The sequence below is a fragment of the Novosphingobium sp. FG90 genome, from assembly GCF_057808725.1.
The window spans coordinates 1-54378 of the sequence record NZ_JBMDIO010000016.1 but is presented as its reverse complement, the minus strand read 5'-3'; the positions used below and the strand labels follow the sequence as shown (position 1 = coordinate 54378).

Sequence of the window (54378 nt, the reverse complement as noted above, 5' to 3'; positions counted from 1 at the left end):
CCGGATCAGTCTAAGGATAAGCTTCGCAATATCCATGAGTATATTTTTCATTTCGTAAAGCAGAAGTCTTATTTTTACGATGCTGACGCCATCCGCTCGAAACCAAGGTCGTCCTCTATTGTTAATGGGTCGGTTGTCTCGGCTACTGGGGTGACGGGCGTTCGTTACAAGCGCCAGATTGAGCTTTCAACCTCGCTGTCGCCAAGCGAGAAAGTAGCAGCTCTAAATGCTCTGAACGGTGTTCTCGATGATGTCCGAGCGCAGAGAATTTCGGATTTCAGAATGGTGATCCGCAATCAGCACCGCGCCACGCACTCTGATAGCGTGAAGGTGTCTGGCCGTGCGAAGGAGCTTCAGGCAAAAGGGTTCTACTTCTTGAAGTACCATCCGAATGGCAGCAAACCGAGCGACGTGTGGGATATCGTGCCAGAGGATACGCAAAAGCGAGACGCGCACTTCGCCCCTTATCCGATGGACTTATGCCGCATTCCGATACTGGCTACCTGCCCAGAAGGAGGCATTGCCCTAGACCCATTTTGCGGAACTGGCACCACGTTGATGGCGGCGCTAGAGCTTCGCCGTAATGGCATCGGTATCGACATCTCTTCTACCTACACCGACATGACGCGGCAGCGGCTTTCCAGCCTGCTGGTAGATGTAGAATGACCAAAATCATAGACCTGTTCGGTTGCGACACGGCAAGCAGCCCAGAGCCCGATTGGGCAGCATTGGTTGCCCGTCAGCACTGCCCCTTCACAGAAAGGCGGTGCTATAAAACGCGCAAAAGCCAACCGGAAATTGCTATCGGAACGTGTACCGTTGAATACGGTAAGTCTCCAATTATGATCTGCCCCCTGCGACTGCTTGAGCATCGTCAGATTTTCATTGATTGCCTTCACCTTCTAACAGGTCATGAGCCTGGGAACCAGCTTCATATTGTCGCTGAGATTAGCGTGCCAGGCGGCAATATTGACTACATTCTCGCATCAATTCGGGGAGGGAAAGTTCGCGACTTCGTGGCAATCGAACTTCAGACGCTAGATACTACCGGGACTCTCTGGCCGGAGCGCCAACGCTTTGTTACTAGCAAGGGCATTGAGGGGGCCAGGGCAGAAGACATAAAAACCCGAAATCTTTCGGTATGAATTGGAAGATGACGGCTAAGACAATCCTCGTTCAGCTGCACCATAAGGTGCAAACTTTGGAGGCCCTTAACAAGCATCTTGTTTTGGTAGTGCAAGACCGTCTGCTCGACTATATGACCCGCGAGTTCCGGTTTGGGCATCTGGTGCCCGCTCGAACTTCCGATCCGATGCACTTCCACGCATATGGTATGGAAGTGAACAGCAGGGGCACTCACTCGCTTGCGCTCGACACGCGACTAAGCACGGACACCGAGGGCGTTGCGATGGCCTTAGGACTCCAGAACGACGCTAAGGTTGGCCTGGACGTGATCCATAAGGCGATTGAGCAGCGTATCACCGATAAGACCCGTTTCGATTTCAATCAGCCACTACCCCCATTGCACGTGCAGGCCGATGAGTGACTTGCAGGATCGGGACGTATTTTCTGGGCTTTGACCGGGTCGAAATCCGAATTTTCACCAAGCCAAATTGCTTTCGGTAGGAAGATGCCCGGATCGGACTTCTGCACAATCGGGATATCGCTTGGGCGACCTGGAAGATTGGGTAAATTCCGGCCTCATGAGCCTCGGAACCCTGGATTCTACCGTTCTATCGCTCGTGTTCGCCCCGTAAGTGGCACCACCTTCTTAAAGGCACTTCCACCCAGACATCGGCACCTCCCCCGCAAGCCAGCAGACATCGACGCCTGATCGTCGATCACTTCGGTGTCGCTCTGCCACGCCAACCCATCCATAGGCCCATTCGCGGCGCAAGGTGATCGACGGCCAGTTCCGTCACTACCGCCAGTCCCAGCGAGACGCCGAACAGTGGCATCAGCATCGCAAGCGTCATCACCAGCAGCACCAGCGCCCACGAATGGCGCAACGGCGCAAGGCTTTTTGGGGCGCCGAGGTGGCCATCGGGGCGCCGCCGCCACCACAGGACCGTGCTCGACACGCATAGCAGGACCAGCCCGAGCAGGATGGCGAGGTTGATCAGCTGGTTGGCGAGACCGGCCCAGGCGCCCTCGTGGATGGCGACGCCGTAGCCGACGACGCGGTCGATCCAGTGGCGACCGGCGAAGCGCTCCACGCCGATCAGGCGGCCGTCCGGGGCGATCTCGGCGCTGTCGCGGTGGGGGCGGTTCTCGGCCTGGCTGCGGACCTGCCATGGCGCTTCGGGGGCGGTCGGGGGGCTGACCTCCACCGGAGCGGCGAAGTCCAGTCGCCGTGCCCGGCTCACCACGGCATCGAGAGCGGCGGGTGCGGGGACCATATGCGCCATGGCCATGCCGTGATGCTCGGCGTGGGCCGACATCATGGCACGCATTCCCGCATCGTCCCGGCGGCGCGCGGCGGCATCGGCGTTCGATCCCGAGGACCAGTCCTGCCCTCCCGCAGCCGTTCCGGTGACGGCGCGGACCTCTCGAAAGTAGTTGCCCCAGGCATTGGCCCAGGGCAGGCCGGAGACGATGAGGAACGCCGCGCCCAGTGTGATCCACAGCCCGGTTACGGCGTGGATGTCGCGCCAGAACAGGGCACGGCCCCGGCGCAGGCGGGGGTAGAGCACGCCTGCGAGCTTCGCTCCGCCGCGCGGCCACCACAGGAACAGCCCGGTCAGCAGCATCACCAGCGTCCAGCACGCGGCCGTCTCGACCAGCGCCGAGCCCCAGTCTCCCGCCAGAAGCTCGCCGTGGAGACGGAAGACCACGCGCATCAGGCGGTCCTCTTCCGGCACCTTGTGGAGCACCGCGCCGGTCTGCGGGTGGACCCAGACGCGCACGTCCCCGGCGCCCTGGCCGACGAGCACCTCGACGGCGTCGCGCGGGTTTTCGGGCAGGACGTACTTGTGCAGGACCGAGCCCGGGACTGCCGCGACGGCCTTCGCGGCTATCGCTTCCGGAGCGAGGCCGGAAGAAGGGTAGGCGCCGGTCGCGACATTGCGATAGGGCGCGTAGAGCGCGGCCTCGATCTGCGGCTTGAACAGGTAGAGGCCGCCCGTCACCGACAGCCACAGCACGAAAGGCACGCAGAACAGCCCGGCGTAGAAGTGCCAGCGCCAGACCGCGCGATACCACTTCTCGTATCGGAGTTCGTGTCGGGGGGCGCTCACAGCTTCCACCCCGCTTCGAGGAGGAAGCTGCGCTGCGGGTAAGGGTGGTAGACCCAGGCCCGGTCGTTGGTGATGTTGTCGACACCGGCGCTGACTCGCAGCTGCGCGGTCACGTCCCAGCTTACCCGGGCATCGAGCGCGAACAGTTCCGAGGTGTAGCCGTAAGTGTCGCCGCGCTGGAGACCGAACAGGTCGGTGTTCGGACGGCTGGCATAGCGCACGCCGATGGAGACCAGCACCGGCTCCGCCATGCGGTAGCGCAAGTTGCCGTTGAGGCGCCAGCGCGGGATACGGGGAAACTGCAAGCCCTCGGCTGCCGGGGCGGCGTCGTTGCGGACGGTCACGGAATCGATCCACGCGGCGTTGGCGTCCACGTCGAGGCCGGGGATGAGGACGTCCCGGGCTTCGGCGATCAGTTCCAGGCCGTACTGGCGGGTCACGTCGATGTTCTTGAAGTTCGAGGTCGTCACCCCGTTCTGGTTGGTGCCGTAGAACGCGAAGACGGTGTCCTTCACCCGCTGCCAGAAGGCCGAGCCCGTCAGCCTCACCTTGCCGAAGTCATGCGCGAGAAGGAGATTGGCGTCGGTCGAGCGCTCCGGCTCGAGGTTCGGGTCGAAGCTGTCTTCGTTGAAGGTGCCGTCGCCGTTGAGACTGCCCTGGAACAGCTCCCCCACGGTGGGAAAGCGCGTGGCCTTCGCCAGACTGAGCTGGACGCGGGTGTCGGGATCGATCGCCCATTCGAGCGATGCCTTGGGCTGAAAGCCGGAGGCGTGGCGGCTATCGTAGCGCTTGGTGATCACGGCGCCTACGAGGCCGCCGTCGAAGGCGCGCCAGTCTTCGTAGCGGGCGCCGAGGGTGAGCGTCACCGGATCGAACGGCACGCGCACTTCGCCCCATGCGGCGAGATTGCGGGTCTTGCCGAAAGTGCGGGTGGAGAACGCCTTGCCCGCATCGGAACGCCAGTTCGCCAGCGTGTAGTTGGTGAGGTCGGTCCTGTAGAGATTCGCGCTGCCGCCGCCCGAGAGTTCGACGCCGCCGAGGTGCGCGGTGGCCGAAAGCTCGCCGGTCCACCAATAGGTCGGCCCCTGTCGGGCGAGGCGGCCCGCGCCGTCGCTGGCGCCGTTGGTCCAGCTGGTCGAGGTGAAGCCGTCCGAGCGCAGGATCTGGTACGTCGAGATGTTGGCCTGCACGTCCACCGCATCGGACAGCGGCGCGGCCAGCTTGAGGCCCGCCAGCAGTTCGTCGCGCACGGTGCGGGACCAGTTGGCGCCGCTGGCGGTGTAGGTCTGCCCGCCGGTCGAGACGAGGCCGTCGCATACGGCCTTGCCATTTGCGTCGCGCAAGTAGCAGTCGGGTGCGGTCTGGCTGTCGAGGTTGTGCCAGTAGGCCAGCAGGAACTCGCCGGTCACGCCCGAGGCGCCGTCGTAACCAAGACGTAGCTTGGCTTGGTCCTGCGTGATTTCCGCAGGGCTCTGGGCGGCGAAGATGGGGTTGGCCGAAGTGCCGGGGGTGCCGGAGATCGCCTGCCTGGGATCGACGATCGCGCCGGTTACCGGGGTTGCGGCGGCGTTGCTCGTCGAGGGGATGAGGCCGTAGAACATCTGCGGATGGCCAGTGTTGCGGAAGTGGCGGCCCGACAGGCGCAGCGACCATGGGCCGTCCTTCTGGCGCAAGCCGAAGCCGGCTTCGGCCGAGTAGCCCCAGTATGTGTCGTGCGTGCCGTACTGGTCGTAAGGCTGGGCCATCGCCTGCACGGTCGCGAAGGCTTCGGTCTTCTCGGGCGAGCGGGTGGTAATGTTGACCGCGCCGCCCATCGAATTGCCCGCATAGCGCGCCGAATAGGGGCCGTAGACCACGTCGAACTGCTCCACCTCGCCAGGGCCGACGACGCCCCATTTGGGTGCATAGGCGAAGGAGTTGCCGAGGAAGTTGGACACCGTGAAGCCGTCCACCATCACCACCGTCCGGGCGCTCTGGGTGGAATGGGTGCCGCGAAAGCCCGGTACGCCGTTGGAGTCTCCGGCATAGCGGGTGCGCACGAAGAAGTCGGGCGCATACTTCATGAGGTCTTCGACGTTGCGGGCGTTGACCCCGGCGAACTGTTCGTCGCCGAGGCTGACCGACAACCCGCGCGCGTCGAGGCTGATGTCGCGGTCGCGCTGGCCGACGACGAGGATGGTGGAGGTGTCGTCCGCCTCTTCGGCGAAGGCATGGACGGGAAACAGGGCAAGCGGAGCCGCGCCGAGCGCGAGCAATCTACGGAGCATGGAAAATTCACCTGAACGGCCCGCACTGGAGGCGGGCGAGTAGCTGTAGGCCGCGAAACGGCCGGGCTTTTAAAGGTTCAGATGAAGAGAGGCGGCGCCTGGCTGGGCGGCCTGATCCGGGTGCCGGTCGCGGGCAGGGCGAGGTCGCGGCGCAGGATCGCGGCGACGAAAACGAAAGCCAGCGCCGCCAGCACCAGCGGCGCGAAGTCGGCGCCGGTCAGTGCCGCGCTCAGCGGGGCGAAGGCGCACGGGTGGTCGGCGGTGGTGGCGCCATTGTCCGGATGGGCGCCCTTGACGGGAATCTCCACGGTCATCGTCGTGCCCGAACAGAGCATGACGACTGTGCCGGTCTCCGACGCAGTGGGCATGTAGCCGGTGGGGACCAGCGCCTTGAGGCACAGCGCAGCGGCCAGCAGCAATGCCGCAAGCGCCTGATGGTGCCGGAAGAAGTGCCTGATGGTGCCCACGGGCAGGTTCTTAGCGGGTCGGAAGGAGGAAGGGAAGCAGTGCTGGGGCCATCGCCCCAGACCCCCATACTGTCGTCGTTGCACGTGCAGCCACCTCAGCCCCTGATGGCGCCGCAGGCTATTTGTCTCCCGGCTCGAAGTGGGCGCGAAACGCGGCCGCGCTCGTACCCTCGACGGTAAAGGGGTCTGGGGCGCCAAAGTGTTCGGGGGCCCCAGGACTTCCTCTTAGTTCCAACCGATGACCGATTTCACTTCCAGATATTCATGGAAGCCGAACTCGCCCCACTCGCGCCCGTTGCCCGAGCGCTTGTAGCCGCCGAACGGCGCGTGAAAGTCGAAGCCGCCGTTGACCCAGATCGCCCCGGTGCGCATCCGGCGCGAGACGGCGCGGCAGGCGTCCAGATCCTCGCCCGAGACGTAGCCGCCGAGGCCGAAGTTCGAATCGTTGGCGATCCGCACCGCGTCGTCGATGTCGTCGTAGGGGATCACGACCAGCACCGGGCCGAAGATTTCCTCGCGGGCGATGACCATATCGTTGGTGCCGACGAACACGGTCGGTTTCACGTACCAGCCCTTGTCCAGACCCTCGGGTCTGCCGAGACCCCCGGCGATCAGTTCGGCGCCTTCTTCGAGGCCCTTCTCGATGTACTGCTGGATGATGTTGTACTGGGACTTGGAGACGACCGGCCCCATCGCCACGTCGCTCTGCGGGTCGCCCACGGTGACGCCGCTTGCGGCCTCGGCGGCGGCGCGTTTCACATCGTCGAGGCGGGAGGCGGGGACCAGTAGGCGCGAACCGGCCGAGCAGGTCTGGCCGGAATTGCCCATCATGCCCGCCGTGGCGCCCGCGACGTTCGCCGCGAGAGCGGCATCGTCGAGCACGATCCACGCGCTCTTGCCGCCGAGTTCGAGGCCGACGCGCTTGACGGTGTCGGCGGCGTCCTTCTGGATCTGCACGCCCACGGGTTCGGAGCCGGTGAAGGAGATCATGTCGACGTCCTCATGACGGGAAAGCGCCGCGCCGATCACCGAGCCCTGGCCCTGGATCATGTTGAACACGCCAGCCGGGACGCCCGCCTTGTCGAGAATCTCGGCGAGGATCTGCGCGGAATAGGGCGCGAGTTGCGGGGGCTTGAGGATCATCGTGCAGCCTGCCGCCAGCGCCGGGAAGATCTTCACGCAGGTCTGGTTCATCGGCCAGTTCCACGGCGTGATGAGGCCGCAGACGCCGATCGGTTCCTTGCGGATCAGGGTGACGCCGCGCTGTTCCTCGAACTTGAACTCCTTCAGCACCTCGATCGCGGTGCCGAGATGGCCTTTGCCGAGCAGGGTGTGAAAGCCGTTGGCGAGGCCCTTGGGCGCGCCCATCTCGGTCATGATCGCCTCGCCGAGTTCGGCTTCGCGGCGTTCGTATTCGGCCTGGACGGCTTCGAGAAGGTCGAGGCGTTCCTTGACGCTGCTATCGCCATACGTGGCGAAGGCGCGGCGGGCGGCGGCGACGGCGAGGTCGACGTCGGCGGGGGAGCCCAGCGAAATTTCGCCGGAGACTTCCTCGGTGGCGGGGTTGATGACTTCGGCGGTTTTCGGGGTGACGGGGCTGGTCCAGCGGCCGTCGATGTAGAACTGCGTGTAGCTGCGCATGATGCTCTCTCCCATCCTCCCCGCGGGCGGGGAGGGGGACCGCCGCGCAGCGGGGGTGGAGGGGCACCATCGGATTACGAGACGTCACGTAAGCCGCGCGTGCCCCTCCACCATGCTTCGCATGGTCCCCCTCCCCCGCAGGGGGAGGATCTTGGTTGTTACTGCGTGCCTTCGGCGTACCAGGTGCGGAATTCCGAATAGTTCGGCATTTCCTCCGAGTTCGCCGCCGGGTCGATCGGGACGTGGATCACGGTGCAGCCGCCGCGTGCATAGGCCCGCTCGATGGCGGGGCCGATGTCGGCGGCCTTCTCGACATATTCGCCCGCTGCGCCGAAGCCCTCGGCGATCTTGTCGAAGCGGACCTTGTCGGACCAGTGGACCCCGGTTTCCTTGGTGCCGTGGCCGAAGGTGCGCTTGTAGACGCCCACTTCGAGACCCCACTGGAAATCGACGCCGACGACGATCACCAGCGGCAGGTTCTTGCGCACCGCCACTTCCAGTTCGCCGACGTGGAACAGGAACGAGCTGTCCGAAGTCAGCAGCATGCCGGGGCGCACTTTGCCGGTGGCGGCCTGGTCGGCGAGCATGGCGCCGGTTGCGTAAGGTAGGCCGGTGCCGATGTGGCCGTAGTTCTGGTTCCAGATCACGTCGTGCGGCTTGGCCTGCGAGTAGGTCCACTGGAAGATCACCGTGGCGCCGCCGTCGCGGATCAGGATGCCGTCCTTGGGGAAGGCCTTGGTCGCTTCGGTGACGAACTGGCTGGTGTGCATCTTGGCGGTGGAGCCATCGGACTTGGAGCCTGCGTCCTCGGCCAGTTCCTCCAGCTGCTGCGCATCGCGCTGGATATATTCGGAGAGCGAGGGCGAAGCGCTGCGGCCGCCGAGCGCCTTCAGGGCGCGCGACAGCTGCGGCACCACGGCGCGCACGTCGCCGACCAGCGGCACGTCGATCGGACGGTTCACGCCGATCGCGGTGGGGTCCTGCTGGACGTAGATCCACTTGCGGTTGGCCTCGTTGTCGACCCAGTGGCGCCAGCGGCCGTAGTGGCTCGGCTCGCCCAGTTCGGTGGCGAGCGCCACGCAGCAGTCGCTTTCGACCACCGCGTCGATCGAGGCTTCGGAGAAACCGTAAGGGAAAGTGCGGTCCTCAAGCCCTTCGATGAACGAGGTGCCGCCCGAGGTCTGGATCACCGGGCACTGCATCAGTTCGGCCAGTTCGCGCACCGCCGCGCCCGACTTCGAGGTATGGACGCCGTGGCCGACGAGCAGCACCGGGTTCTTGGCGTTCTTGATGATCTCGGCCGCTTCGGCGATCCGGTCGCCGTCGGCGCCCTGGTCGGTCAGGCGATAGCGGTGCGGCGGCAGCACCGGCGGTAGGTCGAGTTCTTCCAGGATAATGTGCGCAGGGAACTCGATGTAGGCCGGGCCGGGGGTGCCCGACAAGGCGACGCGGATCGCCTCGCGGACGATCTCGTCGGTCTGGTCGGCATATTCGATCGAGCTGGAGAACTTCACCGAATCCTCGATCATCGGCTCCTGCCGCACGAACTGGATGCGGCCCCGGCGCACGCGGCGCTCGGTGATGCGGGCGCGCTGGCCGCCCATGATGATGATCGGGTCGTTCTCGACCTTGGCGCACTGGATCGCCGGCATCAGGTTGGCCATGCCCGGCCCGAGCGTGCCGATGCACAGCGCCGGCTTGCCGGTGATGCGCGCGGCGGCTGCCGCCATGTGGCCGGCCGAAGCCTCGTGGTGCGGCGACACGACGGTCCAGCCGCGCGTTTCCGCTTCGAGGAAGAGGTGCACGAAGTTGGGATCGGGAATGCCGAAGAGGGTGCGGATGCCCTCGGCCTCGAACAGGTCGAGGATTCGCTTGAAGACGGGCGTGCCCTTCTTCTTCGCACCGGCCGGAGCCTCGGGGGTGAGCGTGTCAGCCGCAGGCTGGTCGTCGTACATCGTGAGTGCCTTTCTTCTCGATCCGCTTAAGTCACGCTCTGAGGCGCTTTGAACAGGTGGTTAGCGCAAGGTTCCTAATGCTGTCAGGTGAAATCAACAGGGGTGTTCACTCAGGATCAAATGCTATCGCCGGGGCGACGCTGGAGAGCAGATCCGCGTTGTCCTGGCCGAGCGAGGGGGCCGGGCCGCGCACCTTGCCGGGGGTCTTCGAGAACCACGTCGGCACGCCGGGGAAGCGGACCGGGCCTTGCGGGGTCTCGATCTCCTCGAAGAAGCCGACGGCATTGAGGTGCTCGTTGTCGAACAGTGCATCGGTCGAGCGCAGCGGCGCGCAGGGGATGTGCAGCGCCTGCAGCGTGTCGAGCCATTCCTGCGTGGTGCGGGTCAGGAACGTTTCGCCGAGCAGGCCGTAGACGCGGCCGATCTGGGCGGCGCGCTTGGCCAGCGTAGAGAACTCCTCGCTTGCCCAAGGCGGGTTCACGGCGGCGACGAAGGCGTTCCAGTGCTTGTCGTTGTAGACCAGCGCGGCGACGTGGCCGTCCTTCGTTCTGTAGGGCCGCCGGTTCGGTTCGACCGCGCGGTGGTAGTGCGCGGGCGTGGTGGGCGGCGTGAACATCGCGCCGTTGGCATGCTCGACCAGCATGAACGAGGACATCGCCTCGAACATCGTCACTTCGACTTCCTGGCCTTCTCCGGTCCTTTCGCGGTGGAACAGCGCCATCATCGTCGCATAGAGCGCGTGAAGCCCGGCCACCTTGTCGGCCATGATCGTGGCCACGTAGCCGGGCTCGCCGTTCATCAGGCCCTGGACGTGCGGGATGCCGCACTCGGCCTGGATCGTGTCGTCGTAGGCGGGCTTGTCGGCCTCCGGCCCCCGGCGCGAGTAGCCGTAGCAGTTGGTGTAGACGATGTCCGGCCGGATCGCGCGCACGGCCTCGTAGTCGAAGCCCAGCTTGCGGATCGCGCTGCCCCGCATCGAGTGGATGAACACGTCGGCGGTGGCGATCAGGCGGCGCAGCGATTCGCGATCGGCATCCTGCCTGAGGTCGAGGACGATGCCCCGCTTGCCGCGATTCACATTGACGTAGATGCCGCCCATGCCGGGCACGGGGCCGGTGGTGATCCAGCGGGTGTTGTCGCCTTCGGGCGGCTCCACCTTGATCACCTCGGCGCCCATGTCGGCCATGATCTGCGTGGCGTAGGGACCGAACACCACGCTGGTCAGGTCGATTACCCGGAGCCCCGCCAGAGGGCCGTAAGGTGCCGTTGTGGTATCGTTGAGTGCCATTGTGTCGATCTCCCGGCACGTTTGTATATCCATGCTCATTTCGGTTCAATGTGCGTATATCGGAACATCTATGTTGTTTCCCTCGCACTGCGCTGCTAGCTTCGGAGCAACGGAAGAATGGGCAAGAGGGCTGGAAAACCGTGGATTTTTCCCTGAATCAGGACCAGCAGGACATTCGCGAGGCAGTCCTGAAGCACTGCTCGCAGTTCCCTGACGAGTATTGGCTCGAAAAGGATCGCAGTGGCGAATTCCCCTTCGAGTTCCACAAGTCGATGGCCGAGGCTGGCTGGCTCGGGGTCGCCATGCCGGAGGCTGTCGGCGGCGCCGGGCTCGGCATCACCGAGGCGGCGGTGATGATGCAGGCCGTGGCGGAGAGCGGCGGCGGCATGACGGCGGCCTCGGCGATCCACGGCCCGGTCTTCGGCCTTGAGCCGGTTCACCTGTTCGGCACGGAAGACCAGCAAAAGCGCATGATTCCGCCGATCCTGTCAGGCGAGGAGAAGATGTGCTTTGCCGTTACCGAGCCCAACACCGGGCTCGACACCACCAGCCTCAAGACCCGTGCGGAGCGGGTGCCCGGTGGCTACAGGGTCAACGGTGAGAAGATCTGGATCACCAACGCCCACGTCGCCGACCGCATGCTCCTGATCGCCCGCACCACGCCGCTGGAGGAGGTGAGAAAGAAGACCGATGGCCTGACGCTATTCTATTGTAAACTCGATAGAAAATCTGTTGAGCACCGCCTGATCCCGAAGATGGGGCGGCACGCGGTGGGCTCGAACATGCTGTTCATCACCGACCTCTTCATTCCGGAGGAGGACCGCATCGGCGAGGAAGGGCAGGGGTTCAGGATTCTCCTGCAGGGCCTCAATCCCGAGCGCGTCCTGCTGGGCGCCGAGGCCACCGGGCTGGGCCGCGTGGCGCTGCAGAAGGCCAGCCGCTACGCCCGCGAGCGCGTGGTCTTCGGGCGGCCGATCGGGCAGAATCAGGGCATCCAGCACCCGCTCGCGAAGGCCTGGATGCAGGTGGAGGCGGCCAGCCTGATGGTGTTCAAGGCGGCGACCTTGTTCGACAAGGGCCTCGAATGCGGGACCGAGGCCAACGCCGCCAAGTACCTCGCCGCCGAGGCCGGTTACGAGGCGTGCCAGACGGCGGTGATGTCGATGGGCGGCATGGGCTATGCGCAGGAATACCACGTCGAGCGCTACCTGCGCGAAGTGATGATCCCCCGCATCGCGCCGGTCAGTCCGCACCAGATCATGAACTACATCGCCGAGAGGGTATTGGAACTGCCGCGCAGTTATTGAGAAGACTTCCGGATTTAGGTGGGCTTTCTCGGCGGGGGCTTCGACAAGCTCAGCCTGAGCGGGATTTAGAGTAAAACCATCAAGGCCGCTCAGGCTGAGCTTGTCGAAGCCCCCTGCAGCATAAAGATAGCCTGGTCAGTCACGGCACCTGGCCTGGCTGACGAATTTGGAGAGACAATGCCCGTAACCCACACTCCGGCCACCGCCCGCTCCTGGCTTTTCGCGCCGGGCGACAGCGAAAAGAAGATGACCAAGGCGATGGAAGGCGAGGCCGACATCGTCCTCATCGACCTCGAGGACGCCGTCGCCCCCGACGCCAAGGCCGCCGCGCGCCCGATGGTGCATGATTTCATCAAGGCCAACCCCGAGCAGCGGCCACGCCTGTGGGTGCGCATCAACCCCTTTGACGGCCCGCACACGCTGGCCGACCTCGCTGCGGTGATGCCCGCGTGGCCCGGCGGCATCATGCTGCCCAAGGTCTACGGCCGGGCGGACGTGGAGAAACTCGACCACTGCCTCTCCGCGCTGGAAGTTGCGAACGGGATCGCGGAGGGCTCCACTCCGGTCATCGTTCTCATCACCGAGACGGCCGAGGCGATGTTCCACACTGGCAGCTACAAGGGCGCCCCGCGCGTGGTGGCGCTGACCTGGGGGGCGGAGGATCTGGCCGATTCGATCGGTGCTTCGTCCAACCGCAACGAGGATGGCTCCTATTCCTTCACTTATGAACTGGCGCGCAGCCTGACTGTATTGGGCGCGGCGACGGCGGGGGTCACCGCGATCGAGACGATCAGCGCCGACTTCCGCGACCTTGAAGCCCTGAAGGCCCGGGCCGAGAAGGTCCGCCGTGACGGCTTCCGGGGGATGATGGCCATCCATCCCGCGCAAGTGCCCGTCATCAACGCCGCCTTCACCCCCACCGAAGCCGAGATCGCCGAGGCGCAGGAGATCGTCGATGTCTTTGCCGCCAACCCCGGCGTCGGAGCGATCGGCTGGAAGGGCGGCATGCTCGACCGCCCCTACCTCGCCCGCGCCGAGCGACTGTTGCGGCAGGCGGGCAGGCTGTGACGAAGACATGATAGACCTCGCACATTACTTGCGCTCCGGCGACCACATCGTCTTCGGCCAGGCCTGTGGTGAGCCGACCACGCTGGTCGAGGCGCTTGCCGCACAAGGCGAGGCCATCCGCGGTCTTCACGCCTTCATCGCCACCAGCTTTTCGGGGCTTTTCACGCCCGATACCGCAGGCGCCTTCCGCCTGTCCTCGATGGGGGCGATCGGGGCGCTGCGGGCGATGACCAAGGCCAACGCGCTCGACGTCATTCCCGTCCATGTAAGCCAGGTTGCGCCGCTCATAACGGCGGGCGTGATGCGGTGCGACGTGGCGATGATCCAGGTCAGCCCGGCCGATGCGGCGGGAAATCACTCGTGCGGCCTCATCTCGGACTACGTGCGGGCTGCGGTGGACAAGGCGCGCGTCGTCATCGCGGAAGTCAACGACCAGGTTCCCTACGTACCGGGGGAGACGATCCCGGCGAGCGCGATCGACGTCGCCGTGCCCGTCTCACGCCCGCCGGTTGAGGTTGTGCCGGCGAAGATCGGCCCCACGGACGAAGCGATCGCGCGGCTATGCGCCGAATTCATCGGCGACGGCTGCGTGATCCAGACCGGCGTAGGCGCGGTGCCCGACGCGATCCTGCGGCTGCTTCATGACCGGCGCGATCTTGGCGTCCATTCGGGAATGCTGGGCGACGGGCTGGTCGATCTCGCCGAAGCGGGGGTGCTGACCAACGCGCGCAAGGAGATCGACCGCGGCGTCTCGATCAACGGCGCGCTGATCGGCACGCGGCGGCTCTACGACTGGGCGCACCGGAATCCGGCGATCCGCATGACGCCCACCAGCTATACCCACGATGCCGGCGTGCTGGGCCAACTCTCGCGCCTCGTCACGATCAACTCGGCGCTTGAGGTGGACCTGACCGGGCAGGTCAATGCCGAACAGTCGGGCGCGGCTTACATGGGCGGCACCGGCGGACAAGTGGATTTCGTGCGTGCCGGGGCGCGGTCGCCGGGCGGAGCCTCGCTCATGGTACTGGCCGCGACGGCGAAGGGCGGGACGATCAGCAAGATCGTGCCCACCCTTTCCGGTCCCGTCACCAGCGCACGCAGTGAGGTGGATGTGGTGGTGACGGAATTCGGCGCTGCGCAGCTCAAGGGCCAGACGCTGGCCGAACGCGCCAGGCGACTGGTCGCGGTAGCCCATCCGGATTTTCGCGAGGGACTGGAACGCGAGGCTTTCGCAATCGCGAGAAGGGGGTTCTGACATGCAAGACGCCGTGCTTTTCGATGTGCATGAGGATGGCATCGCGGTCATCACCATCAACCGTCCCGAACAGCGCAACGCACTCACGCGGGAAGTTCGCGACGGGCTGCGCGGCGCCTGGGAGCGTTTCGAGCGGGACGACGCCCTGCGCATCGCGATCCTGACCGGTAGCGGTGAAAAGGCGTTCTGTGCCGGGGGCGACCTCAAGGAAATGGTCGAAACCGGGATGACCGTGCCTCCGCGCGCGATGTACGCCCTGCCTTACGATACGATCGAACTCAGCAAGCCGACGATCGCCGCAGTCAACGGCGTGGCATTCGCGGGCGGCTGGATGATCGCGCAGGCCTGCGATCTTTGTGTCGCATCAACCGCCGCGAAATTCGCCATCACCGAGGTCAAGGTCGGTCGGGGCAGTCCCTGGGCCGCGCCTCTCATCCACATGATCGGGCAGCGGGTGTTCATGGAGATCGTGCTGACCGGCAAGCCGATTTCGGCGCAGCGCGCTTACGAGATCGGCCTCGTCAACCGCCTCGTCGAGCCGGGGGCGGTGCTGGATGCGGCACTGGAGCTTGCCCGCGAAGTGCTGGAAGGCGCGCCGCTGTCCGTGAAGGCCGCGCGCGAGACGGTGATGCTATCGACCGAGATGGGGCGCAGCGCCGCACTGGCGGCGGCACGGGCTGCCCACGAACATGCCTACAACTCGCACGACGCGCAGGAAGGCCCACGCGCCTTTGCGGAAAAGCGAAAGCCGGTCTGGCAAGGGCGTTAGCTGAGGCCGTCTATCGCGGCCCAGCGGGTAATGCGTGCGACCCGGGCACGATGCCGGGTCATCCCTCCCAACGCTATGACTGGAACCCGGGCGCGGGCGGCAAGCAGCCTCAGCCTTACCGCGCCCATCGTTCGAGCGCCCGGGTGCGAGGCGGTCGGGAAAACCGGGGAGATCAGCACGGCGTCCACTCCGGCCCGGTGCGCGCGCGTCAGTTCGCGAAGCGAGTGCACGGTCGCGAGGCGAAGGACACTCCGGCCGCCTGCAAGTCTTTGCGGTGCGGCATAGGCTCCGTCTGCCCGCCAGCGACGGGCCTGCATGGCGTTGCCCGCCAGTACCGCGAGATGGCCATGGCATCGTGCTTTCCTGCGCAGCGCATCGAACCTCGCCCGTCGTATCTCGGGTGAAAGATCATGGTGACGGAATATCAGCCCCGAGCCACGCGGGAGCCGCGCCAGTGCGCGCTCCAGGACGGCGTCGTTGCGGGCGTCGCTGATGAGCCAAAGCATGGGAAGGGATGGCTGGCGGTTCTTCACCGGGACGCTATAGCAGCGCGCCATGGATCAGCTAGAAGACATCCGCGCCCGCATCGCCAAGTCCGCCGACATCGCCGGACGCAAGCCCGGGGCGATCGAACTCATCGCCATCTCCAAGACCCACGACGCCGAGGCGATCGAGCCGCTGCTCGCTGCCGGCCAGCGCGTCTTCGGGGAAAATCGCGTGCAGGAAGCCGAGGCGAAGTGGCCCGCCCTGCGCACGGCCTACCCCGACGTTAAGCTGCACCTTGTCGGCCAGCTTCAGTCGAACAAGGCGGAGGATGCCGTCGCGCTGTTCGACTGCATCCATTCCGTCGATCGTCCCTCGTTGGTGGCGGCGCTGGGCAAGGCGATGGAAAAGGCGGACCGCAAGGTCCCGTGCTTCATCCAGGTCAACATCGGCGCAGAGGACCAGAAGGGCGGCTGCGCCATCGCCGACGTCCCCGCGCTTCTCGCTTCGGCGCGGGAAGCGGGCATTCCCGTCATCGGCCTGATGTGCGTGCCTCCGGCCGGGATCGAGGCGGCGCCGTTCTTCGCGCTGCTGGCAAAGATCGCGGCCGACAATGACGTCGACCAGCTTTCGATGGGCATGAGCGATGATTTCGAGACCGCCGTGCTCCTCGGCGCGACGCACGTGCGCGTCGGCAGCGCGCTGTTCGGCAAGCGCGCATGACGGTGGATCGCACCGAAAAGCAGAAGATGCTGGCAGGCGAGCCCTATCGTGCCTCCTGCCCGGAAATCGTTGCCGACCAGCGCGCGGCAGCCGAATGGATGGCCGCCTACAACCGAACCATCGATCTTGCCGACCGCGATGCACTGCTGCGCGAACGCTTCGCTGCAGTGGGCGAGGGGGCGACCATCCGGCCACCGTTCCATTGCGACTACGGCTACAACATCAGCCTCGGGCGCGGGGTGTTCCTGAACTTCAACTGCGTCATCCTCGACGTGGTGGAAGTGACTATCGGCGATGGAACGCAGATCGGCTCGGGCGTGCAGATCCTGACGGCGGACCACCCACGCGATCCGGTCGAGCGGGCGAGCGGCCTCGAATGGGGCGTGCCCATCCGCATCGGGCGCAATGTCTGGATCGGCGCCGGAGCACTCATCATGCCGGGCGTCACGATCGGAGATGACGCGATCGTCGGTGCGGGGAGCGTGGTGACGCGCGACGTGCCGGTCGGGGCTACGGTTTTTGGAAGTCCGGCCAAAGCCAGAAGGTGAGAGAGACGCAGGGGTTTACCACCCCTGCACCCCGTATATCGTCGAGGTCGCGTGCGTAGCTTTGTTACGCACTGACGCTTCGTCGGAAGACTTATAGCCTGCGGCGCAATATGTGCCTGACGCCGCTGCAGGCACGGCGACGACAGTAACGGGGTCTGGGGCGATGGCCCCAGATTCTCCCCTTTTTCCTTCTTACTTCGGCGTATCCAGCTCGTTGCCGGTCAGCGTCACGATATGCAGTAGGTTGGTCGATCCCGGCACGCCGAACGGCACGCCTGCCAGAGCCACCAGTCGCGATCCGGCCGCGCCGAAGCCGTGACGCAGGGCCATGCGCTTGCCCTTGGCGATCATCTCCTCGAAGCTGCCGATGTCGCGGGTGACGACGGCGTGCGCGCCCCACAGCAGCGCGATGCGGCGTGCGGTGGGCTGCGAGGGGGTGAGCACCAGCATCGGCGCGGCGGGGCGTTCGCGGGCCACGCGGCGGGCGGAGCCGCCCGAGCCGGTGAACACCACGATGCCTTCGATCGTCAGCGTATCGGCGATCTGCGCGCAGGCTTCCGACAGGGCGTCGGCGCTGGTCGCGTCGGGCGGGGTGCGGGTGAGATGGATGCGTTCGCGGTAGGTCGTGTCGCTTTCGACCTTGGCGGCGATCCGGTCCATGATCGTCACCGCCTCGACCGGCCACTGGCCCGCTGCCGTCTCGGCCGAGAGCATGACCGCGTCGGCGCCGTCGTAGACTGCGTTGGCCACGTCCGACACTTCGGCGCGGGTGGGCGAGGGGCTGGTGATCATCGATTCCAGCATCTGCGTGGCGACGACGACCGGCTTGCCGAGCGCGCGGGTCTTTTCGATGATGTGCTTCTGGATCGGCGGCACTTCCTCGGGCAGCAGTTCCACGCCGAGGTCGCCGCGCGCGACCATGATGCCGTCCGACAGTTCGATGATCTCGTCGAGGCTTTCGACGGCTGCGGGCTTCTCGATCTTGGCCATGATCGCGCCCTGACCGCCCGAGAGGCGGCGCGCTTCCGCGACGTCCTCGGGGCGCTGGACGAAGGAGAGGCCGATCCAGTCGGCCTTCTGCTCGACCGCGAAGGCGAGGTCGCGGCGGTCCTTCTCGGTCAGGGCCGGGATCGGGATCAGGGCGTCGGGGATGTTGACGCCCTTGCGGTCGGAGATCGGGCCGCCGACTTCGGCGCTGCACAGGATCGCGTCGGGCTCGGCGCGGATGACGATGAGGCGCAGCTTGCCGTCGTCGATCAGCAGGCGCTGGCCCTTCTGGAGGATGCCGAAGAGTTCGGGATGCGGCAGGCAGACGCGCTCGTCGTTGCCCGGGGTCGGGTCACGGTCGAGCGTGAAGTGGGCGCCGTGGCGCAGGAACGCCTTGCCGCCCTCGAACTGGCCGACGCGCAGCTTGGGGCCTTGCAGGTCGCACAGGATGGCGACGGGACGTTCGAGGTCCTTCTCTACCGCGCGGATGTTGGCGATCGTCTCGCGGTGGGTGTCGTGGTCGCCGTGGCTCATGTTGACGCGGAAGGCGTCGGCGCCGGCCTTGAGCAGCTTGGCGATCGTCTCCTTGTCGCGGCTTGCCGGGCCAAGCGTTGCGAGGATCTTTACCTTGCGCTGGCGCTTGATGCCGCGATGGTGGGGGGAACGACGATAGGGCATTGCGCCCGAAGGAATGGTGCTGACCAAGTTTACTGCCTCTTCCGGAAACCGGGCACCATATGGCAAAGGCGTGATGACAAACCAAGGACGATCGGTGCGATTATGAACGGCGAAGATAACATTGATATGATCGACGATGCCGTGGCCGCAGCCGCGTTCCGTCGGCTCGTGCGCCATCTCCAGCATCGCCACGATGCCGAGAACATCGAACTCATGGGGCTGGCGGGCTTCTGCCGCAATTGCCTTGCCGACTGGATCCGCGATGCGGGGTGCGAGGGCGACAAGGCTGCGGCCCGCGCGGTGATCCACGGTATGCCGTTCGAAGAGTGGAAGGCGAAGCACCAGAGCGAAGCCACGCCCGAGCAGATCGCGCGGATGGAAGAGAGCCTGAAGAAGAACGCGCCCGGCCACTGAAGTTGAGCGGGGGCTTCGACAGGCTCAGCCTGAGCGGGTTTGAGAGCAAGCCTTTGGAAACCCGCTCAGGCTGAGCCTGTCGAAGCCCCATCGCGGACATCCTATTTCAGGGCGTCGCGACCTTCATCAGCACGATCCCGGCCAGGATCAGCCCGGCGGCGAGCAGGCGCATGGCGTTCGCCGATTCGCCCATGAACGCGATCCCTGCCGCGAAGGCGCCAACCGCGCCGATGCCGGTCCACACCGCATAGGCGGTGCCGAGCGGCAGGGAGCGCATCGCGGCGGCGAGCAGGCCGAAGCTCGCCAGCATGGCGGCCAGCGTCACGACGCTCGGCCACAGGCGGGTGAAGCCTTCCGACTGCTTCATCGAAAAGGCCCAGACCACTTCGAGCAGGCCGGCGATGGTGAGAAGAATCCAGGGCATTCGGCAATCTCCTTGAGAGGCGATTCCCGGGCCGTCCCGGACTTGAGGCTCCGTCGAAGGAGACGCGCGAACGTGGTCGGCGCACTGGCCAGATAGGAAAGCGCGGGGCTGGGGGCAACCCTTTGCGCGTCCTCCACATGATTTCCACAGGGAGGCGCTTTGCCCGAATCCCGATGCCCCGCTATCAGCGCCGCCAACCGATTCACCCGCATTTACCGGAGCACATACCCCCATGGCCGAAACCACCGACGATCGCCTGCGCTTGCTGATCGAGCGCGTCGAGCGCCTCGAAGAGGAAAAGAAGGGCATCTCGGACGACATCCGCGACGTCTACAACGAGGCGAAGGCCGTGGGTTACGACGTCAAGATCATGCGTGCCATCGTGCGCCTGCGCAAGATGAAGCCCGACGACCGTCGCGAGATGGACATGCTTCTCGACACCTACAAGTCGGCCCTCGGCATCGACTGATCCTGTTTCCTCCCCGAGCCTGCTCGGGGAGGGGGACCGCCCGAACAGCGCGCGGTGGAGGGGGACGTCAGCTCCCCAATTGCACCAGCACCATGGCCGCCGCATTGGCGCACCCGTGCTGGAGCATCGAGGCCGAAAGGCCGATCCGCTGGCGCGTGAAGCCCAGCAGCACGCCAGCCCACAACTGCGGCAACACCATCGGCAGCGCGAGTGCGGAGATGGTGGGGTAATTCATCAGGTGAACGCCTGCGAACAGCAGCGCCGCCAGCCAGAATACCGCCGGATAAGCCGCCGTATAGGCTGCGGGCGTCGGGCGCTTGCGCAACCATAGCCACCCACCCACACTCACGACCAGAAGCGCCAGCAGCGATCCCGCCAGCACCAGCGGCTGCAGCGACTTCGCCGTGACGACCAGCCCAACGAACAGGCCGAAGCACGCCAGCAGCCACAGAGCGCGGGGGCGTCCGGTCTGCCAGCCACGGAAGATCATTTCCTCCAGAACGGGCGCGATCACGATGGTGATCGGCAGCAGCCAGCCTGCGGGTAGCTTGTCGAAAGCGTCGGGCAGCGGCTGGCCCATGGTCTTCTGATAGAGGCCGAGCAGCGGCAGGATCACCAGCAGCAGCCCGGCGATGTGCAACACCGTCAGCAGCGCCAGCCGGGGCCATGCCTCGCGCGATCGCAGGCCGATGGGCGCGAGCACGCGAGGCCGGACGATGAAGCCCGCCAGTTCGCGCAGCAGGGTGGAGGGCACTGAGGGGCTGGTTTCGATCCGGGTCGCCATGCCTCGTCCTATCCCGATTCCCTTGCCAATTCGTTGTCTTGCCAGCATCGCAGGACGGTGCAACCTTGGCCCTCCAGCGAAGGAGAGCGCGCCGATGATCGTCACCACCACTCCCACCGTCGAAGGCCGTCCGGTTCGGGACTATCTGGGCATCGTCACCGGCGAAGTCATCGTCGGCGCCAACCTCGTGCGCGATCTGTTCGCCGCCGTCACCGACATCGTCGGCGGCCGCTCCGGCAAATACGAGGAAGTCCTCCAGCGCGCCCGCCGCGAGGCATTGAAGGAGATGGAAGCGGAGGCCGAGAAGCTGGGCGGCAACGCCGTGGTCGGCGTGGACATCGACTACGAGGTGATCGGATCGCATGGCTCGATGCTGATGGTGAGCTGTTCGGGAACCGCCGTCGTCGTGTAGCAGACCGACTCCGGTTGCCCTTTGGGGTGCCCCTGTTGTAAGGCCCGCGCCACTTCATTCATCGCAAAGACCCGTGGACTTCATGGGCAGGTAACGAGCGGACCGATGGCAGGCCATTCCAAATTCAAGAACATCATGCATCGCAAGGGTGCGCAGGACAAGAAGCGCTCGGCGCAGTTCTCCAAGCTCAGCCGCGAAATCACCGTGGCCGCCAAGATGGGCATGCCCGACCCGGACATGAACCCGCGCCTGCGCGCCGCCGTCAACGCGGCCAAGGCGCAGTCGATGCCCAAGGACAACATCCAGCGCGCGATCGACAAGGCGAGCAAGGGCGACGCCGAGAATTACGAGGAAGTGCGCTACGAGGGCTACGGCCCCAGCGGCATCGCCATCATCGTCGAGGCGCTGACCGACAACCGCAACCGCACCGCTACCAACGTGCGCACCGCCTTCGCCAAGAACGGCGGCAACCTCGGCGCTTCGGGCGCGGTCTCGCACGGTTTCGAGCGTCTCGGCCTGATCGAATACCCCGCCAGCGTGGGTGACGAGGACAAGGTTCTCGAAGCCGCGATCGAGGCCGGTGCCGAAGACGTGCAGAGCGACATGGGCGACGGCGACGAGAACCCCGGCAGCCACCAGATCTGGGTTTCGGTCGATGCGCTCCACGAAGTCGCGCGTGAGCTGGAAAAGACGCTGGGCGAAGCCGAAGGCGTCAAGCTGGCATGGAAGCCCAACCTCACCGTCGATGTCGACGCGGACACCGTCAGCACCCTGATGAAGCTGGTCGACACCCTCGAAGACGACGACGACGTGCAGACCGTCTGGGGCAACTACGAGATCTCGGACGAGGTCATGGAAACGCTCGGCTGACATGCTGGCACTGATCGCCCGCGCCCTGCTTTCGGGCGTTCTCATCGTGGCGATCGCGGAAATCGGCAAGCGCCTGCCCGCTCTGGGTGCGCTTGTCGCTTCGCTGCCGCTGGTCTCGGTACTGGGCATGATCCTGCTGTGGCAGGCCCGCCCGGATGCCGAGAACATGGCGGTCCATGCCGGGGCGACGTTCTGGTACGTGCTCCCCTCGTTGCCGATGTTCCTGCTGATGCCCGTCCTGCTGCGCAATGGCCTTGGTTTCTGGGCCTCGCTGCTGGCCGGGTGCGTGCTGACCATCGTGCTCTATTCGCTGATGATGCATTTCGGGCCGCGGCTCGGCCTGAAGGTCTGACACCATGATCATCCTCGGCATCGACCCCGGCCTGACCTGCACGGGCTGGGGCGTCGTCGCCAAGAGCGGCAGCCGTCTCAGCCACGTCGCCAACGGCCAGATCCGCACCAACGCCAAGGCCGGAATGGCCGAGCGGCTGGTCGAACTCGACGCCGCGCTGACCGATGTGATCCTCCAGCACCGGCCCGATACCGGCGCGGTGGAGGAAGTCTTCGTCAACGTGAACCCGCAGTCGACGCTCAAGCTGGGGCAGGCGCGGGGGGTCGCGATGCTGTCCGTGGCGCGCGCCGGGATTCCGGTGGCGGAATATTCGACCAAGCTGGTGAAGAAGGCGATCGTCGGCACCGGCGGGGCGGCGAAGGCGCAGATACAGGCGATGCTGATGGTGCTGCTGCCGGGCGTTAAACTGGCGGGCGAGGACGCCGCCGATGCTCTAGCGGTGGCGATTACTCATGCGAATATGCTGGGAAGTCACAGGTAGGAAGGAAGTCCTGGGGCCATCGCCCCAGACCCCCATACTGTCGTCGCCGTGCGCGCAGCACCCTTGGCCCCTCATTGCGCCGCAGGCTTTCAATGTCTCCCGGCTCACCGTCGAGCCTGACGAACCGGCGCGCGTGACCTCGACAAGTCACGGGGTGCAGGGGTGGTAAACCCCTGCCTTCCTCTCTTTTCCTCTCTTTTCCTCTGGCGCCCTGAATCCCTTCCTGCCATAGGAACAAACCATGATCGCCAAGCTGACAGGATTGCTCGACGACACCGGCGCTGACTGGGCCATCATCGACGTGGGCGGCGTGGGTTACCTCGTCCATTGTTCGGCGCGCACGCTGGACCATCTCGGCATCCGGGGTGACCGCGTGGTCGTCCATACCGAGATGCAGGTTTCGGAGACCGGCCAGCGCCTCATCGGTTTCGCGAGCGCGGCGGAACGCAACTGGTTTCGTCTGCTGACGGCGGTGCAGGGTGTCGGCTCCAAGGTGGCGCTGGCGATCCTTTCGGCGCTGACGACCGAGGAACTCCAGCGCGCCTGTGCGGGCGGCGACAGTGCCATGGTGGCGCGGGCCAACGGCGTCGGCCCAAAGCTGGCGAGCCGCATCGTCAACGAACTCAAGGACAAGGCCGGCGGCATGCCCACCGCGCCCGGAGCGCCCGGCATCGCGGCGGCAGCGCCTGCGGGTTCGGCCAGCGCCGATGCGGTCTCGGCCCTGCAGAACCTCGGCTTCAAGCCTGCGGTGGCGGCGACGGCGGTGGGCAAGGCGGTCGATCAACTGGGTGAGGATGCGGCGTTGGGCGACCTCATGCGCGTGGCGCTGAAGCTGGCGACGGGCTAGGAAAAATGGACAAAATCCTATGAACGCCTATAATGCGGCCATGTCCCAGCTCAATGTCACCATGCCGCCCGCTTTACGCGAATGGATCGACTTTCGCGTTTCCGAGGGGCGCTACACCAACGCCAGCGACTATGTGCGCGACCTCATCCGGCGCGATCAGGACGCGGCGCAGGACGAGACGGAATGGCTGCGCGGGATGATCGCGGAAGGGCTGGCTTCGGGCGTGATCGACGAAGACCCGCGTGACGTGATCGAACAGATCATTGCCGAGCGACGAAGCAAGCGTGGCTGAAGTCCGCTTCTCGTCAGTTGCCCGCTCCGATCTTGTCGCCATCGACGAATATAGCGCCCGGCAATTCGGTGACGATGTCGCCGATGTATATGCGCGCGGGTTCATGGAGGCATTCGACCTGCTGGCCCGTCATCCGCAAGCCGGTGCGGAAAAGGGCGAACTCGGGCAGGGGATACGCTGCCTGACGCATCGGCAGCACCGCATATTCTATCGTTTAGACGAAGACACCGTTCTGATCGCCCGCATCCTTCATCACGCGATGGATGAGCGTGCGGCGCTGCTGGGCAAATCATGACCGACAACCCCATCCTTTCCCCCAATCGCCAGGTCGAGGACGCCGATGCCGCGCTTCGGCCCAAGACCCTGGCCGAATTCGTCGGGCAGGCGGCCGCCAAGGACAACCTCCACGTCTTCATCGAGAGCGCGAAGTCGCGGCGCGAAGCGATGGACCATGTGCTGTTCTTCGGGCCTCCGGGCCTCGGCAAGACGACGCTGGCGCAGATCGTCGCGCGTGAACTGGGCGTGGGTTTTCGTGCTACCTCCGGCCCGGTCATCGCCAAGGCGGGCGATCTGGCGGCGCTGCTGACCAATCTGGAGCAGGGCGACGTCCTGTTCATCGACGAGATTCACCGCCTCAATCCCGTGGTCGAGGAAGTGCTCTACCCGGCGATGGAGGACCGCGCGCTGGACCTCATCATCGGTGAGGGGCCGTCGGCGCGCTCGGTGCGGATCGATCTGCCGCCTTTCACGCTGATCGGGGCGACGACCCGGCAGGGGCTGCTGCAGACGCCGCTGCGCGACCGCTTCGGCATTCCCGTGCGCCTGCAGTTCTACACGGTCGAGGAGCTGGAGAAGGTCGTCAGTCGCGGTGCCGGCCTGCTCGGCATCGGTATCGACAAGGGCGGAGCGACCGAGATCGCCCGCCGTGCCCGCGGTACGCCGCGCGTGGCGGGACGCCTGATGCGGCGCGTGCGCGACTTTGCCCATGTCGCGGGATCGGACACCATCACCCGCGCCATCGCCGACGATTCGCTTACCCGGCTGGAGGTCGACGCGATCGGTCTCGATGCGCAGGATCGCCGCTACCTGCGGATGATCGCGGATATCTACAAGGGCGGGCCGGTCGGCGTGGAAACGCTGGCGGCGGGCCTGTCCGAGCCGCGCGACACGATCGAGGAAGTGATCGAGCCGTACCTTATCCAGCTGGGCCTTGTCGCCCGCACGGCACGGGGGCGGTGCCTCAACGATCGAGGCTGGAGCCACCTCGGCATGACTCCTCCCATGGCGCCGATTTCGGGACCGCAGAGCGGGTTGTTCGATTCGGAAGGGTGAGTGTGCCGGGCGGCACATTCGCTCCAAAAGCGTCGGTCTGCTTTACAACCTGCCGAACAGACAGTCCCGTTTCGGTACACCCCCTGGGTTAGAATGATAAATTAACCGAGTTTCCCGCATCGGGACGGTGAATTGCGGGTGAATGACGTTGCCGCATTAACGTGTCTCTGCGTTGTTTCTGGCAGATGGATGCACGGTAGCCCGAAAGGGCCTTCGCGCCTCCGGTGCGAAACAAAGAGAGCAGCGCATTATGTCGGTTCGGATGGCCCTTGCTAAACTGTCTGCCTGTGCGGCGGGCTGTGCCGTGATCGGCGGCGGCGCCGTTCACGTCGCCGAGACGCAGTCGGCGAAGACCGAGTACCGCAAGGTGAAGGTGGCCAAGGCCGCTCCGGTCAAGACCGTCAAGCGCCCGGCGCACCGCATTGTGCGCAAGGACGCGCCCCGCACCACCAAGCGCGTGCGCAAGATCATCAAGCGCACCTGCTGCGATCAGCCGCAGATGGCCATGGTGCCGATGCCCCCGCCGTACATGCCGCCTGCGTCTGGTCCGTCCTATTCCGGCGGCAGCGGTGGCGCACCCGTGGTGATCGGCGGTGGTGGCGGCTTCGGCGGCTTTGGCGGCGGTTTCTTCGGCGGCTTCTTCGGAGGTAGCGGCGGTGGTGGCGGCGGCAACGTCGTGATCACCTCGACCAGCAGCGGCGGCGTGACCTCCACGACCGGCGGTGTCACTTCCACCACTGGCGGTGTGACGTCGACGAGCGGTGGCGTCACCTCGACGTCCAGCTCGAGCACGGGCGGCGTCACGTCCACCACGGGAGGCGTGACCTCCACGACCACGACCGGCGGGATCACCTCGACCACGTCGACCAGTTCGGGCAACGTGACCAGCACCAGCAGTTCCAGCTCGTCCTCGTCGTCTTCGAGCTCCTCGTCTTCGTCGAGCTCGTCCTCCAGCTCCTCGAGCGGCGGTGATGATCATTCGTCGGGCGGCGCGACCTCGACGGGTTCGTCGAGCGGTTCTTCGTCGAGTTCATCGTCCTCCTCGGGGTCTTCCTCGACTTCGGGTGGATCGAACGGGTCCACTTCGTCGAGCAGTTCCAGCTCCTCGTCTTCCTCTTCGTCGTCCAGCTCGTCCTCGGGCGGTTCGACCACCACCACTTCGGGCGGCACCGACGTGCCCGCTCCGCCGATGCTGATCCTGTTCGGCGCGGCGGCCGCAGCTATCGTCGGACGGCGCCGACTGGCCCGCGCAAAGGCGGCCTGAAAACTGAACGGGGAGGGCGACGCCAAAGGCGGTGCCCTATGTGGAAGGGCGAGGTTCGCGGACCTCGCCCTTTTCGCGTGTCCTTCGCAGACGCGCGTCTTTTACGGCCGGTTAACCAGAAGTGGCCGATACGGCTTCCTCGAAGCACAGCCGAGTTTCGCGGGGCCGATTCATGAAGATGGAACCTATCCTGCCGTTCGCCGAACGGAATGCCCTGCGCCTCTCGGTCGTGGTGCCCTGCTACAACGAGGAGGCCGTCCTCCTCATGCTGGAGGCGCGCCTTTCCGCCGCCTGCCAAGAGCAGGTGGGCGAGGACTACGAAATTGTCCTCGTCAACGACGGTTCCACCGATCGCACCTGGCCGCTGATCTGCGTGCTGGCCGAGCGTAACCCCCGCGTTCTGGGAGTGGACCTCTCGCGCAACCACGGGCATCAACTGGCGGTGACGGCGGGGCTGCAGGTTTGCCGCGGCGACCTCGTCATGATGATCGACGCCGATCTTCAGGACCCGCCCGAACTGTTGGGGGCGATGATCGCGAGGATCGAGGCAGGCGCCGACGTGGTTTATGGCCAGCGCATCGCGCGCCACGGCGAGAGCACGTTCAAGCGCGGCACCGCCTCGGTCTTCTACAAGCTGCTCAACCGCCTCGCCGAGCAGGACATTCCGGTCGATACCGGTGATTTCCGCCTGATGACCCGGCGCGTGGTGGATCAACTCAACGCCATGCCAGAGCGTTACCGCTTCATTCGCGGCATGGTCAGCTGGATCGGCTTCGAGCAGGTCGCGCTGCCTTACGAACGAGCCCCGCGCGCGGCGGGCGAGACGCATTATCCGCTGCGCCGCATGGTGCGTCTCGCGCTCGATGCGATCACCAGCTTCTCGACGGTGCCGCTGCGGATCGCCTCGCATCTCGGCATGCTAACGGGCCTGGCGGGCTTCGCGATGCTGTCCTGGGCGATCTGGCGGTGGTTCGAGGAAGGCACGATCATCGGCTGGACCAGCACGATCGCGGTGATGCTGATCATGGGCAGCATCCAGCTGATTATCCTTGGCGTCTTCGGCGACTACCTCGGGCGTCTCTATATCGAGAGCAAGGGGCGGCCGCTGTTCATCGTGCGCGAGGTGCGCAGCCAGTCGCGGGCAAGCGAGCGCGGAACTATTGCGGTGCCGCTGACGGTCGGCGCCTTCGATCCGCGCGGCTGACGTTTCGCGCATGACCACGATGATGGCCGCTTTGCGCTTCGGGCTGGTGGGCGTGCTCAACACGCTCGTCGGGCTGACCGTGATCTGGGCGCTGTTGCGGCTGGGCGTAGGCGACTATCCTGCTAACGCCTGCAGCTATGCGGTCGGCCTGTGTGTCTCGTTCGTGCTCAACCGGGTCTGGACTTTCGAGGTGCGGGGGCCGGTCGCGGGCGGAGAAGTGGCGCGGTTCCTGACCGTCTTCGCGCTGTCCTATGCTGCCAATCTCGGCGTGCTAACGATCATGCGCGGGCTGGGCTTCGCGCAGAGCCTGATCGGGCAGGGCGCGGCGATGGCGACCTATTCGGTGTGCTTCTTCCTGCTTTCCCGCCATTTCGTCTTCGCCTCCGGACGCATCGCGCGATGACCTTGCAATCCGGGACGATCTCGCTGCGCTGGTGCGCGGCGCTGGTGCTGCTGGCCGTGGTGCCGCTGCTCTGGCCGGTCGTGCCGCCGCTGACGGACCTGCCCGCGCATATGTCGCGCTACATGGTGCAGATGGACGGTGGGCGCAGCGCCGATCTGGCGCAGTGGTACAGCTTCCGCTGGAACTTGCTGCCCAACCTCGGCGCGGACCTGCTCGCATGGGTGTTCGAGCCGATCGTTGGGCTGAGGCTGGCGGTTAAGGGCATCGCGATCCTGATCGTCGCGCTGCAGGTTGCGGGCTGCCTCTGGCTGTCGCGCGCGGCGCATGGGCGGGTGGCGGTGACGGCGCTGTTCGCGGTGCCGCTGGCGCTGGGCAACCCGTTCCAGTTCGGGTTCCTCAACTTTACCTTGGGCATGGCGCTCGTCACGCTGGCGCTGGCGTGGTGGATCAGCCCGTCGATGGCGGAGCACCCGCGTCGGCGCTGGCTGGTGTTCTGCCTCGTCGCCTGTCTGATCTGGGTGTGCCATCTGGCGGCCTGGGCGACGCTGTGCGTGCTCGTCGGCTGCTGTGAACTGGCCGCGCGGTTCGAGCGCTCGGGTCGGTTGCTGCCCTCGCTGGGTGGTGGTTTCCTCGCCAGCACCTGCCTGCTGGTGCCGCAGCTTGCGAGCATGGCATGGCCGCACCCGACCGGGCACCTGCCGAACGAGAACTGGTTCCGTATGGGGATCAAGCTCTATCACCTGATCAATGTCTTCGCGGACCGGTGGGAGGCGTGGGATTACACTTGCGCGGCGCTGCTCTTGGCGCTGATCGTCGTGGTCTGGCGCTCGCCGCGCTTCGTGCTGCACAAGGGGCTGGCGCTGGGAGCGTTGGCGCTCCTCGGGCTGTTCATGATCATGCCTGGGACGATTTACGGCTCGGCCTACGCGGATATGCGGCTGACGCCGACGATCTATGCCCTTGCGCTGATCTGCGCCCGCCCGATCGACCTTGGCGCGAGCAGGCAGAGGCTGCTGCTGGTCGCCGGGATCGCCTTCACCACCCTTCGCCTCTTCGGCAATACGGTGAGCATGGCGGCTTGGGACGAGCAGATTCGCGAGGAGCAGGCGGTGGTCGAGCAGATCCCGCGCGGCTCGCAACTGCTGACCTTCATCGCGCTGCCCTGCGTCAACTTCATCCAGCAGCAGGCGCGCGTGCGTGACGTTCATCTCGCCAGCTATGCGATGATGCGCCGCCATGCTTTCGCCAACGACCAGTGGGCGATGCCGGGCGGCCAGCTCATGAGCATCGACAACCCCGCCGCCGGTCCTTTCTTCGACGCGCAGACCGGGGCACTCGTCGGCGAGAGTTGCCAGGGGTTCAACCAGCTTCTCGCGGCGATCGACCGGGTGCCGCAAGGTATCCCAAGGGTCTGGGTAGTCTGGCACGCGCCCGAACTGCCGCTGCAGGGCTGGCAGCCGGCAGCGCGCGCAGGGGATTCGGTGCTCTATCGCCGCAGCCCGACACCCTGATCGGATACATCCGGTCGCCGCGCCGGAGCGATTATAACACGTGTTCGGCATTTCCCGTTGACGGCATGGGCGGCGCAGGCCAGCCAATGCATACGAAAACGAACGGGAGAATGCCGCCGATGACCAAGCCCCTTGCAGGAAAAGTCGCGCTCGTGACCGGGGCCTCTTCCGGCATCGGCGAGGCGGCGGCGCTGTGTCTGGCGGAAGCGGGCGCGGCCGTCGCGATGTCCGCGCGGCGGGCAGAGCGCTTGTCGGGCCTCGTGGCCCGGATCGAGGCGGAGGGCGGAACGGCGCTGGCGATCCCCGGTGACATGACCGTGGAGGACGACGCCCGCCGCGCGGTGGCAGAGACAGTGGAGAAGCTCGGGCGCATCGACATCCTGATCAACTCGGCCGGGATCATGGAGGCAGGTGGCATCGAGAACTGCGACACCGCGATCTACCGGCGGGTCATCGACATCAACCTGATGGGCACCGTCTATACCTGCGCTGCCGCTGTTCCGCACATGCTCGAGCAGGGGGAAGGCGACATCATTACCATCTCCTCGCTTGCAGGTCGCAAGGGCGGGCCGATGACCAGCGCCTATTCGGCCAGCAAGCACGCGGTCAACTTCATGACCGACGGCATGCGGCAGGAACTGGGTGGCCGTAACGTGCGCGTCACCACGCTGATGCCCGGCGCGACCGAGACCGAGGTGGGCGACAATATCTCAGACCCCAACTGGCGCGCGGCGATCCAGGCGCATGTGGCGAAGGAGGGAGCGGTGAAGCCGCGCGACATCGGCGAGGCCATCGTCTTCATCCTCGCCATGCCGCGTCGCACGAACATCTCGGAAATAGCGATCCGGCCGACGATCGACACCTCGGCCTGAAGGGAGAAGGACAATGGCCGGAAGGCTTCAGGACAAAGTCTGCGTCATCACCGGTGCAGGCTCGGGGATGGGCCGCGCGATGGCGCAGCTGTTCCACGCGCAAGGGGCGAAGCTGCTGCTCGCCGACATTTCGGGCAAGCAGGACGAGGTTGCGGCCGATCTCGGCGGCGAGGTCGCGTCGGTCCATTGCGACGTCTCGGACGAAGCGCAGGTGCAGGCGATGATCGTGAAGGCCGAGGAGCGTTTCGGTCGCCTCGACGTGCTGTGCAACAATGCCGGTTTCGGCGGCGGGATGGCGCCTCTACATACCCAGACGACCGAATTATGGGACAAGGTCCATGCCACCAACATCCGCGGGGTCTTCCTTTGCATGAAGTACGGTATCGAAGCCATGCTGAAGACGGGCGGCGGGGCCATCGTCAACACCAGCTCGGCCTCGGCGGTGGTGGGGTGGAAGCACCACGGCGTCTACAGTTCCGCCAAGGCAGGTGTCCACCAACTCACCAAGGTCGCTGCGCTCGACTATTCGGACCGGAACATCCGCGTGAACGCCGTGGCGCCCGGCACGATGTGGACCGGACTGGTCGAGGCATCGAAATCGCACGATGCGCCGCCGGAGGGCTTTCCCACGCTGGCCGGAATCCCGATGGGCCGCTGGGGCCGCGCCGAGGACATCGCCTCCGCCGCCCTGTTCCTCGCCAGCGACGAGGCCGCCTACATCACCGGGGTGATCCTGCCGGTGGACGGTGGCTATTCGATCGGCTTCTCGGGCATGGGCGCGGAGCGTCCCGGCATTGTCAGCGCCAATAGCGACGGCACCTAGAGCCAGGGCGCGACCGCTATTCCCGCCAGCGAAGGATCGGCCCACAGGTATTCCGTGAAGTGGCCGATCCTCTCGCGGGTATCGACGTAGCAGAAGCAAATCCTGGCTTCGGCGGACGGTTCGGCGGGAAACTGCAGCGCCAGCGCATCCCCGCTCGCGCGCACTTCGTCCAGCAGGGCTTCCCATTCGGCATAAGGTCCCGGCACGGCGATGCCGATGTGATGAAAGGCGAGGACCTGCGCCGAAAGGTCCACCGTGTCGGTGTATATGCCCGTCACGCCCGACACCGGCTCGATAATCTCGAACTGGCGCAGGCCGCCGGGGCCTGGGACGTTGGCGATCGCCGACTTCACGCCCAGTCTGCGGCGTTCGCCATAGGACAGCACCTCGATCTCGGATTCGCTGCGGCGCAGGCCGGTGATGCCCAGCTGCGTCTCGGCATGGGCGAGGGCCGCATCCATGTCGCGCGTGGCATAGCTCATCTGGATGAGCTGGCCGTAGCGCCTGCCGAGATGAGTCATGCGCCCTGCTTCACGGGGATACGATAGCGCTCTATGTAGTCGGCGAAAGCGGCATGAACCCCCTCGCGCGTGAGGCCGTAGCGTTCCAGCGAGTAGTCGTGCTTGCCGTGCTTGCCCTTGGGATTGGCCGCCATGTAGGCGTCCATCGCGGCCTCTGCCTCTTGCGTGAAGGGCTCGCCGAAGTGCGCGTAGATGCTGCGACAGGTGCCGATGGGGTCCTTCATCACATCGACGTACTGGACGTCGAGGATGGCATCGGCACCATGGGCGGCGCGGAAGGCGTCCTGTCGCTCGATCATCAGCGCGAAGGTCTCCATGAAGGTCCGACCGATGCCTTCCAGGTCGACGTCGTCCGAATAGATTCGCCGCACGTTCTCGATCAGGCTGCCGATGGATCCCAGCACGTCGGCGGGATCGCGGTGGGTCATGACCAGCTGCGCGTCGGGGTAGACCTCGTACAGCGCATCGAGAAACAATGGGTGCCAGGGGTTCTTGAGCGTCCATCGCCCGCCCGCCTCGGCCTGCAGGAGCTGCAATAGCCGCTTGTGAAAGCGGAAGGTCGGGCGATAGTCGGCCTCGTGCAGCAGCCAGTGGCGATAGCTTGGAATGTCGGCCTGCGATTCGAAAACCTGCGCGCAGAACGAGTACGTCATCGAGAACTGGCACTCGGTCGGGCTATGCGCGTCCTCATAATGGATGGCGGCGATCTGTGGCATGTATTGCAGCGAGGCCTGCGTCTGGTCCTGCATCGCCTTCCAGCGCGGACCGGCGGTCAGTTCGTGGACGTGCGGTGGCGGCACCGGGTCATGCGATTCCCAGCGCAGGAACGCGCGGCGCATGGGGTCGGCGGCGAGCAGGTTGATGACCAGCGTGGTCCCGGTACGCGGCAGGCCGAAGACGAACATCGGCTTTTCGACGGGGCGTTCCACCAGCTCCGGATGACGGGCCAGCCAGTCCTCGATCCGCATGCGCCCGGCCATGTACTTCACCAGATCGCGCTGCGCGAGTTGGGTGCCGCGCTCGGTGAAGCGTGCCTCTTCGGCATGGGCATCGACCAGCCTGCGCAGTCCCTCCAGCGCTGCCGGGTCGCCGAATTCAGTCAGTCCGGTCTGGCTGCGTGCAGCCGCGATCACATCGTCTACAGTCATGGCGGCGCATCTCCCTGTTCTTATCGTCCAGGCGGTGATGAACAGCGGTGTTGCCGATTGCAAGATAGTGGCCGCTTCTTCAAAATTCCCTCAAGGCGGCGAGGTCGCGATCAGGAGAGGTGAAAGCCATGGATTTGAGCGAGGCACGGCACGCCTTCGTCACCGGCGGGGCGAGCGGCATCGGCCTAGGTATCGTCGATGCGATGGTCCGCAGGGGTCTTCGGGTGACCATCGCCGACATCGATGCGGAGCGCCTCGACGCGGTGCTGGGCGATCGGGGCGAGGCGGTGCGCGGCGTCATGCTCGACACCCGCGACCGGGACGGCTGGGCACAGGCCAAGGCCGAGGCGCAGGGCGCTTTCGGGCCGGTCGACGTACTGGTCAACAACGCCGGCATCGCTCCCAACGGTCGCGAGTTCGCGGATATGGACCCGGCCAGCTTCGATCGCATCGTGGCGATCAATCTCACCGGCATCGCCAACGGCGTCTTCGCCTTCGCCTCCGACATGCGGGCGAGGGGCAGGGGGCATATCGTCAATACCTCTTCCCAGGCCGGTCTCACAGCGAGCGTGCCCGGCGTGGGGGCCTATGCCGTCGCCAAGTTTGGCGTGACGGCGCTTACCGAGGCGCTGCGGCAGGAAATGGCGCCGCATGGCGTCGGCGTGTCGCTCCTGTGCCCCGGCTATGTCGCCACGAACCTGGCCGAGAACACGCGCAAGGTCGGCGGGGAGATCCGCCAGTACACCGGGGTGATGCCGCCCTCCAGCGTGACGCCCGACCATGTCGGCGCGATGGTCCTGGCCGGCATCGAAGCTGACGAACCCTGCATCGTCACCCACACCCGCGTCTGGCGCAGCGTCGAGCCTCGCTTCGCGGCGATCCGCGCGGCCTGCGAGCGGCGGGATGCGAGTAAAGGGGCAGCCGCATGACCGAAGACCATCTGGCCCGGATCGAGGCCCGAAGCGCCATTGCCGATCTCGTGCATGGCTATGCCCGTGCCGTTCGGCGAGAGGCCTATGAGGACATTCCAGGGCTTTTCGCTCCGACGGGGACTTTCGAGGTCCGCTCCGGTGCGCCGGACCACGCCGAACACGTCGTGCGCCAGCGGTTTGAGACGCCGCAAGCGCTGGCTGCGTTTCTGCTCGAGGGAAAGGGCAGGCCGCATCCGGTGCCGCTGATCCATAACCTGATGATCGAGGTCACCGGCGACACCGCGCGGGCCAATGCGATGATGGTCGCGCGGATCACTGGCACGGACAAGGAGGTCACCGGCGAATATCACGACCGATTCGTGCGGCTGGACGGCCGGTGGCTGTTCGACGCGCGGATCTACACCGTCTTCGCGTCCTGAGCGCGCACTGCACCGATCCTGCAAGGCGCGCGCATTGCATCGTGTCGGCGCCGCGCGTAGCAGGCGGGCATGATCGCGCACGTCGAACCCTTCCACGCCACGACTATCGGCCGTCTCGCCTACGAACTCGCCGCTGAGGGGCGTGACGTGATCCACATGGAATACGGTCAGCCTTCCACCGGCGCGCCGGCTGCCGCCATCGCCGCGGCCCATGCGGTGCTCGATGCCGAGGCGGGCGGATACTGGGAAAGCCCGGCACTGCGCGAGCGGATCGCGCGTCACTACGCCGAAGCCTATGGCGTCACGGTGTCGCCCGAGCAGGTGTTCCTGACCTGCGGTGCCTCGCCTGCATTCGTGCTGGCGCTGTCGTGCCTGTTCCGGCCCGGCGCGCGGGTGGCGCTCGCCCGGCCGGGTTATGTCGCCTACCGCAATGCCATGCGTACGCTCTACATCGAGCCGGTCGAACTGCCCTGTGGCCCGGCCGAGCGCTACCAGGTCACCGCCGCTGCGCTCGATGCGCTCGATCCGGCGCCGGAGGGACTGATCCTCGCCAGCCCGGCGAACCCCACCGGCACCGTGATCGCGCCCGAGGAACTGGCCGCCATCGCCGAGGTGTGCGCGCGCAAGGACATCACCGTGATCTCGGACGAGATCTACCATGGCCTGACTTACGGGATGACGGCGGAGTCCCTGCTTCAGCACGTTCCCGAGGCTCTTGTGGTGAACAGCTTTTCCAAGTGGTTCTCGATGGCGGGCTGGCGACTGGGGTGGCTGGTGGTGCCGCCACACCTGATCGATGCGGCGCGCGCGCGGATCGCCAACCTGTTTCTGACCCCGCCGGTGCTGGCACAGCACGCCGGGCTGGTCGCCTTCGACTGCACCGAGGAACTGGAAGGACACCACGCCAGCTACGCCCGTAACCGCGAGCTTTTGCTGGCGGCGCTGCCTCGCCTGGGCCTGCAACGGATCGCGCCGCCGGACGGTGCCTTTTATATCTGGGCCGATATCGGTCATCTGACCAACGACAGCTTCGCATTCTGCCGTCAGCTGCTTGCCGACACCGGCGTCGCCACGGCACCGGGCATCGATTTCGACTCGGTCGACGGCCACCGTTTCATCCGCCTGAGTTTCGCGGTTTCCACACCCGAGATCGAAGACGCGATAGAACGCATGGTCGCATGGTTTGCCGCACGCCGGGAGGCTGTCGGCGCTTGACACCCGCGCCGTGATGCGATCCTCTGTGGATCACAATCAGGGAGGGGCGGTGTGGCGACTTTCGTGCTGGTCCATGGGGGCGGTCATGGCGGCTGGTGCTACAAACCGGTCGCGCAGCGGTTGCGGGCGCTCGGCCACGATGTCCATGCACCGTCGCTGAGTGGACTTGCCGACCGTGCGCACCTGTTGAGCACCGCGATCGATCTCGACACCCACATCGCCGACGTCGCCGGACTTCTGGAGTTCGAGGATCTCACAGATGCGATCCTCGTCGGCCACAGTTATGGCGGCATGGTCATCACCGGCGCGGCGGACCGCAAGCCCGAACGTGTCGGCCACCGCGTCTATCTCGACGCGGCCTACCCGCGCGACGGCGAATCGCTTTACGAGCACGCTTACGATGCCATCCATGCCGCCAGGCAAGGGCTGCATGAGATCGACGGTGTGCGAGTCGTGATGGCGCCGATGGCCGGCATGGCCGCATTTTTCGGAGTGACCGATTCGGTACTGGGACCGTGGACCGATGCGCGGCTGACCGTCCAGCCATGGCGATGCTTCGAGCAGAAACTGGCGCTCACCCGGGAGGCTGCGCTGCGGGCCATTCCGGAAAGCCATCTCATCTGTACCTCGACAATATCGGGGCGTGACATGAAGTTATTGACCGAGAGGTCCCAGGGCCGGGTCTGGGACATCGACACCGGGCACGATCTCATGCTCACCGAACCGGACTGGGTGGCTGACAGACTGGACGTGATCGCGCGGCTCTAGAGGTGGTTTCCCTAAGGAAATTTCCGCAAGGAGTCTGCGCAGTGCTGAATACACGGGTGTTTCACCTAGCCTCTATAAGATGTAACAAGGTGGGACAGCGAATCCGGGCTATAGGGAACTGCGTATTGACGCCGGGCCATGTCTGGGGACTGTGGCGCACCCTTCGGACGCGAAAGAAAACGATAAGGCAATGGCAAGTACTTCGAACAGTGTCGGCGGCGATCGCGCTCATGCGCGCCGTCTGCGTGACTTTCTTCACGATTGCGCGGGCAGCGCCGCGTGCGAGGAGATCGACCGTATTCGCGAAGCGCTCGCCTTGTTGAGCGGTGTCGGCATCGACGGCGCCGTACCGCTCGACCGTGTGCGCATCGACGCGATGCTCGACTGCGGCGCGGCGATGAGCGCCGTGCTGGAGATCATCGGCCCGGACATGCCCTTCATGCTGTCGCGCGGCAGCCACGATACCTGCCTGGCGACGGTGGTGCCGCCGGGCGGCTCCGAGGAAGCCATTGCGGAGGGTTCCACCCTTGCGCTGGCGATGCTTGCCGGGCACGTTGCGGCGGTACTGGCTAAGGGCGAGTACGCCCCCCTCGTCGCGGACGTCCAGCAGGCCTCGGCTTCCATCCGCCTGCACTGACAGTCTGAACAGGCAGCTAAAACCGGCAGGTTTCCCCGAACCGTCCCGTGACAGGCCCGGCCGGGAGGGGATTACGACCGGGCCTGCTCTTTCGACTGCGGGATCAGGCGTCGGCGCCTTGGCAATGGCCTCTTTGCAAAGGGGCGGCGCCGACAGTCTCTGTCTAACGCAATGATGGCTAATGGCAGGTTCACGCACGCCTAGGGATATTTCCTGATCGGCAGGGAAGTTCGGTCAATTCACCAGCGCAGCCTCAATGGCGATGCGGATCGCGTCGGAGGTGTGATTGGCGCCCAGCTTGTTGAGCATGTTGGCGCGGTGGATCTCGACCGTGCGCGGGCTGATCGACAGTTTTTCCCCGATCAGCCGATTGGAAAGGCCGCTGGCCACGCCGCCCAGCACTTCGCGTTCGCGCCGGGTCAGGCGATCGACGCGGGCGCGGGCCATGACTTCGCGCAGCTTGGCATTGCCCAGGCTTTCGGCGCGGGTGATCGCCTTGCCGAGGCTGTCGGTCAGTTCCTCCGGCGAGATGGGCCAGGCGATGTAGTCGATCGCGCCGTCGAGGATGGCCTGGACGATCCGCTGCGCGCCCGGTTCCTCCGAGAAGGCGATGATCGGGAACCATTCGCCGTGATGGGCCATGCTTTCGATCAGGTCGTCGATCGCGCCCGCCTGATCATGGATCAGCACCACGCCCGAGCGCGGCCAAGCCATCGCCAGTTCGGAGATATTCTCGAACGGCTCCACATGGATGCCGCCGCTGGACAACACGTGACTGATGGCCGCGCGGCGGCGCATGTCGCTGTCGATGAGGATCAGGTTGGAAATGATGTCCACGGCGAAACTCCCATGATATTCGGCATTGGGTTTGTGCCTAGGGAGTTATTCGCATTCCGCGCCGCGCGTCGCCTTCGACCTCGTCCGAAACCGAGGCAAACCGGCGGCTAATCGCGGCTAACGCGCGCTTTTCCGTGATATACGCAATGACCGAAACGGGTGCGTTGCACTCAGCCGGCTCGCAGCGCCTGCCCGATTTCGGTGAAGTCGGTGCGCAGCGCGGCGATGGCCTCGGCATCGAAAGCCAGCGCGCTGTCGAGCAGCGTGCGCCGCGCGCCTTCGTAGAGTTGGCCCAGCGCCACCGCCATTCCGTCCGCGCCCGCCACGCCCATCTGTAGCGCGGTGATCGCGGTCAGCGCGCGCGTCATGGAGCGGCTCTTGAGGCAGTTGTCGCCGTTCAGGTCGGCATGGACGGCGGTGCCCAGTGCGCTGACGAGATGCTCGTAGCACAAGTGCACCAGTTCGGCGGGGCCGGCGCCTGCCACGCGCGCGTCGAAATCGACGCGGCGGTAGGCTTCCTGGGGGGAGCAGGGCTTCAGCATCGTCAGCTCGACTTGTTCCACTGGGCGATCTGGTTGGTCAGCATCGAGCCGGTCGACTTGAACGCGCCGATCCGCGATTCGGACGCCGTGTACTGCGCCACCAGCCGTGCGCGCAGCTTTTCCTGCTGCTCGGCAAGGTCGGATTTCTCGGTGGTGAGGCCGGTCTTCTTCTTGGTGTAGCTCGCGATCGAGCTGCCCAGCGAATAGGCGTCGGTGGTCGAGGTGGTGGCGCGGTAGATCTTGTCGATCGTGCCGAACACGCCGTTGACGCCGTTGGTGAACATTGCCGCGACGCCCTTGGGATCGGCGCCTTGCGTGGCCTTCAGGCGGTCGGTGTCGAGCGCGAACGTGCCGTCGCGCTGGATCTTGAGGCCGAGGTCGGACAGCGTCTTCGCCGCACCGGTGACGCCGGGCATGATCGTGGTGCCGCCAAGGCTGGAAAGTGAGCGCTTGAGCGCGCGCGCGCCCGCATCGTTGGCAAGGTCGCCGCCGATGGAGGTCGCGGTGCCCAGCGCCGAGACGACCTCGTTCAGCGCATCGACGAAGTCCTGCATGGACGTGGCGATGGCGCTCGACGGGTCGGAGAAGCCGACGGTGGTGGGGGCGCCGGTGTTGGTGGCGGCCAGCTGCAGCTTCACGCCGGGGATGGCGTCGTTGACGGTGTTGGACTTCGCCGTCATCGACAGCCCGTCGACCTTGAAGGCGGCGTCGCTGGCGGTGTTCATCAGCTGGCCATTTGCCGATCCCGGCGACCACGTCAGCGCGGACAGCCCCGCATCGGCGCTCTCCAGCACGAAGCCGTTGGCGGCTCCTTCCGCGCCCTTGAGCACCAGCTGTGCGCCGTCGACGGTGGTGGTGACATAGGCGCTGACGCCTGCATCCGCGCCGTTGATCGCGCTGGCGACGTCGGCGAGGGTCGCGCCTTGCGGGATGGCGATGTCCACGGCGGCGTGCGCCGTGTCCTGCGCGAAGCTGCTGCCCGATACGGTGCCGAACTTCAGCGTGAGGGTGCCAGAGCCGACCGCGCTGGTGGTCGCGGCGAAGGGCGCGCTGGCAAGCTGCTGGCGGCTGGCGAGCTGCGTGACTTCGAGCGAATAGCTGCCACTCGGCTGGCTGGAGCCGGACAGCGAGGCACTGGCGACGGAGGCATTGGCGACCTGCGGCGTACGCGCAAGGCTGCCCGAACGCACCAGCGCGCCGAGTGAGGTGTCGAGGCCGAGCATCAGCGACTTGATGTTGGAGGCGGCGGAAATCTGCGCGTCGAGCTTGTCGGACTTCGCCGCCAGCCGATCGTTGCGCGAGGCGAACTGGGCCTGCGCGAGATTGTTGGCGAGTGCGGTCATGTCCACCCCGCTGCCTCCGCCGAGCGCGGTCACGAGCGAACTCGTGGTGGTGGCCGAAGTCGTGGAGGAGGTGGTGGTCATGCCTGCTAGAACGGCGGTTTGGGGGAGAGGTTAAGGGCGTGAAGCCTAGGAAACTGACTTCGGATCGAGCCTTCCATCCACATCGAACCGCAGCGTCACCGGCACTGAGACCTCGGGGTTCGGCCGCTTTTCCCCGCGTTTCAGCGCCAGCACGAAGGCCAGCAGCGCCGCCACCGCGACGTAGTGTTCCTCGCGGATCACCTGCCGCTCGCGCGTGGTGTAGAACACCGAGCGGGCCAGCGCGGGGTAGTGCAGCACCGGCACCGCGTATTCGGCGGCGAGGTCGCGGATCGCAAGGGCGGTGTCGCCGCGGCCCTTGGCGACGAGGATCGGTGCGGAAGCCTTCGCTGGATCGTAGGACAGCGCGACGGCGAAGTGCGTGGGGTTGGCGATCACGAACTGCGCCTGCTTCATAGCGGGGACGAGGCCGCCGCTGGCGATTTTGCGCTGGCGTTCCTTGATCGCGGCCTTCTTTTCCGGCGCGCCTTCGGCTTCCTTGGATTCGTCGCGCACGTCCTGCAGGGTCATCATCAGGCGCTTGTTGCGGCGGAACAGCTGGATCGGCAGGTCGATCAGCGCGATCAGGAACAGCCCGGCGGAAAGCCAGAACAGCAGCAGCACGATCGTGTTCCACGCCCACGACAGCTGCGCGAAGACATCGCCGCGCCCCAGCCGCGCGAAGGCGTCGATGCGGCCTTGCGCCCAGACCCAGGCGATGACGCCCAGCAGCGCGACTTTGGCGAGGCCCTTGGCCATCTCGATCCAGCCGGAGGGGCCGAACACCCGCTTCAGCCCCGACATCGGATTGATGCGCGAGCCCTTGGGGGCAAGGTTGCCGCCGAGCCAGCGGCCCTGTCCGAAACTCAGCTGCGCGATGAGCGAGATCGCGACGATGCCGAGCCCCAGCACCGCGATCGGCGGCAGCGCGGCGACCAGCGCGCCGGTCAGCATGGTGCCGGGGGCGAAGTCGTCCAGCGCGGCGCGGTCGAAGGTGAAGCTCTGGCGGATCAGGCGCTCGCACAAGTCGAGCAGCCATGGCCCCGCCAGCAGCAGCCAGGCGCCACCGACCGCCATCGAGGCCGCGATCGCCAGTTCGCGCGGGCGGATGACGTCGCCGCGCTTCGCCGCGTCGCGCAGGCGCTTTTCGCTCGGGGCGAAACTCTTCTCGCCTTCCTGTTCGCTCATTTGGCTTGCTCGCTCACTGAAACAGCTCCTCGGCGTGGTTCAGGGCTTCGGCGGAAAGGCGGGTGACGAGGTCGGTGAGGACGGGGGCGGAGATCATCAGCGCCGCGATCCCGCCCAGTACACCCATCGGCAGGCCCAGCGAGAACAGGTTGAGCGCCGGGGCCGAGCGGCTCAGCACGCCCGCCACCAGCTGCACCACCAGCAGCACCAGCGTCACCGGCAGGGCGATGGCGACGGCGGTGAGGAACATCTGGCTGGCGAACCCGGCGACGAGGTCGAACCGCTCCGGGCCGAGCCATGTCTGGCCAGGCGGGAACACCTCATACGATCGCACCACCAGGGCGAACCACTGCAGGTGCGCGCCCAGCGCGAGGAACACCACGGTCATCACCACCATGAAGTACTGCCCGATCGCCGGGGACTGCGTGCCCGCGACGGGATCGACCACGACCGCCATGTTCATGCCCATGCCGCCGCCGATGATCTCGGCCGCGATGATCGGCGCGGCGAACGACAGCTGCAGGATGAAGCCGAGCGTCAGGCCGACCAGCACTTCGCCCATGACCGAGAGGATGCCCATCGCCGAGAGCATCTGCGCGGGGGCCTGCACCGGCGTCCAGGCGCAGACCAGCACCGCCACGCCGCCTGCGACCATGACGCGCAATTGCGGCGGCACCGTCACCGCGCCGAACAGCGGGGCGGCCACGAGCGCGGCGCCGATGCGGGTCATGACGAAGACGAGGCGCCAGAACTCGGCCTCCAGCGGGCCATAGCCGAAGTCGATGCCGTTCAAGAACCGGCCTGCGTCTGCTGCCCGGTGGCGGCGATCTGGGCGAAGATGTCCTGCGTGTAGTCGGCGATCAGCGTCATCATCGAACTGCCCAGCAGCACGAGGACCAGCGCGATGACGGCCAGCTTGGGCACGAAAGTCAGCGTCTGCTCGTTCACCGAAGTCGCCGCCTGCACCACCCCGATGACGAGGCCCACCGCCAGCGAGGCCAGCAGCACTGGCGCGGCCACCAGCGCGGTCACCCACAGCATCCGGTCGGCGAGGGCGAGGAGGGCGCTTATGTCATCCATGGCGGTGCCTTGCGCGATGGGGCTTCGACAAGCAGCGCCTGACCCTTCGACAAGCTCAGGGTGAGCGGGGGTAGTGTAAACCTCTCAAATCCGCTCAGGCTGAGCTTGTCGAAGCCCCATCGTGAACACCGCAAGCCCATCACCCGAAACTCTGGGCCAGCGAGCCCATCAGCAGCGACCAGCCGTCCACCATCACAAACAGCAGCAGCTTGAAGGGCAGCGAGACCACCATCGGGCTCATCATCGCCATGCCGAGGCTCATCAGCACCGAGGACACCACCAGATCGATCACCAGAAACGGTAGGAACAGCATGAAGCCGATCTGGAACGCGGTCTTGAGTTCGCTGGTGACGAAGGCGGGCAGCAGGATCGAGAACGGCACGTCCGCCGCACTGGCGAACCGCGGGGCTTTCGCCATCTCGGCGAACATCAGCAGGTCGCGCTCGCGGGTCTGGCGGATCATGAAGGCGTGGAAGGCGCGGCCGCCGTTCTGGATGGCGGTCTCGGCATTCATCGTGCCCGCCGAATAGGGCGCGATGGCAGTCTTGTTCACCACCTCCAGAGTCGGCGCCATCACGAACAGCGAGAGGAACATCGACAGCCCGATCAGCACCTGATTGGGCGGCGACTGCTGCAGCCCGATCGCCTGCCGCAGGATCGAGAGCACCACGAGGATGCGGGTGAAGCTGGTCATCATCAGGATCAGGCTGGGCAGGATCGTCAGCAGCCCCATGATGAGGAGCAGCTGCAGCGACATCGTCATGCCGGGGCCGTCGGTGCCGCCCAGCGAGCCGAACGCGCGATCGAGCGCGCCGGGGATGGCGGCGGGGGCTTCCTGCGCGTGGGCGGTGGTGGAGAAGAGAAGCAAAGGCAGAGCGGCGCAGATCCTCCCCCAACGGGGGAGGGGGACCATGCGAAGCATGGTGGAGGGGCACAGGGGGCTAACGCGAGGTCGCGTCATCGGCGCGTGCCCCTCCACCACCCTGCGGGTGGTCCCCCTCCCCGTTCCGGGGAGGACCGTCATTCCACACGCTCCCGCGCCGGCGCTTCGGCCAATCGCGTCAACCCGTTGCGCGACGCAGAAACCAGTATCTCCCTGCCATGGAACTCGATCACCGCCAGCTTCAGTGTGGGCGAAAGCATCGTCGTCTCGACGATCCGGATGCTCTTCGACCCCGCGCCGATCCCCGCACGCGCCTGCACCATCTTCGCAAGGCGCAGGCATCCCCACACCATCGCCGCGATCAGCGGCAGCAGCACCAGCAGCTTGAGCAAATACCACAGCATCAGGCTTCACTTTCGCCCGGCAGCCCCAGCGCGTCGTCGGGCGCGGCGGTTTCCTCCACCCCCAGCATCTCGACGATGCGCAACCCGAAGCGGCCGTTGTGCGAGACGACCTCGCCCTTGGCGATCGGCTTGCCGTTCACCAGCACGTCGAGCAGTTCGTCGGTCATGCGGTCGAGCATGACGAGGCTTTCCGGCCCCAGCGCCAGCACGTCCTTCAGCTTCATCTGTGTCCGGCCCAGCTCGACCGAGAGGCGCACGTCGACGTCGCGAAGGAAATCGAGGCCGCGGGAATGGATGCTCATGTCGTCAATCGTTCCTCAAAAGGCATTCTGGAGCTGGACCGCGACACGGTCCTCGACTTCGCCGACGGTGCCGGCCGCGATGGTGCGCCCGTCGACCCGAAGCGGCACCGCGCGCGCCACCGTCACCGGCAGCACGTCGCCGGGGCGCAGGGCGGAGAGGCGCGAGAAAGGCAGGGTCATGTCCACCAGCACCGCCGTCACCTCGATCGGGAGCGAGGCGAAGGGCTCCTCGTCCGGCCCGGGACGGCGCACGCGGGCGGGCACCCGCCGCTTGCGGCGCGGCGCGACGAGCGCACTGGCGAGCGTGCCGAGCGGGAAGGCGAGCGCGAGCGACCACGCTTCGACCCCGGTTTCCTCCACCTCCAGCACGATCCGCAGCAAGGGTTCGCCGGGGCCGAAGGGGGCAAGCTGCGCCAGCACCGTCTCGCGCCGCAGCGGTATGACGCGGTGGATCTCGTCCCCGCCCATCCCGGCGGAAAGGGCATTGGCGATCGCCTCCTCCATGCGCGCCAGCAGCAGTTCGGCCGAAAGCGGAAAGCGCGTGGGCAGCGGATCGGGCAGCAGTCCGCGCCCGCCGAAGGTGCGGTCGAGCAGGCGCAGCACCGGCGCCGCCTCGAAGCTGGCGAGCAGCGGCAGGCGCTTGGGGCCAAGCCCCATCAACGAGTGCGCGGTGAGACCGGTTTCCTCGGCGATCAGCGCGTCCAGCGTACCCTCGGCCGGGATGCCGATGCGGACCACCGGCGCCTCGCCTCCCGCCACGCGGGCGAGGCCGGAGGGCAGCGTGCGCGCCAGCGTCTCGCCCAGCTGCGTCAGCGGACGCACCATCTCGGCGATCGACGGCCCGGCGCCGAGCAGTTCGGCGGCATGGCGCGCCTTCTTGGGGGAAGCGTTCGCCATCATTGCACGATGAAGTTGCGGAAGTAGACGGCATCGACGCCGCCGAACCCTTCCTTCTGGATCAGCACCTGGTTGATCGCGGCGGTCATGCGCTTTTGCAGGCGGTCCTTGCCCTCGGGCGTCGAGGCATCGTCCTCCGAGGTATCGGCAAGGATGCTGAGCAGCTGCGAGCGGATAGCCAGTTCGTGCTTGGCGAGCCACTGCAGCACCCGCCCGTCGCGCCGGGTGGAGCAGGCAATGCTGGCCTGCACCATCGCGTCTGAACCCTTGAGATTCGAGGTGAAGTCGTCGGTAAAGGTGAAGTAGGCGGTGCGATATTCGTCACCGCCCTCGCTTTCGGCTTCGGGCGCGCCGCCTTCGCCCTCGCCTTCCTTGGCGGGCGGGGCGTAGGGGTCGACTTCGCCCTTCCTGATGAGCTGCGGGCCTTCGGGTTTCTTCTCCTCGGCATGGCCGCCGCCGATGACGCCTGCCGCCATCAGCCCGAACACGCCGCCACCGCCCACCGCCAGCATGGCGACGGCGATGATGATGATGCCCAGCTTGCCTTTCTTCTTCTTAGGCGCCTCGTCATCGCCCTTGGACGGCTTGTCACTCATTCACGAAAATCCCCTGTTGTGGTGGCGGCTCAGGCGTAGACGCCGCCCTGCTGCGGTTCGCCGCGCGGGCGGGGGCCGGAACCGGCGGCCGGGTGCTGGTCCTGCTGGCGGGAGGCATGGCCTTCGCGGCGCTGCTGGCTCCCGTTGTGACCGGTGTTCTGGCTGGCGTTCTGGCCGGAGGCCTCGGCGCGGGCCTGCTGAGCCTGACCGTTCGGATTCTGCTGCTGCGAGGTCGGCGCATCGTGGCGCTGCTGGTCGGCATTGCCGCCCGCTGCGCCGCTCGCCCCACTGGCCGCCACCACGGCGGCCGCAGCCTGAACGGAGGGCGCGAAGTCCGCGTCGCGGCTGGAGAGCGTCACCGACAGGCCGCTCTCGTCCTGCCCCAGCTGCATCGCGACGCGGCCGAACTCGGCATGCTCGAAGGCGGTGCGCACGACATGCGGCGCTGCCGCCTCGCGCGCGTCGGCCAGACGCGAGACGAGGGTGTCGAAGTCATGCGGCGTTTCGGTGGGAGCCGCAGGTGCGGACACGGCCGCGTCTGGGGTAGCGGGGGCAAGGTCCGCCGTAAGCGGCTGGCCGGTGGCCGGGCGCGCTGCCGTCTCAACGGGGCGGGCAGCGGGCTTGTCGGCCTCGGCCTGCGTGCGCGTTTCGGTTTCGCCCGATTCCTCCGGGGCGATGGCGGAAGGTGCCGCGTCTGAGCGTTCCGCGCGCGTGATCGAAGTCGCGATCGCGGCGGCAGTCGGCACAGCGGTAGGGGCGGCAGACGTGGCGTTGGTCGGAAGCGGGGTTGCTGGCTCGCCCTGCGGGTCGGCAATAGCCTGTCGTGCAAGCGGATCGCGCGCGGCGACCTGCGGCTGCGAAGCGAGGCTCGGCGCTGCCGGTTGGTCTGCCTCGGCAGCCACGACGGCTGCATTCACGATCGGGCGCGCGCTCGGCGCGGAAGGTTCGGCATCGCTCTGAGGGACGATCGGCAGCGCGGCACGATCGGGCATCACGGGGAGCACCGCGTCGGCCACAGGCAGGGCTTCGGGCACCGGTCCGGCTGCCGAACCAGCCGCTACCGGGATCGGCCTTGCGGGAGCGCGCACGATTTCGATCGGCTCGAACCGGATGGCGCGCACTTCGGCGGGGATCACGATGGCAGCGGCGGGACGCGAAGTCACCGGCGTTGCTGCGTCCTGTGTCGGAGCGGCTGCGGGGCGAGGAGCCGACGCTTCTGGCACCGGCGGAGCAGCACCCGCAATCGGCGCCGGGATCGGAAGATCCACACCGACCTTCGCCGCTACCCCGCCATCGCCCGGCTGACTGACTGGAGCTGCATTGGCCTGCGATGCGTCGGACGCTGCGGTCTCGTCCTTGGCTTTGGCTGGCCGGGCCTCGGTGGCCGGCGGCAACAACTTGCCGGTGGGCTTGCCGCTCTTGCCGTCCGACTTCACGACCGGCAATGCCTCCACGTCGGCCTTCGGCATGGGAGCGTCGGCGGTGATCGCCGCCTTTGCGAGAGTCGGCGGCGCTTTCAGAGCGGATCCGCCAGCCTTTGCAGGAAAGGGCATCGGCACGGCAGCGGCCGCAGGCGCGCTTTGCTCGGCGGGCTTCGCAAGCGCGGCAAGATCCGCCGTCAGGGCAATCGGCGAGGTGGCGGCCGCAGGCGTAGCGGAGTTGGCCGAAATCATCGGATTTCCGGGCGTCACGGGCAAGGAAATCGTTGGCGCTTGTGATGCAGCACCAGCCTGCCTGACCAGTGCTGCGAGGCCGTCCTGCGCGCCTTTTACCGCTTCGGACAAGGGCGCGGCAGCCTTCTGCTCCGCCACCGGGAGCGCCGCGACCATCGGCATGGCAGCGCCCTCCGCCGGCAATGCCGCAACCGCAGGCGCCGCGCCCAGCAGGGCGGCGAAGTCGCCGCCTGCCGCAGAGGCGGCAGGGGCTCCGCTCGCCGGAGGCAGGGCGGCGGTGAGGGAAGGGGCGGTGCTCTGGATCATGCGGCTCGGGGTCCTGCTGGAAGGCGGTTCGGCAAAAGGTTAATCAAGTTCCGTGCCATTCTTGCGCTTGCCGCCCAGCGCGGGCACTTGCGCCTTGCTGGCGACCACGCGGGCCTGTGCGGCGGCGCGGTCCTCAATGGCGGCGCGGCGGCGTTCGGCTTCGACGAGGGCCTGCTGCTTGGCGTCGGCGATCGAGCGGGCGCGCAAGGTTTCGCCGTCGGTGGTGCTGGTGATCGTGCGCAGTCCGCTGACGAAGCGCCCCACCTGATGCAGCGCCGCGCCGTCGGGCGCATCGCGGCGCGCGGCGTAGGTGGCGGCGAGGGCGCGGGTGCGCTCGGCGAGGTTCTGAAGCTGCGCCAGCGTGCTCTCGGCCTGCGCGGCTTCGGTGGCGGCGGTCTGCTTGGCGATCGCGCGCAGCTTCTCTAGCCGGTTCAGGCGCGCGAGTTTCTTGCGCTCGGCGGTCATCCCATCAGCCCCGCAAGCTGCGCGGCGCTCTGTTGCAGCGTCACGACTTCGCCCTGCGGCTGGCACAGGAACCCGGTGAGTGCGCCGTGCATGGCGATGGCGCGGTCTAGCTGGGCGTCGGCGCCCTGCCGGTATGCGCCCATCAGCACGAGGTCGCGGTTGGCCTCGTAGCTGGCGGTCAGCGCGCGGAAGGTGCGCGCGGCCTGCTGGTGCTCTCGCGGGACGATGTCGTTCATCACGCGGCTGAGCGATGCGGCGATGTCGATCGCGGGATACTGCCCGCGCTGCGCCAGATCGCGCGAGAGCACGACATGCCCGTCGAGGATCGAGCGGGCGGTGTCCACCACCGGGTCGTCCTGGTTGTCGCCGTCCGCCAGCACCGTGTAGAGCCCGGTGATCGCGCCGCCGCTGGCCGCCGAATTGCCCGCGCGCTCGACCAGCTTGGTGATCGTGGCGAGGGCGGAAGGGGGGTAGCCGCGCGCGGCGCCGGGTTCGCCCAGCAAGAGGCCGATCTCGCGCCCGGCATGGGCGACGCGGGTGAGGCTGTCGAGGATCAGCAGGACGTTGCGGCCCTGTGCGCGGAAGTGCTCGGCCATGGATGTGGCGAGCATCGCGCCGCGCAGGCGCAGGTTGGGGGCGTGGTCGGCGGGGACGGCGACGATGACGGTCTTGTGCCGCTTGGCGTCGTGCATGTGCCGCTCGACGAAATCCGAGACTTCGCGCGCGCGCTCGCCGATCAGGCCGACGACTATGATCTCGGCGCTGGCGCCGTGTGCGATCATGTCGATCAGGACCGACTTGCCGACGCCCGATCCGGCCATCACGCCGATGCGCTGGCCGATCCCGAAGGTGGTCATCGCGTTCAGGGCGCGCACGCCGGTGTCGAAGGGGCGGCGCACCGGGCTGCGGTCGAGCGCGGAGGTGCGCACGCCGCCCGAGGGCCACTCGAGGCGGGTGTGGATGGGCAGGCCCCCGTCGATCGGCAGCCCCTCGCCATCGACCGCGCGGCCGAGGAACGCCTCGCCCACCGGGAGCATCCCGGGGTGGCCCTCGGGCACCACGCGGGCGCCGGGGCGCAACAGGATGGTGTCGCCCAGGAGCATCATCATCGTGCGGCCATTGCGGAAGCCGATCACCTCGGCGGTGAGGGTGGAGCGGCCGTTGAACACCTTGCACAGCGCGCCGACCGGGATCGAAAGGCCGCTGACCTCCAGCAGCCCGCCGTCGCAGGCGGTGACGATGCCGAACCGGCGCGGGCCGAGTTCTGCGGGGGCGGCGGCGAAGTCGGCGAGGATCCGGGCGTAGCTCATGGCGTCATCCCGGACTTGATCCGGGATCGCTGGCTGCCTTTAGATGCGAACTTGCGGCGCGCGCAGCAAAGTGGGCTGTTCACGGCCAGCGGTCCCGGATCAAGTCCGGGATGACGAGGGTGTGAGCGCGGCTCCGTCACGCCTGATGCAGCGCTTCGGCGATGGCTAAGCGCCATGCCGCCGGACCGTCCTCTACGCCGCCAGTCGCGGTTTCGACGCGCACGGTGCCGCGTTCCAGCGAGGGGTCGCCCTGCACCGTCCAGTCAGCCTGAAGGCGAGCGGAAACGAGGTCGATGTCGGCCGGATGGAGCCGCACCACCCGCTCGTCGTCGGCGCGCGCCAGCATCGAGACGGCGCGGGTGATGCGGTTCATCAGCGCCACTTCGTCCAGCGCCAGAGGGCCGAGCGCCGCCTCGCACAAGGCCGCGACGGTATCGCGCAGGCGCAGGCGCAAGTCCTCGGCCATCGCCGCGTCGAGGCGCGTGAACGACAGCGCCAGTTCCTCGCGCGCGCGGTCGTCCGCCAGCAGGCGCGCGGCGGCTTCGGCGGTGGCTGCGGCGTGGCCTTCGGCATAGCCGCGCCCGTAGGTCTCGGCAAGGATGTCGGGCGCATCGACCGCCAGTTCGTGATGCGGCGCGATCATTTCGGGCAGCCCGCAAAGCCGCGCATTCGGGCGGAACGCGGGCGCCTGTCCCAGCGCCTCGGCCAGCGACAGCTTCGGGCGCGGGATGCCCATGGTGAAGCCCATGTCAGACATAGTCGTCGTCTCCCGAGGAGCCGAACACGATCGTCCCGTCCGCCGCCAGCTTGCGGGCGACGGCGACGATGGCCTTCTGCGCGGTGACGACGTCGGCCAGCTTCACCCGGCCGCGCGCGGCGATCTCGTCGCGCACGCCATCGGCGGCGCGGCTCGACATGGCGCGGAAGAAGACCTCGCGCTCGTCCTCGGAGATGCCCTTCAGTGCATCGATCAGCTGTTCGTTGGGCACGTCGCGCAGCAGGGCACCCATCGCCTGCGGGTCGAGCACGAAGAGGTGTTCGAACTTGAACATCTCCTCCTCGATCTGGCGGGCGAGCAGCTTGTCGCGCTTGGTCAGCGCGCCCATGACGTGCTTTTCCGCGACCTTGCCGATGGAGTTGATGATCTGCGCCGCCTCGCGCGCACCGCCCATCTGCAGCGGGCGCTCGCCGTGGGCCTCGGAAATCCGGCGCGAGAGCACTTCCTCCAGCATCTCCAGCGCATGCGGCGCGACGGGGCCGAGGGTGGCGATGCGGTGGACGATCTCGGGCTGAACCTCGGGCGGCAGCCCGTGCATCACGGCGGCGGCGACTTCGGGGTCGAGCTGGATCAACAGCACCGCGATGGCCTGTGGATGCTCGCCCCGGACCAGCGGGATCAGCGCATCGGGGGTCAGCCAGCGTGCCAGTTCGAGCGAGGACGTCTGCCCCGGCGCGGCAGGCACGATGCGGCGCATCATGTTCTCGGTCTTCACCTCGCCCAGCGCGCGGTGCATCATGGTGCGGACCTGGCCGACGCGGTCATGGACGACGAGGCCCATCTTCTCGGTCTTCTCGACGAAGCCGGTGATGGCGCTGGCGATCACGTCGGGGCCGATCTCGCCGAGCTGCACCATCTTTTCGCCGAGCAGGCGCAGTTCATGCGGCTCCAGCGCCGAGAGGATGTGCGTGGTCTGATCCTCGTCGAGCAGCATCATCATGACCGCCGCGTTGTCGACGGGGGCCAGTTTGGCGATTTCGGTCATCAGGCGGCTTTCTGGTCGTCAGGCGGGCTGAGCATCTGGCGAAGGACGAGGACGGCGCTGTCGGGCTTCTCGGCGACGAGGCGCTGGGCGATCTCCAGCTGACGGGCGAGCAGTTCGGCGCGGCTGATTTCGACGGCGACGCCCTCGACGTTGCCGATCTCGGGGCGTGCGGTGAGGGCGGCGGTAGTGTTGGGCAGACTGTCGTCGAGCTGGACGTCGCCCTTCCTGCCCTTCTTCGCCGGCTTGCCGCCGCGCATCGCGGTTATCATCGGCCGCACGCCGAGCAGCAGCACCAGCAGCACCGCAAGCACCGCCGCACCGTTGCGCACAATCATCGCGAACCAGTCCGTTTCGTAGAACGGCGTCGCCTCGACCGCGACCGGGCTGAACGCGCGGGTGACGATCTTCACCGTATCGCCGCGCGCGGGATCGGCGCCGACCGCCGCGCTGACGAGCGCCTGCAGGTCCTGGATTTCCTGAGGTTTCGCGCCCTTCATCGCGTCGGCGCTGATGGCGACGGCGACGGTTAGGCGCTTGATGTTGCCGGGGCCGGTTTCCGATACCGAGACCTGACGGCCCAGCTCATAGGTGCGGCTGGACGAGCTTTCGCCGTTCTGCGGGGCGGCGGCGTTCGGCGCGGTCGTGGGCGTACCCTGCGGCGCGCCGGGGACGGCCTGCGTCTGCGGCGGCGGGGTGTTGGAGAGGACGCCCGGCACGCCGCCCGCCTGTCCCGGCCCGGTGGTCTGTGACTGCTGCTGCTGTTCGGAGCGGACGACGCCGTCCTTGTCGTAGCTTTCGCGCGCGGCGGTGACCTGATCCATGTTCAGTTCCACCTGCGTCTCGGTGGTGAACTTGCCGTCGCCCAGCATTGGCGTGAGCAGCGCCGACACCTGTTCGCGCAGCTTGGCTTCGAGCCGCGACTGCATGTCGAGGCGCTGGTTGTCGCCGTTGTTGCCGCTTTCGGAGAGCAGCTGGCCGTGCTGGTCCACCACCCGCACCGCGTCGGGCGAAAGCCCCGGCACCGATCCGGCGACGAGGTTGACGATCGCGCCGACCTGGCTCTGGCTGAGGCTGCGGCCCGAACGCAGCCGCACCATCACCGAAGCCGTGGGCGCCACATTGTCGCGCACGAAGACCGAGCGTTCGGCCTCCGCCAGATGGACGCGCACGGCTTCCACCCCGTCGATCTGGCCGATCGTCAACTGCAGGTCGTGCTCGCGCGCGGAGCGCAGGCGCTCGCCCTCAAGGGTGCGGCTGGCGCCCATCGGCAGCTTGTCGAGCATCGCGTCGCCGCTCTCGGGCGTGGAGAGCGCGCCGTCCTGCGCCACCAGCATGCGGGCCTTGTAGTAGTCGGCCTCGGACACGGTGAGGGCGCCGGTCTGGTTGTCGATGCGGTACTTGATCTGCGCGCCGTCGAGTGCTTCGGCCACGCCCGCACGTTCGGAATCGTCGAGCTGGGCGTAGAGCACGCGCTGCGGCGTCGGGGCCATCAGGCTCCATGTCAGCGCCGCGCCGCCGATCGCGGAGAGGCCGATGAACACCGGCATCATCTTCTTGACGGCAGGCTGCTGGGTGATCGCGGAAAGCCGCGTCAGGACACTGCCGCCGCCGGAGAACGCTGACGCAGGACCGCCTGCGGGGACGAGATCGGCCATCTATCAGACCCCCATCCGCATGATGTCCTGATAGGCGGACAGCAGCTTGTTGCGGACCTGAAGCGTGGCCTCGAAAGCGACGCCCGCCTCCTGCCGCGCCAGCATGACCTTGGCGACGTCGGTGACTTCGCCCTTTTCGTAGGCGGTGGAGAGCGCTTCGGACTTCTGCTGCACGGCGCTGACGCCGTTCAAGGCGCTCTGGAGCGAAGAGGCGAAACCACCCGCCGGGGTTTCGGTGGCAGAGGGCTGGTTCGCCGCCTGCGCGGTGTGAATTTCGCGCAGCAGGTCGTTGCGGGAGATGATCTGCTGGCGCAGCGCGAGGATCTGCTGGATGCCGCCGCCTGCACCGATGCTCGGAAGGCTGTTCATCGGCCGCCTCCGAAGGCGCGGTGGCCGATCTCGATGCCCGCCTCACGCATGGATGCGAGGCGGTAGCGCAAGGTGCGCTCCGAAATGCCGAGTTCGCGGGCCGCGCGCAGGCGGTTGCCGCCGCAGGCGTCGAGCACTTCGACGATGTGGCGGGCCTCGGAATGCTGGACGATACTGGAGAGCTTGCGGGTGCCTTCATCTACCTCGGGCACCATGCCCGCACCGCCGTGCGCCACCGCCAGCCCGCCGATCGCGAGATGGCTGACCAGTCGCGCCGGGCTGTCGAAGACGATGTGCTCGGGCGCGATCGTCGCGCTGCCGTGGGCGAGGAGCAGGGCGCGGCGAACCACGTTCTCCAACTCGCGCACGTTGCCCGGCCACGAATGCAGCTTGAGCATCGCCAGCGCGCCCTCGGTGAAGCACGGCGTCGCGACCGCTGAGTGGCGCAGCGCCAGCGCGAAGGCGAGCGGGGCGACGTCGTCCGCGCGTTCACGCAAGGGCCGCAGCGCCAGCGGGAAGACGTTGAGGCGGTAATAGAGGTCGGCGCGGAAGCGGCCTTCGGCGACTTCGGCGGGCAGGTCGCGGTTGGCGCAGGCGATGATCCGCACGTCCACCTTGATCGCCTTCGTTGAACCGATCGGCACCACTTCCTGCTCCTGCAGCGCGCGCAGCAGCTTGGCCTGCAGTTGCAGCGGCAGTTCGGCGATCTCGTCGAGCAGGAGGGTGCCGCCATCGGCCGCGCGCATGAAGCCCTCGCTGGCAGAGGTCGCGCCGGTGAAGGCGCCCTTCTGGTGGCCGAGAAGCATGGCCTCCAGCATCGTCTCGGGCATGGCGGCGCAGTTGACCGCGATGAACGGGCCATTCCTGCGGTTGGACCGGGTGTGGATGAAGCGGCTGAGCACTTCCTTGCCGGTGCCGGTCGGCCCGTTGATGAGGACGGGAATGTCGCTGACCGCCAGCCGCTCGGCCAGCGCGAAGACCGAAAGGCTCTCCGGATCGGCGGCGATCGGGTCTTCCGGCCCTGCCATCGCGGCCAGGATCATCGCCAGCGAAGCCTCGCTGACCGGGTCGGTGTACGTGACGGCGATGTGGCTCGCACCTTCACGTACGATCGCAGGCGTGCTGCCGCGCGAAAGGGTTACACGGCGGCTGCGGGGTTTGCTGGCCGAATGATCCGCCACATCGCGAAAATCGATTGCAGCGGTGTCGAAAAGAGAGGCGGCGATGGCGCTCGCACGCTGCATCAGCGGGCCGTGCAGACGAGCTAAGTCGTTGGTGCCGAGATCGGTGGTGTTCGCCAGTCCGGTCATGTCGCGCTCCTTCGAAATTAACCGTGTTCCGAAGGCGCTTATGACGGGGGACGGCAAAAAGAGCGGTAATTTAAGGGGGCGTAGGTTTGCGTACAGGGCTCTCCCTTAGTTGCCGGAAACCCGCAGAGTACCGGGCTTCCGAAGACCACCGCATGATGTAATCCGGCCTGCCCGCCATGGTGTCGGTAATAATTCTTTACGCGCGGACGGCCGGGCCTGCGCATGCCGAATCGGCGGGGATCGATTTCTGCCTAACCCCCACTCGTCATTGCGAGCGCAGCGAAGCAATCCAGCGCGGCCTCATACCGCCC

The 54378-nt window shown here is 66.6% G+C and carries 61 protein-coding genes and 1 pseudogene (1 of these 62 only partly in view); 31 read left to right on the top strand and 31 right to left on the bottom strand.

Features of this window, described 5'->3' with window-relative positions:
• From ACODRZ_RS15140 to ACODRZ_RS15125, 4 genes and pseudogenes are all read left to right on the top strand, one after another.
• Positions 1–58, top strand: partial view of a DNA-methyltransferase gene (locus ACODRZ_RS15140; RefSeq protein WP_488971669.1) — the end only. The gene continues 395 nt to the left of window position 1, outside the view; only the last 58 of its 453 coding nucleotides appear in the window; its start codon lies beyond the left edge, outside the window; it ends in the stop codon at positions 56–58.
• A pseudogene (locus tag ACODRZ_RS15135) lies at positions 13–666 on the top strand (DNA methyltransferase); the annotation flags it as partial. The gene ACODRZ_RS15140 and the pseudogene ACODRZ_RS15135, both read left to right, overlap by 46 nt.
• The gene (locus tag ACODRZ_RS15130) at positions 663–1145 is read left to right on the top strand and encodes a hypothetical protein (RefSeq protein WP_488971668.1); all 483 of its coding nucleotides are present in this window, start codon (positions 663–665) and stop codon (positions 1143–1145) included. The pseudogene ACODRZ_RS15135 and the gene ACODRZ_RS15130, both read left to right, overlap by 4 nt.
• Positions 1146–1153: 8 nt before the next feature.
• Positions 1154–1546: a hypothetical protein gene (locus tag ACODRZ_RS15125; RefSeq protein ID WP_488971667.1), complete on the top strand. Its 393-nt coding sequence runs from the start codon at positions 1154–1156 to the stop codon at positions 1544–1546.
• A 295-nt stretch (positions 1547–1841) separates the two neighbouring features.
• On the opposite strand, the gene ACODRZ_RS15120 is transcribed toward ACODRZ_RS15125, so the two are convergent.
• The 6 genes from ACODRZ_RS15120 to ACODRZ_RS15095 form a co-directional block, all read right to left on the bottom strand.
• Complete coding sequence (locus ACODRZ_RS15120; protein ID WP_488971666.1) at positions 1842–3236, bottom strand: PepSY-associated TM helix domain-containing protein; 1395 nt, start codon at positions 3234–3236, stop codon at positions 1842–1844.
• Complete coding sequence (locus ACODRZ_RS15115) at positions 3233–5503, bottom strand: TonB-dependent receptor (RefSeq protein ID WP_488971665.1); 2271 nt, start codon at positions 5501–5503, stop codon at positions 3233–3235. Before ACODRZ_RS15115 ends, ACODRZ_RS15120 begins: the two co-directional genes overlap by 4 nt.
• 77 nt (positions 5504–5580) lie before the next feature.
• Complete coding sequence (locus tag ACODRZ_RS15110; protein WP_488971664.1) at positions 5581–5970, bottom strand: hypothetical protein; 390 nt, start codon at positions 5968–5970, stop codon at positions 5581–5583.
• Positions 5971–6195: 225 nt separating this feature from the next.
• On the bottom strand, positions 6196–7611 hold the full coding sequence (locus tag ACODRZ_RS15105; protein WP_488971663.1) for an aldehyde dehydrogenase family protein: 1416 nt from the start codon (positions 7609–7611) through the stop codon (positions 6196–6198).
• Positions 7612–7769: 158 nt separating this feature from the next.
• Positions 7770–9566: a thiamine pyrophosphate-binding protein gene (locus ACODRZ_RS15100; protein ID WP_488971662.1), complete on the bottom strand. Its 1797-nt coding sequence runs from the start codon at positions 9564–9566 to the stop codon at positions 7770–7772.
• A 106-nt stretch (positions 9567–9672) separates the two neighbouring features.
• Positions 9673–10854: a CaiB/BaiF CoA transferase family protein gene (locus ACODRZ_RS15095; RefSeq protein ID WP_488971661.1), complete on the bottom strand. Its 1182-nt coding sequence runs from the start codon at positions 10852–10854 to the stop codon at positions 9673–9675.
• A gap of 140 nt (positions 10855–10994) precedes the next feature.
• Here ACODRZ_RS15095 and ACODRZ_RS15090 point away from each other — a divergent pair, with 140 nt between their 5' ends.
• The 4 genes from ACODRZ_RS15090 to ACODRZ_RS15075 all read left to right on the top strand — a co-directional run bounded on the left by ACODRZ_RS15090 (position 10995) and on the right by ACODRZ_RS15075 (position 15253).
• Positions 10995–12161 carry an acyl-CoA dehydrogenase family protein gene (locus ACODRZ_RS15090; protein ID WP_488971660.1) on the top strand — a complete coding sequence of 389 codons (1167 nt, stop codon included), beginning with the start codon at positions 10995–10997 and terminating at the stop codon, positions 12159–12161.
• A gap of 177 nt (positions 12162–12338) precedes the next feature.
• Entirely contained in the window at positions 12339–13229 is an 891-nt protein-coding gene (locus ACODRZ_RS15085) for an HpcH/HpaI aldolase/citrate lyase family protein (RefSeq protein ID WP_488971659.1), read from the top strand.
• A 7-nt stretch (positions 13230–13236) separates the two neighbouring features.
• Entirely contained in the window at positions 13237–14484 is a 1248-nt protein-coding gene (locus ACODRZ_RS15080; protein WP_488971658.1) for an acetyl-CoA hydrolase/transferase family protein, read from the top strand.
• 1 nt (position 14485) lies between these two features.
• On the top strand, positions 14486–15253 hold the full coding sequence (locus tag ACODRZ_RS15075) for an enoyl-CoA hydratase/isomerase family protein (protein WP_488971657.1): 768 nt from the start codon (positions 14486–14488) through the stop codon (positions 15251–15253).
• Here the strand turns inward: ACODRZ_RS15075 and ACODRZ_RS15070 are convergent.
• A complete protein-coding gene (locus ACODRZ_RS15070) occupies positions 15250–15759 on the bottom strand; it encodes a thiamine phosphate synthase (RefSeq protein WP_488971656.1) in 510 nt (169 codons plus the stop codon). The genes ACODRZ_RS15075 and ACODRZ_RS15070 overlap by 4 nt on opposite strands.
• A 49-nt stretch (positions 15760–15808) precedes the next feature.
• Here ACODRZ_RS15070 and ACODRZ_RS15065 point away from each other — a divergent pair, with 49 nt between their 5' ends.
• On the top strand, positions 15809–16459 hold the full coding sequence (locus ACODRZ_RS15065) for a YggS family pyridoxal phosphate-dependent enzyme (RefSeq protein WP_488971655.1): 651 nt from the start codon (positions 15809–15811) through the stop codon (positions 16457–16459).
• A complete protein-coding gene (locus ACODRZ_RS15060; protein WP_488971654.1) occupies positions 16456–17007 on the top strand; it encodes a sugar O-acetyltransferase in 552 nt (183 codons plus the stop codon). The genes ACODRZ_RS15065 and ACODRZ_RS15060 overlap by 4 nt, the downstream gene beginning before the upstream one ends.
• 192 nt (positions 17008–17199) lie before the next feature.
• Here the strand turns inward: ACODRZ_RS15060 and pyk are convergent, their stop codons facing one another.
• Positions 17200–18672 (bottom strand): pyruvate kinase, encoded by a 1473-nt coding sequence (gene pyk, locus ACODRZ_RS15055; protein WP_488971714.1) that lies wholly within the window; start codon positions 18670–18672, stop codon positions 17200–17202.
• A gap of 102 nt (positions 18673–18774) precedes the next feature.
• Here pyk and ACODRZ_RS15050 point away from each other — a divergent pair, with 102 nt between their 5' ends.
• On the top strand, positions 18775–19086 hold the full coding sequence (locus tag ACODRZ_RS15050) for a DUF1244 domain-containing protein (RefSeq protein ID WP_488971653.1): 312 nt from the start codon (positions 18775–18777) through the stop codon (positions 19084–19086).
• A 106-nt stretch (positions 19087–19192) separates the two neighbouring features.
• Here ACODRZ_RS15050 and sugE read toward each other — a convergent pair whose 3' ends face one another.
• On the bottom strand, positions 19193–19510 hold the full coding sequence (gene sugE, locus ACODRZ_RS15045) for a quaternary ammonium compound efflux SMR transporter SugE (RefSeq protein WP_488971652.1): 318 nt from the start codon (positions 19508–19510) through the stop codon (positions 19193–19195).
• A 232-nt stretch (positions 19511–19742) separates the two neighbouring features.
• Between sugE and ACODRZ_RS15040 the strand changes: the two genes are divergently transcribed.
• Positions 19743–19979, top strand: a complete 237-nt coding sequence (locus tag ACODRZ_RS15040) for a DUF2312 domain-containing protein (RefSeq protein ID WP_008827998.1) — start codon at positions 19743–19745, stop codon at positions 19977–19979.
• A 67-nt stretch (positions 19980–20046) separates the two neighbouring features.
• Here ACODRZ_RS15040 and ACODRZ_RS15035 read toward each other — a convergent pair whose 3' ends face one another.
• The gene (locus tag ACODRZ_RS15035) at positions 20047–20763 is read right to left on the bottom strand and encodes a CPBP family glutamic-type intramembrane protease (RefSeq protein ID WP_488971651.1); all 717 of its coding nucleotides are present in this window, start codon (positions 20761–20763) and stop codon (positions 20047–20049) included.
• A gap of 94 nt (positions 20764–20857) precedes the next feature.
• Here ACODRZ_RS15035 and ACODRZ_RS15030 point away from each other — a divergent pair, with 94 nt between their 5' ends.
• From ACODRZ_RS15030 to ACODRZ_RS14965, 14 genes are all read left to right on the top strand, one after another.
• Complete coding sequence (locus ACODRZ_RS15030) at positions 20858–21175, top strand: heavy metal-binding domain-containing protein (RefSeq protein ID WP_488971650.1); 318 nt, start codon at positions 20858–20860, stop codon at positions 21173–21175.
• A 105-nt stretch (positions 21176–21280) separates the two neighbouring features.
• A complete protein-coding gene (locus tag ACODRZ_RS15025; protein ID WP_488971649.1) occupies positions 21281–22045 on the top strand; it encodes a YebC/PmpR family DNA-binding transcriptional regulator in 765 nt (254 codons plus the stop codon).
• A gap of 1 nt (position 22046) precedes the next feature.
• The gene (locus ACODRZ_RS15020) at positions 22047–22397 is read left to right on the top strand and encodes a DUF3147 family protein (RefSeq protein ID WP_008827994.1); all 351 of its coding nucleotides are present in this window, start codon (positions 22047–22049) and stop codon (positions 22395–22397) included.
• A gap of 4 nt (positions 22398–22401) precedes the next feature.
• A complete protein-coding gene (gene ruvC, locus ACODRZ_RS15015) occupies positions 22402–22878 on the top strand; it encodes a crossover junction endodeoxyribonuclease RuvC (protein ID WP_008827993.1) in 477 nt (158 codons plus the stop codon).
• A gap of 241 nt (positions 22879–23119) precedes the next feature.
• Positions 23120–23725, top strand: coding sequence for a Holliday junction branch migration protein RuvA (gene ruvA / locus ACODRZ_RS15010; RefSeq protein ID WP_488971648.1), 606 nt, complete (start codon positions 23120–23122; stop codon positions 23723–23725).
• Positions 23726–23744: 19 nt separating this feature from the next.
• A complete protein-coding gene (locus ACODRZ_RS15005; protein ID WP_488971647.1) occupies positions 23745–24017 on the top strand; it encodes a type II toxin-antitoxin system ParD family antitoxin in 273 nt (90 codons plus the stop codon).
• On the top strand, positions 24010–24312 hold the full coding sequence (locus tag ACODRZ_RS15000) for a type II toxin-antitoxin system RelE/ParE family toxin (RefSeq protein WP_488971646.1): 303 nt from the start codon (positions 24010–24012) through the stop codon (positions 24310–24312). The genes ACODRZ_RS15005 and ACODRZ_RS15000 overlap by 8 nt, the downstream gene beginning before the upstream one ends.
• A complete protein-coding gene (ruvB, locus tag ACODRZ_RS14995; protein WP_488971645.1) occupies positions 24309–25349 on the top strand; it encodes a Holliday junction branch migration DNA helicase RuvB in 1041 nt (346 codons plus the stop codon). Before ACODRZ_RS15000 ends, ruvB begins: the two co-directional genes overlap by 4 nt.
• Before the next feature lie 250 nt (positions 25350–25599).
• Positions 25600–26613, top strand: a complete 1014-nt coding sequence (locus ACODRZ_RS14990) for a PEP-CTERM sorting domain-containing protein (protein ID WP_488971644.1) — start codon at positions 25600–25602, stop codon at positions 26611–26613.
• A gap of 172 nt (positions 26614–26785) precedes the next feature.
• Complete coding sequence (locus ACODRZ_RS14985) at positions 26786–27817, top strand: glycosyltransferase family 2 protein (protein WP_488971643.1); 1032 nt, start codon at positions 26786–26788, stop codon at positions 27815–27817.
• Positions 27818–27827: 10 nt separating this feature from the next.
• Positions 27828–28220 (top strand): GtrA family protein, encoded by a 393-nt coding sequence (locus tag ACODRZ_RS14980; RefSeq protein WP_488971642.1) that lies wholly within the window; start codon positions 27828–27830, stop codon positions 28218–28220.
• Positions 28217–29731, top strand: a complete 1515-nt coding sequence (locus ACODRZ_RS14975; RefSeq protein ID WP_488971641.1) for a hypothetical protein — start codon at positions 28217–28219, stop codon at positions 29729–29731. The genes ACODRZ_RS14980 and ACODRZ_RS14975 overlap by 4 nt, the downstream gene beginning before the upstream one ends.
• A gap of 119 nt (positions 29732–29850) precedes the next feature.
• Positions 29851–30603 (top strand): SDR family oxidoreductase, encoded by a 753-nt coding sequence (locus ACODRZ_RS14970; protein ID WP_488971640.1) that lies wholly within the window; start codon positions 29851–29853, stop codon positions 30601–30603.
• A 13-nt stretch (positions 30604–30616) separates the two neighbouring features.
• Entirely contained in the window at positions 30617–31426 is an 810-nt protein-coding gene (locus tag ACODRZ_RS14965; protein WP_488971639.1) for an SDR family NAD(P)-dependent oxidoreductase, read from the top strand.
• Here ACODRZ_RS14965 and ACODRZ_RS14960 read toward each other — a convergent pair.
• Both ACODRZ_RS14960 and ACODRZ_RS14955 read right to left on the bottom strand, forming a co-directional pair.
• Complete coding sequence (locus ACODRZ_RS14960; protein WP_488971638.1) at positions 31423–31947, bottom strand: VOC family protein; 525 nt, start codon at positions 31945–31947, stop codon at positions 31423–31425. The two genes, ACODRZ_RS14965 and ACODRZ_RS14960, sit on opposite strands and share 4 nt — an antisense overlap.
• Positions 31944–33095: a sulfotransferase family protein gene (locus ACODRZ_RS14955; protein WP_488971637.1), complete on the bottom strand. Its 1152-nt coding sequence runs from the start codon at positions 33093–33095 to the stop codon at positions 31944–31946. Before ACODRZ_RS14955 ends, ACODRZ_RS14960 begins: the two co-directional genes overlap by 4 nt.
• 128 nt (positions 33096–33223) lie before the next feature.
• On the opposite strand from ACODRZ_RS14955, the gene ACODRZ_RS14950 reads away from it, so the two are divergent.
• The 5 genes from ACODRZ_RS14950 to ACODRZ_RS14930 all read left to right on the top strand — a co-directional run bounded on the left by ACODRZ_RS14950 (position 33224) and on the right by ACODRZ_RS14930 (position 37066).
• Positions 33224–34024: an SDR family oxidoreductase gene (locus ACODRZ_RS14950; RefSeq protein WP_488971636.1), complete on the top strand. Its 801-nt coding sequence runs from the start codon at positions 33224–33226 to the stop codon at positions 34022–34024.
• Complete coding sequence (locus ACODRZ_RS14945) at positions 34021–34446, top strand: nuclear transport factor 2 family protein (RefSeq protein WP_488971635.1); 426 nt, start codon at positions 34021–34023, stop codon at positions 34444–34446. Before ACODRZ_RS14950 ends, ACODRZ_RS14945 begins: the two co-directional genes overlap by 4 nt.
• Before the next feature lie 69 nt (positions 34447–34515).
• Positions 34516–35661 carry a pyridoxal phosphate-dependent aminotransferase gene (locus tag ACODRZ_RS14940; RefSeq protein WP_488971634.1) on the top strand — a complete coding sequence of 382 codons (1146 nt, stop codon included), beginning with the start codon at positions 34516–34518 and terminating at the stop codon, positions 35659–35661.
• 51 nt (positions 35662–35712) lie between these two features.
• Positions 35713–36429: an alpha/beta hydrolase gene (locus ACODRZ_RS14935; protein ID WP_488971633.1), complete on the top strand. Its 717-nt coding sequence runs from the start codon at positions 35713–35715 to the stop codon at positions 36427–36429.
• Between the two features lie 190 nt (positions 36430–36619).
• The gene (locus ACODRZ_RS14930) at positions 36620–37066 is read left to right on the top strand and encodes a hypothetical protein (protein WP_488971632.1); all 447 of its coding nucleotides are present in this window, start codon (positions 36620–36622) and stop codon (positions 37064–37066) included.
• A 234-nt stretch (positions 37067–37300) separates the two neighbouring features.
• On the opposite strand, the gene ACODRZ_RS14925 is transcribed toward ACODRZ_RS14930, so the two are convergent.
• From ACODRZ_RS14925 to ACODRZ_RS14835, 19 genes are all read right to left on the bottom strand, one after another.
• On the bottom strand, positions 37301–37903 hold the full coding sequence (locus ACODRZ_RS14925) for a response regulator transcription factor (RefSeq protein ID WP_488971631.1): 603 nt from the start codon (positions 37901–37903) through the stop codon (positions 37301–37303).
• 170 nt (positions 37904–38073) lie between these two features.
• On the bottom strand, positions 38074–38466 hold the full coding sequence (locus ACODRZ_RS14920; RefSeq protein ID WP_488971630.1) for a flagellar export chaperone FliS: 393 nt from the start codon (positions 38464–38466) through the stop codon (positions 38074–38076).
• Entirely contained in the window at positions 38448–39869 is a 1422-nt protein-coding gene (gene fliD / locus ACODRZ_RS14915; protein WP_488971629.1) for a flagellar filament capping protein FliD, read from the bottom strand. The genes ACODRZ_RS14920 and fliD overlap by 19 nt, the downstream gene beginning before the upstream one ends.
• Before the next feature lie 45 nt (positions 39870–39914).
• Positions 39915–41054, bottom strand: a complete 1140-nt coding sequence (locus tag ACODRZ_RS14910) for an EscU/YscU/HrcU family type III secretion system export apparatus switch protein (protein WP_488971628.1) — start codon at positions 41052–41054, stop codon at positions 39915–39917.
• Positions 41055–41067: 13 nt separating this feature from the next.
• Positions 41068–41847 (bottom strand): flagellar biosynthetic protein FliR, encoded by a 780-nt coding sequence (fliR, locus tag ACODRZ_RS14905; protein ID WP_488971627.1) that lies wholly within the window; start codon positions 41845–41847, stop codon positions 41068–41070.
• On the bottom strand, positions 41844–42134 hold the full coding sequence (locus ACODRZ_RS14900; RefSeq protein ID WP_488971626.1) for a flagellar biosynthetic protein FliQ: 291 nt from the start codon (positions 42132–42134) through the stop codon (positions 41844–41846). Before ACODRZ_RS14900 ends, fliR begins: the two co-directional genes overlap by 4 nt.
• 139 nt (positions 42135–42273) lie before the next feature.
• Positions 42274–43047: a flagellar type III secretion system pore protein FliP gene (gene fliP / locus ACODRZ_RS14895; RefSeq protein ID WP_488971625.1), complete on the bottom strand. Its 774-nt coding sequence runs from the start codon at positions 43045–43047 to the stop codon at positions 42274–42276.
• Between the two features lie 107 nt (positions 43048–43154).
• Entirely contained in the window at positions 43155–43421 is a 267-nt protein-coding gene (locus ACODRZ_RS14890) for a flagellar biosynthetic protein FliO (protein ID WP_488971624.1), read from the bottom strand.
• Positions 43421–43723 (bottom strand): flagellar motor switch protein FliN, encoded by a 303-nt coding sequence (gene fliN / locus ACODRZ_RS14885; protein ID WP_488971623.1) that lies wholly within the window; start codon positions 43721–43723, stop codon positions 43421–43423. The genes ACODRZ_RS14890 and fliN overlap by 1 nt, the downstream gene beginning before the upstream one ends.
• A 15-nt stretch (positions 43724–43738) precedes the next feature.
• A complete protein-coding gene (locus ACODRZ_RS14880) occupies positions 43739–44620 on the bottom strand; it encodes a FliM/FliN family flagellar motor switch protein (protein WP_488971622.1) in 882 nt (293 codons plus the stop codon).
• The gene (locus ACODRZ_RS14875) at positions 44620–45216 is read right to left on the bottom strand and encodes a flagellar basal body-associated FliL family protein (RefSeq protein WP_488971621.1); all 597 of its coding nucleotides are present in this window, start codon (positions 45214–45216) and stop codon (positions 44620–44622) included. Before ACODRZ_RS14875 ends, ACODRZ_RS14880 begins: the two co-directional genes overlap by 1 nt.
• A 29-nt stretch (positions 45217–45245) precedes the next feature.
• Positions 45246–47195, bottom strand: coding sequence for a hypothetical protein (locus ACODRZ_RS14870; RefSeq protein WP_488971620.1), 1950 nt, complete (start codon positions 47193–47195; stop codon positions 45246–45248).
• Between the two features lie 39 nt (positions 47196–47234).
• Complete coding sequence (locus ACODRZ_RS14865; protein WP_488971619.1) at positions 47235–47660, bottom strand: hypothetical protein; 426 nt, start codon at positions 47658–47660, stop codon at positions 47235–47237.
• Positions 47657–48970, bottom strand: coding sequence for a FliI/YscN family ATPase (locus ACODRZ_RS14860; protein ID WP_488971618.1), 1314 nt, complete (start codon positions 48968–48970; stop codon positions 47657–47659). The genes ACODRZ_RS14865 and ACODRZ_RS14860 overlap by 4 nt, the downstream gene beginning before the upstream one ends.
• 136 nt (positions 48971–49106) lie before the next feature.
• Positions 49107–49727 (bottom strand): FliH/SctL family protein, encoded by a 621-nt coding sequence (locus tag ACODRZ_RS14855; RefSeq protein ID WP_488971617.1) that lies wholly within the window; start codon positions 49725–49727, stop codon positions 49107–49109.
• Complete coding sequence (gene fliG, locus ACODRZ_RS14850) at positions 49720–50733, bottom strand: flagellar motor switch protein FliG (protein ID WP_488971616.1); 1014 nt, start codon at positions 50731–50733, stop codon at positions 49720–49722. The genes ACODRZ_RS14855 and fliG overlap by 8 nt, the downstream gene beginning before the upstream one ends.
• The gene (gene fliF / locus ACODRZ_RS14845; RefSeq protein ID WP_488971615.1) at positions 50733–52388 is read right to left on the bottom strand and encodes a flagellar basal-body MS-ring/collar protein FliF; all 1656 of its coding nucleotides are present in this window, start codon (positions 52386–52388) and stop codon (positions 50733–50735) included. The genes fliG and fliF overlap by 1 nt, the downstream gene beginning before the upstream one ends.
• Before the next feature lie 3 nt (positions 52389–52391).
• The gene (gene fliE, locus ACODRZ_RS14840; protein ID WP_488971614.1) at positions 52392–52757 is read right to left on the bottom strand and encodes a flagellar hook-basal body complex protein FliE; all 366 of its coding nucleotides are present in this window, start codon (positions 52755–52757) and stop codon (positions 52392–52394) included.
• Positions 52754–54067, bottom strand: coding sequence for a sigma-54 interaction domain-containing protein (locus ACODRZ_RS14835; RefSeq protein ID WP_488971613.1), 1314 nt, complete (start codon positions 54065–54067; stop codon positions 52754–52756). The genes fliE and ACODRZ_RS14835 overlap by 4 nt, the downstream gene beginning before the upstream one ends.
• Positions 54068–54378 lie beyond the last annotated feature (311 nt).

Coding starts and splice junctions, on each gene's coding strand:
- ACODRZ_RS14835 (WP_488971613.1), bottom strand. CDS start 54,067: ATGACCGGACTGGCGAACACCACCGATCTCGGCACCAACGACTTAGCT.
- ACODRZ_RS14950 (WP_488971636.1), top strand. CDS start 33,224: ATGGATTTGAGCGAGGCACGGCACGCCTTCGTCACCGGCGGGGCGAGC.
- ACODRZ_RS15020 (WP_008827994.1), top strand. CDS start 22,047: ATGCTGGCACTGATCGCCCGCGCCCTGCTTTCGGGCGTTCTCATCGTG.
- fliF (WP_488971615.1), bottom strand. CDS start 52,388: ATGGCCGATCTCGTCCCCGCAGGCGGTCCTGCGTCAGCGTTCTCCGGC.
- ACODRZ_RS14875 (WP_488971621.1), bottom strand. CDS start 45,216: ATGAGTGACAAGCCGTCCAAGGGCGATGACGAGGCGCCTAAGAAGAAG.
- ruvA (WP_488971648.1), top strand. CDS start 23,120: ATGATCGCCAAGCTGACAGGATTGCTCGACGACACCGGCGCTGACTGG.
- sugE (WP_488971652.1), bottom strand. CDS start 19,510: ATGCCCTGGATTCTTCTCACCATCGCCGGCCTGCTCGAAGTGGTCTGG.
- ACODRZ_RS14960 (WP_488971638.1), bottom strand. CDS start 31,947: ATGACTCATCTCGGCAGGCGCTACGGCCAGCTCATCCAGATGAGCTAT.
- ACODRZ_RS14990 (WP_488971644.1), top strand. CDS start 25,600: ATGTCGGTTCGGATGGCCCTTGCTAAACTGTCTGCCTGTGCGGCGGGC.
- ACODRZ_RS15030 (WP_488971650.1), top strand. CDS start 20,858: ATGATCGTCACCACCACTCCCACCGTCGAAGGCCGTCCGGTTCGGGAC.
- ruvC (WP_008827993.1), top strand. CDS start 22,402: ATGATCATCCTCGGCATCGACCCCGGCCTGACCTGCACGGGCTGGGGC.
- ACODRZ_RS15085 (WP_488971659.1), top strand. CDS start 12,339: ATGCCCGTAACCCACACTCCGGCCACCGCCCGCTCCTGGCTTTTCGCG.
- ACODRZ_RS15125 (WP_488971667.1), top strand. CDS start 1,154: ATGACGGCTAAGACAATCCTCGTTCAGCTGCACCATAAGGTGCAAACT.
- ACODRZ_RS15035 (WP_488971651.1), bottom strand. CDS start 20,763: ATGGCGACCCGGATCGAAACCAGCCCCTCAGTGCCCTCCACCCTGCTG.
- ACODRZ_RS15100 (WP_488971662.1), bottom strand. CDS start 9,566: ATGTACGACGACCAGCCTGCGGCTGACACGCTCACCCCCGAGGCTCCG.
- ACODRZ_RS15095 (WP_488971661.1), bottom strand. CDS start 10,854: ATGGCACTCAACGATACCACAACGGCACCTTACGGCCCTCTGGCGGGG.
- ACODRZ_RS15025 (WP_488971649.1), top strand. CDS start 21,281: ATGGCAGGCCATTCCAAATTCAAGAACATCATGCATCGCAAGGGTGCG.
- fliD (WP_488971629.1), bottom strand. CDS start 39,869: ATGACCACCACCTCCTCCACGACTTCGGCCACCACCACGAGTTCGCTC.
- ACODRZ_RS14880 (WP_488971622.1), bottom strand. CDS start 44,620: ATGGCGAACGCTTCCCCCAAGAAGGCGCGCCATGCCGCCGAACTGCTC.
- ACODRZ_RS15040 (WP_008827998.1), top strand. CDS start 19,743: ATGGCCGAAACCACCGACGATCGCCTGCGCTTGCTGATCGAGCGCGTC.
- ACODRZ_RS15005 (WP_488971647.1), top strand. CDS start 23,745: ATGAACGCCTATAATGCGGCCATGTCCCAGCTCAATGTCACCATGCCG.
- ACODRZ_RS14930 (WP_488971632.1), top strand. CDS start 36,620: ATGGCAAGTACTTCGAACAGTGTCGGCGGCGATCGCGCTCATGCGCGC.
- ACODRZ_RS15130 (WP_488971668.1), top strand. CDS start 663: ATGACCAAAATCATAGACCTGTTCGGTTGCGACACGGCAAGCAGCCCA.
- ACODRZ_RS14855 (WP_488971617.1), bottom strand. CDS start 49,727: ATGTCTGACATGGGCTTCACCATGGGCATCCCGCGCCCGAAGCTGTCG.
- ACODRZ_RS14980 (WP_488971642.1), top strand. CDS start 27,828: ATGACCACGATGATGGCCGCTTTGCGCTTCGGGCTGGTGGGCGTGCTC.
- ACODRZ_RS14865 (WP_488971619.1), bottom strand. CDS start 47,660: ATGACCGCCGAGCGCAAGAAACTCGCGCGCCTGAACCGGCTAGAGAAG.
- ACODRZ_RS15050 (WP_488971653.1), top strand. CDS start 18,775: ATGAACGGCGAAGATAACATTGATATGATCGACGATGCCGTGGCCGCA.
- ruvB (WP_488971645.1), top strand. CDS start 24,309: ATGACCGACAACCCCATCCTTTCCCCCAATCGCCAGGTCGAGGACGCC.
- ACODRZ_RS15115 (WP_488971665.1), bottom strand. CDS start 5,503: ATGCTCCGTAGATTGCTCGCGCTCGGCGCGGCTCCGCTTGCCCTGTTT.
- ACODRZ_RS14975 (WP_488971641.1), top strand. CDS start 28,217: ATGACCTTGCAATCCGGGACGATCTCGCTGCGCTGGTGCGCGGCGCTG.
- ACODRZ_RS15065 (WP_488971655.1), top strand. CDS start 15,809: ATGGATCAGCTAGAAGACATCCGCGCCCGCATCGCCAAGTCCGCCGAC.
- ACODRZ_RS15105 (WP_488971663.1), bottom strand. CDS start 7,611: ATGCGCAGCTACACGCAGTTCTACATCGACGGCCGCTGGACCAGCCCC.
- ACODRZ_RS14940 (WP_488971634.1), top strand. CDS start 34,516: ATGATCGCGCACGTCGAACCCTTCCACGCCACGACTATCGGCCGTCTC.
- ACODRZ_RS14900 (WP_488971626.1), bottom strand. CDS start 42,134: ATGGATGACATAAGCGCCCTCCTCGCCCTCGCCGACCGGATGCTGTGG.
- fliG (WP_488971616.1), bottom strand. CDS start 50,733: ATGACCGAAATCGCCAAACTGGCCCCCGTCGACAACGCGGCGGTCATG.
- pyk (WP_488971714.1), bottom strand. CDS start 18,672: ATGCCCTATCGTCGTTCCCCCCACCATCGCGGCATCAAGCGCCAGCGC.
- ACODRZ_RS14860 (WP_488971618.1), bottom strand. CDS start 48,970: ATGAGCTACGCCCGGATCCTCGCCGACTTCGCCGCCGCCCCCGCAGAA.
- ACODRZ_RS14970 (WP_488971640.1), top strand. CDS start 29,851: ATGACCAAGCCCCTTGCAGGAAAAGTCGCGCTCGTGACCGGGGCCTCT.
- ACODRZ_RS15060 (WP_488971654.1), top strand. CDS start 16,456: ATGACGGTGGATCGCACCGAAAAGCAGAAGATGCTGGCAGGCGAGCCC.
- ACODRZ_RS14955 (WP_488971637.1), bottom strand. CDS start 33,095: ATGACTGTAGACGATGTGATCGCGGCTGCACGCAGCCAGACCGGACTG.
- fliE (WP_488971614.1), bottom strand. CDS start 52,757: ATGAACAGCCTTCCGAGCATCGGTGCAGGCGGCGGCATCCAGCAGATC.
- ACODRZ_RS14965 (WP_488971639.1), top strand. CDS start 30,617: ATGGCCGGAAGGCTTCAGGACAAAGTCTGCGTCATCACCGGTGCAGGC.
- ACODRZ_RS15080 (WP_488971658.1), top strand. CDS start 13,237: ATGATAGACCTCGCACATTACTTGCGCTCCGGCGACCACATCGTCTTC.
- fliN (WP_488971623.1), bottom strand. CDS start 43,723: ATGAGCATCCATTCCCGCGGCCTCGATTTCCTTCGCGACGTCGACGTG.
- fliP (WP_488971625.1), bottom strand. CDS start 43,047: ATGGTCCCCCTCCCCCGTTGGGGGAGGATCTGCGCCGCTCTGCCTTTG.
- ACODRZ_RS15070 (WP_488971656.1), bottom strand. CDS start 15,759: ATGCTTTGGCTCATCAGCGACGCCCGCAACGACGCCGTCCTGGAGCGC.
- ACODRZ_RS14945 (WP_488971635.1), top strand. CDS start 34,021: ATGACCGAAGACCATCTGGCCCGGATCGAGGCCCGAAGCGCCATTGCC.
- ACODRZ_RS14870 (WP_488971620.1), bottom strand. CDS start 47,195: ATGATCCAGAGCACCGCCCCTTCCCTCACCGCCGCCCTGCCTCCGGCG.
- ACODRZ_RS14985 (WP_488971643.1), top strand. CDS start 26,786: ATGAAGATGGAACCTATCCTGCCGTTCGCCGAACGGAATGCCCTGCGC.
- ACODRZ_RS14890 (WP_488971624.1), bottom strand. CDS start 43,421: ATGCTGTGGTATTTGCTCAAGCTGCTGGTGCTGCTGCCGCTGATCGCG.
- ACODRZ_RS14910 (WP_488971628.1), bottom strand. CDS start 41,054: ATGAGCGAACAGGAAGGCGAGAAGAGTTTCGCCCCGAGCGAAAAGCGC.
- ACODRZ_RS15075 (WP_488971657.1), top strand. CDS start 14,486: ATGCAAGACGCCGTGCTTTTCGATGTGCATGAGGATGGCATCGCGGTC.